The organism is Paraburkholderia sp. GAS41, assembly GCF_050436545.1.
Taxonomy (GTDB): Bacteria; Pseudomonadota; Gammaproteobacteria; order Burkholderiales; family Burkholderiaceae; genus Paraburkholderia.
Genome location: NZ_JBNDMK010000007.1, coordinates 171,908 through 227,929 on the forward strand (window position 1 = coordinate 171,908; position 56,022 = coordinate 227,929).

Sequence of the window (56,022 nt, forward strand, 5' to 3'; positions counted from 1 at the left end):
CTCTGCTTTCGCCCACAGATCCCAGGCCGCATTCACGACGGCTGCGGTGGCCAGATGAATGGCGCCCTTGTCCGGACCGATCCAGCGCAACTGGCTATCCGAAGTCAGCGTGCGCCAGAAAGCGCCCATGTCCGCCGCGATCTCCTCCAGCGACTTGCCCACGACGAGCGGCGCCAGTGCCTGCACCGCCGCCACGCAGATCTCGTTGCCGCGTCCAGTGGTGAAGGTCAGGCCATGGCCGGTCAGCGACTGCGGCGAATCGGTTTCGAGCGTTACGTAGGTAGCCGAATAATCCGGCGCGGCGTTCATCGCATCGGAACCGTCGAGCGAGCGCGAGGTCGGGAAGCGAATGTCCCGGACGGACAGGCTGGTGATCGTGGGCATCTGAATCCCCTCCTCTCGAACAGCAATCGACTGCCAACCCAACGCGCTGGCATGAAACAACGAGGGCCGTGGCACCCCAAGGCGCCCCGACCCTTCCTCTCTCACCACACTGCGGCAATACCGCTCAATCGTAGAGCACGGCGGCGATCTTCGGGTCCGTCATATTGCTCTTGTCGTACCAGTAGAAGCCCGTGTCCACCTTCTTGGGCAGCGTCTCGCCCTTGAGCGCCTTCACGGCGGAGTCGACCACGCACTTGCCGATGCCGATCGGGTTCTGCGTAATCGCGCCGTACATCACGCCCGAATTGATGTCGTCCTTTTGCTCCTTGCCCGAGTCGTAGCCGATCAGGACGAGCTTCTTGCCCGATTCCTTGACGCCGATCGCGGCGCCTTCCGCCGAGCCTTCATTCGAGCCGAAAATGCCCTTCAGATTAGGATTGGCCTGAATCATCGTCTTGGCGATTTCCGCGGACTTCAGATGGTCGCCGCCGCCATACTGGACCGAGACGATCTTCACGTTCGGATGCTTCGCCTTCATCTCGTTCAGAAAGCCGTCGCGGCGATCGACGCCGGTGCGGCTGGTCTGATCGTGCACGATCAGACCCACGTCGCCGGAATCGCCGATGGCCTCAGCCATCTTGTCGGCGGCAAGCGCGGCCGCCGCGAGGTTATCCGTCGCGCAGGTGGTGAGCGGAATCGTGCTGTCCACGCCCGAGTCGAACGCGATGATAGGAATCTTTTGCGCCTGGGCCCGCTTCAGGAGCGGAATGGCGGCCTTGCTGTCGAGCGCGGCAATGCCGAGCGCCTGGGGCTTCTTGGCGAGCGCGGCCGAGAGCATGTCGATCTGCTTGTCGACCATCGCCTCGGTTTCCGGCCCCTCGAAGGTGATTCTGACGTTCTGCTCCTTGGCGGCCTGCTCCGCACCGGCTTTCACTGCCTGCCAGAACTGATGCTGGAAGCCCTTCGAAATAAGCGGGATATACGGTTCGTCCGCAAGCGCGAAACTGGTCCCGCCAACGAGCGCGCCGACGCCAACCGCGACGCCAATCAGTCTTCTTTTCAACATGGGTCTCTCCTCCTAAGGTGGCCATCAACCTGCAGCCGTTGAGGGAGCCTGTGGCGCTCCCTTTTCATAATCCTGATTGGCCCGCCGCTTCAGCCCGCAGCGTCAGCCTTTCCTGCGGCGCAAGATATCCGCATAGACCGCGAGAATGATGATGAGACCGGTCACCACGATCTGCCACTCCTGCGCGACCGACAGGATGCGCAGCCCATTGGTCAGTACGCTCATGATGAAAGCGCCGATGATCGTGCCGAGAATCGTGCCCGAACCGCCGCTGAGCGACGTCCCGCCAATCACCACCGCGGCGATCGCTTCGAGTTCGTAACCCTGGCCTAACGCCGGCTGGGCTGAATTCAGGCGCGAGGCGATCAGCAACCCGGCGACCCCGCAAATGGCCCCGCCGAGGCTGTAAATGGCAATCTTCCAGCGGTCGACATTCACACCGGACAAACGCACCGCCTCCTCGTTGCTGCCGAGCGCGAACGTATAGCGGCCAAGCGCCGTGCGATTGAGCGTGATCGAACTCGCGACCGCGAGGAAAAACAGGATCAGGACCGCGTTGGGAATCGGCACGCTCGGCAGGACATAGGCGATCAGCGAATCCTGCGAGATCATCGAAAAGTTGTCGGTGTCGGTGAAATAGATTGGCTTGTCGGCGGAGACGACGAGCGAAAGCCCTTTCAGCAACATCATCATGCCCAGCGTGGCGATGAACGGCGGAATCTTCATTTTCGCCGTGAGCGTGCCGGAAATGCTGCCGCAGATCGCGCCCGTGCCGATTGCCGCCACGACGCCGGTCCACATCGACAGATGCCAGTTGGTCAGAAACACGCCGCAAATGACCGCGGTGAAGGTCATCAAGGTACCGACCGACAGGTCGATGCCGCCGGTGATGATGACGAACGTACAGGCAATCGCCAGCACGCCGTTGACCGCCGTCGCCTGCAAAATCCCCAGCATGTTGTCCATCTGCATGAACGAGGGCGAGGCGAAGCTGAAAAAGACCAGCAGCAGGATCAGGCTGCCGAACGCGAGCAGCTTTTGCAGCGCGGCGGGGGCGAAGATCCTGGCTCGCAGGCCCGAAACCGTGTCCTTGCTGCCGAACGCCGTTGTATCCGATGGCTGTGTCATGAAGTTGGCCTCTCCAGGCTCACGCTGCTTGTAGGGTTTCGCGCTGCGTCGCGAGATGCATGATGCGCTCCTGGGTCGCCTCGCTGGCGGACAGTTCGCCGGTAATGCGGCCCTCGCACATCACGACGACTCGGTCGCTCATGCGCAGGATCTCCGGCAATTCCGAGGAAATCATGACGATTGCCTTACCTTCGGCGGCAAGCGCGCGCAGCAGCTTGTAGATTTCGCTTTTGGCGCCGACGTCGATGCCGCGCGTCGGTTCGTCGAAGAACAGCACGTCGCAGTCGCGTTCGAGCCATTTCGCGATGACGATTTTCTGCTGGTTGCCGCCCGACAGCAGCCGCACCGGCTGGGCCGCCGAGGGCGTGCGAATCGCGAGCAGCTTGATGAAATGCGTGGCGGTGCGGCGCATCTGCTTGCGGCGCAGGAAAAAGTTGAGCGAAAGGAATTTGCGCAGATTGGACATGACGATGTTCGATTCGACGTCCATCCCGGTCGCGAGGCCGAAGCGCTTGCGGTCTTCCGAGAGATAGCCAATGCCGCGCGCCACCGCATCGCTCGGCGTCCTGATGGTCGCCTTGACGCCATTCACGATGATTTCGCCCGATTCGACCGGATCGGCACCGAATACCGCTCGCGCGACCTCCGTACGGCCCGCGCCCATCAAGCCGGCAAAACCCAGTATCTCGCCTTGGCGCAATGTGAAGCTCACGTCCCGGACGAGCGGCCCGGCGTGCAGGTGTCTGACTTCGAGTGCGACCTCGCCGTCACCCGTCACGCTGTGGGAAGGTTCGAGGTCGGCGAGCGTGCGGCCCACCATCATGCCGATGATCGCTTCGACGCTGGTGTCTTTGGCGGCGACGGTGGCCACGTATTCGCCGTCGCGCATCACCGTGACGCGGTCGGCGATCTGCTTGAGCTCATCCATCTTGTGGGAGATGTAGATGATCCCCACGCCCCGGCTCTTCAGTTCGCGGATGATGCGGAACAGTTCGGCGATCTCGGCGTCGTTCAGGGCCGAAGTGGGCTCGTCCATGATCAGGACGCGCGAATCGAACGAGAGGGCCTTGGCGATCTCGACCATCTGCTGGCTGGCGACGGTCAGGCTGCCAACCAGCGCGCGCGGGTTCAGATTCACATGCATGCGGGCGAGGATCTCGCGCGCCTGTGCGTTGAGCTTGTCTTCGTCGAGGAACAGGCCGAGACGCCCGCGCGGCTCGCGGCCGATGAACATGTTCTGGGCCACGCTCAGATGATTCATCAGTTGCAGTTCCTGATGAATGATGCAGACGCCCAGGTCCTGCGCCTCGCGCGGGCTGGAGAATTCGACGGGCTGGCCGTCGCAGAGGAATTCGCCGGTATCGCGCGTGTACACGCCGGCGAGGATTTTCATCAGGGTCGACTTGCCGGCGCCGTTTTCGCCCATCAGGGCGTGGACTTCGCCCGCCATGAGTTCGAACTGGATTTCGTGAAGCGCCCTCACGCCAGGAAAGCTCTTGCAGAGCCTTTTGACGGAAATGAGCGGAGTTTGAAAATCGCCACGAGAAGCCAGACTCATGCCTGGGACCCTCAAATCGATGTGCAGCGATTCTACGACGCTCGACACCAGTGATTCAATTAGGCATTCCCTAATATCGCCAGCGATGGCGTCAATTCTGTGAATTGGCGTAATTGCTTCGATTGGCCCTGTTGAGCCAACATGTGCTGCGCGCCCGTTGCGCCGGCCCTCTGGTCGCGCAACCCGACGTCGCTTCTCCGCAAGGCCGTGTCGTATTGCTGCCGGGCGGCAGCGACGCGTGGCCATTACAGTCGAGAAACCGCACCATGCACGGCACCCCACTCACACGATGAAACCGGCCAACGAATCCTGGCTCCGCGACTCGGCCGGCCTACCGGTCGAGCTGGCAGATACCACGCAACAAGCGCCGTTGGAAACGCCGTCCACGCCCACCCTCAACGAATCCGTCAGCCGGCCGGTGGCGCCGCTGCCCGGCGGCACGCTGCAACCGCCCGCGCAGCCCGCGAATTCCGCGGGCACCGCTGCGCCTCCGAGCAGCCTGCAGGCGACCGCCATCCTGCTGTTCGGATATGCCATTCTGATTACCGGCAACGGCCTGCTCGGCACGCTGATCTCGTTGCGGCTGATTCAGGAGCAGGCGCCGTCGCTGGTGGTGGGGGTCGTGCAATCGGCTTACTACGTGGGCTTCATGGTCGGCGCGCTGTGGGGCGGCGGGCTGATCGGCCGAGTCGGCCATCATCGGGCTTTCGTCACCTTTGCGGCCGTTTCGGCTTGCTGTGCACTCGGCTATGCGGCGTGGAGTTCGGCCGCCGTGTGGGCAGCGCTGCGCTTCGTGATGGGGTTTTGCCTCGTCGGCATTTTCACGGTGGTCGAAAGCTGGCTGCATCAGGTGGCGAGCAACGCCCAACGCGGGCGGGTGTTCTCCGCCTATCTGATCATGAACTACCTGGGAGTGGGCACTGGACAGTTCCTGATCGGCCTCGCCGATCCCGCCGGGTTCGAGCTTTTTAGCGTCGTCAGCGCGCTGTTTTCGGCCTCGTTGATACCGGTTGCGCTCGCGGGCACGGCGCCCATGCCGACGGCGCCAGTGGAAACGCCGGGTACCGGTGGCGCTTCGCGCCTTGCACGCGGGCTGTCGGGTTTGAGCACGGTTTACAAATGGGCCCCGCTTGGCGTCTACGGCTGTCTCGCCGCCGGGATGCTCAATAGCGGCTTCTACTCCATGCAACCGGTGTTTATGCGCAAGCTGGGCTATTCGGTGACGGACGTATCCCATTTCATGGGTTTTGCGCTGCTTGCCGCGTTGCTGCCGCAATGGCCGGTGGCGCGACTGGCCGACCTGTTCGATCGGCGCATCATCATCGTGGCCATCACCGTGCTGGCTGCAACGTGCAGCGCCCTGCTGTTCCTGTTGCACGGCGGCTTGCTGGTCGAAGTGCTCGGCTATGTCTATGTCAGCGTGGTGTTCTCGCTGTATGGCGTGGTGACGTCGTACGTCAACGACTGTATTCCCGCCGGTCAGCGTATTGCCGTCAGTGCCGGACTGCTGCTGATCTTCTCGCTCGGCGCGAGCGGCGGACCAACGCTGGCATCGCTGCTCATGGCGATGGCGGGTCCGGGCGGGCTGTATCTGTTTACAGCGATCGTGACGTGCACGCTGGCGGCATTGACGCTCAAGAGTTTGCGGACGACGCCACGGACGGGTCACTGAAAGGTTACGCAGCACCCGCCGCACACGTCAGGCGCGTGCGGCTTCCCTTCACGTCACCCCGCCGCGAGCCACACCACGGTCAACGACCGCACACCCTGCGCGCCGCGAATCAGCACGCCTTCGATATCCGCCGTAGCGGACGGTCCGGTCACGAGCGCCGCATAGCGCGCGTCGCGGAAGTCCGGCCGCCGGTAGACGTCCTGCAAGCCGTCGAGCATCTGCGCCGGGTCAAGCAGCACGACGAGATGCTGCACGATATAGCCAAGCGCATTCACCACATATTCCCGCTCGCTGAACCACACCGAGCCCGTCTCGGCGACACCAAAGCGGGCCCGCACCACGCCCACGTCGACATCCTGCAGCGAAGCCGGAACCGTATCCGCGTTGAGCGCACGGGTGCCGGCCACTTCAGGCGTCGCCGAAGACACCGAAGCGTCGGCCCCAAACCGCTCATGGATCAGCGCGAGCACATCAGCCCCCGACCCAGCCTCGACGCACGTCCCGCCCATTCCCGCCAGCGCCGCCGCGAACCGCGCCCGCAAATCGCCGCCCACCGAAGCGAACAACGGCACCTCGGGACGCGGCCGCGCGTCCGGCTGCGCCGCGCGCACCTTCGCGAGAAAAGCCTCACGCGTTGCCATCGCCACCTCCACGGTTTTTCCGGTACCACGCGTGAAACGTCAGCTTTGGCGCTTCCGGCAGTTCACGCTGCCGGCCCCAGATATTGAGCGGGTTATACAGCACAAAATTCGGCAGACGCCGCAGCGCGCCGCCCATCGACGACACCGTCGCGCGATACAGCGTCGGACTGGCCAGCAGCCGCCCCGCCATCTTCAGCACTTCCTGCTTCACGAACGGCACTTCATGGCGCTCGGTAATCACTTCACGCCACTTGTAGATCTGCTCGTGGATATTGATCTTCACCGGACACACATTGGTGCAACTGCCGTTGAGCGTGGAAGCGAACGGCAACGCGCTATAGCGCTTGAGGTCGAAGGTCGGGTTGATGATCGCGCCGATCGGCCCCGAATATGTGCCGCCATACGATAGGCCGCCGCTGCGCCGGTACACCGGACAGGTATTCATGCAGGCGCCGCAGCGAATGCATTTGAGCGAGTACCAGAAGTCCTGCAACGCGAGCCGCTCGGAGCGGCCGTGATCCACGAGGATGAAATGCATCTCGGTGCCCCGGCGCGGCGCGCGGAAGTGCGACGTGTATTGCGTGATCGGCGACCCTAGCGCACTGCGCGACAGCATGCGGACGAACACGCCGAGGTCCGCGACCTTGGGAATCAGCTTCTCGATGCCGATCGACGCGATATGCAGGGGTGGCACGTTCGCCGACAGGTCTGCATTGCCCTCATTGGTGCACACCACCACCGTACCCGTTTCCGCCACCGCGAAATTGCAGCCGGTCATGCCGGCGGTTTTTTCGCGCACGAAATACGGCCTCGTATGCATGCGCTGGCTTTCCGCGAGATAGTGGATGTCGCTATTCTCGGGGTCCGTGCCGATGGTGCGGCCGAACAGTTGCGCGACGTCGCCGCGCAGCTTGTGCACGGCCGGCACCACCATATGGCTCGGGTCCTGGTTATCGAGCTGCTGGATGCGCTCGCCCAGGTCCGTCTCCATCACCGTGATACCGCGCGGCTCCAGATACTCGCGCATGGCGCATTCGTCGGTGAGCATGGACTTGCTCTTGACGAGCGACGTCATGCCGCGTTCCGACATGATCTTGTAGACCAGTTCGTTGTGCTCTTGAGCGGTGGCCGCCCAGTGCACCGTCACGCCGTTTGCTTCAGCCGCGGACGCAAACTGCTCGAGATACTCGGACAGATGCGACAACGTATGTTCCTTGATGCCCGACGCCAGCTCGCGCAGCGTTTCCCATTCGGCGATGCCATGGGCCTGCGCATCGCGCTTTTCGCGCAGGTCCCACAGGCGTTTGTCGTGAAACGTCACGTGCTCCGTCTTTGCGATGAAAGCGCCCGCCGCCTTCGCGTGATCGATCCGGCTCATTCGCGTGCTCCGTTCAGAACCTGCGCGATATGGATGAAACGCGCGTCCGCTTTCATCCGTTCGGCGCAACCCTGCTGGTGCATCAGGCACGACATGTCGCCCGATACGATGTATTGCGCGCCGGCATTCAGATGATCGCGCACCTTGTCCTGCCCCATCCGCACCGACACGGGCTCTTCCGTGACCGAGAACGTGCCGCCGAAGCCGCAGCATTCGTCGGGACGGGTTGGCTTGACGAACTCGATACCCTTGACGCCTTTCAGCAAGGTCAGCGGTTTCGAAAACGGCGTGGCGGAGATTTCGGAAACCGACGCTTCTTTCAGATGCCGCAGCGCGCTGCAACTGTTATGAAGTCCTACCCGATGCGGAAACTCGGCCCACGGAAATTCGCGCGCGCCCACCACGTCGTGCAAAAACTCGACCAGTTCATAGGCGCCGGCCCGCACTTTCTTCACTTCGGCGGTTTGCTCGATCGCGGTCAGATGTTCGCGCACGTGATGAATGCAGCTTGCCGACGGCCCGACGATGTAGTCGTAGCCCGCGAAATTGCGCGCAAACACCTTCTCCGCGCCGGCCGCTTCGGTCTGCGCGCCGCTGTTACCCATTGGCTGCCCGCAGCAGGTCTGCTCCTGCGGATAGTCGACCTCGATGCCGAAGCGCTCCAGTAATTCGAGGCTCGCGATGCCCACTTCCGGATAGAACGCGTCGATGAAGCAGGGGATAAAGAGTGCGACTTTCATGAATTCAAGGCCAGTCTATTGAGGGGACGAGGCTTTTCGCGCCTCGCGACGCACGCACCTGCCTACTCTACTGCGGAATCTCGTCCGTCGAGCAAATGGCGTACACGTCCGTGACCAGTAAGACTGGTCTTGTTGGTCTGACCAAGAATATAAGGAAGTTGGAAAGGCGTGTCAATCGAAGCGGATCAGGACGGTTTCGCCGCCTCTTCGTCGTACAGTTCACGCACGAACGTCAGATGCCGCTCGCTCGCCTTTCGCGCCTTTTGGGCGTCGCGCGCCATCACTGCGTCGAAGATCGCCTGATGCTGGGTCAACAGTTGGCGCTCTTTGGCATCGTCGTAATCGATCAGGCGGTGGTATTGCCGCATCCCCTCGCGGATCAGTGTGTGAATGCCGTGCATCACGTGAGCGAGAGCGATGTTGTGGGTGGAATCGGCGATTGCCAGGTGAAAGGCCGCGTCCAGTTCCGCCAGATTGGCGCGGTCGCCGGCAAGGGAAGCGGTCTTGAGCGCCTCGAATGCGCTGCGGATTTTCTCCAGATCGGCGGCGGAGGCGCGTTCGGCGGCATAGGCCGTCGAGATCGATTCGAGCCCTTGGCGCAATTCGAGAATATCGGCGCTCGTGCGTGGATTTTGCAGCAGCAGTTGCGCCAACGGTCTGGAGATGATCGGCGCGGTGAGGTCCACCACCGTGAAGCCGCCCCGCCCCGAGGTTTCAATGTAGCCATCCGCTTCCAGCCGGATCAACGCCTCCCGCAGCGACGGCCGCGAGACGCCCAGTTGGGTCGCCAGATCGCGCTCGGCGGGCAAACGGTCGCCTGGCATCAACGCGCCGTCCGAGATCAGGCGTTTGATCTGGTCGGACACGACATCGGACAGACGTTTGCGCGTGAAGGACTGAATCGGGTCGAATTGCATGGGCTCGGTTGGCGCTTGGTGAGCGTTGCTGTAGAGGGCTTGACGTGCAACGGTGATGGTCGATAAACCGCCCATGTGCGTGACGTTTTCCGCTGGATGAAGCGTTGCGCAACGACGGATTGGCGGAATTATAGCGTCCGCCTTCCGCGGCGCATCCCTCACGGATTGGGCTCACCCAGACTGGCCGCGCGCAGCCGGTCAAAATCCAGAATCGCGATTTCCCCGGATTTCAAGCTGACGATCTGCTGACTCTCAAGCGTCCTGAGCAACTGATTGGTGGTCTGCCGCGACAGCGACACCATGGAAGCCAGGCTGTCCTGCGAGAGCCTGATCCTGCTCTGCGCGGCATTGAGACCGCCATAACCGCCGGCGATCATCAGCAAACGGTTCGCCACGCGCTGCGCCGCGGGCAGCAGCGAAATGGCCTCGCTGTTCTCGAACAGCACACGCAGTCTTTGCGCCATCAGCAAGGCAAAATCGCGCCAGTAGGCGGGCGTGGTATCGAGCAGACTTTGCAGTGCCACCTCGGGCACGTGCAGCAAAAGCGTCCTGCTGACAGCCGTAGCGTCGTTCGGACGCGGCAGCCCGTCGAACAGCGAGATTTCGCCCACCCATGCAGTCGGCCCCAGCACCGCGAGCAACGCCTCCTTTCCATCCATCCCGACGCTGCCGAGGGCGAGTGCGCCGCCCAGCACGGCGTACAGCCCATAGGACCGCTCGCCGCGCCGATACAGCAGTTGGCCTCTGTCCAGCGTGACGAGGCTGGCATGGGTGATCAGATAGTCCTGCAACTCGACACACAGCCCGCGGAACCACGGGGTCGTTTCGAGTTGCGAACGGTAGCGGTGCAGGCTGGATTCCATTGACGGTTTGGGCTGTCGGGTACCCGACAGATTTTAGGCGGGTTCGCGACCATGATGGGGACTCGCATCTGACGACGCGCGACCCCTAACTCCGGCTGCACCCGCTGCGCCGCGAGGACCGGATACGCGAGGTCGCCGGACGTGATGTCTGGGTTATTCCATTGCTTGCATCATCGAATAAGGAGTGTCGACGTGGCCTCATCTGCTGTCAGTCTGAAGAACGACGTATCGCCTGCCGAGTGGGAAGCGCGAGTCAACCTCGCCGCGGCATACCGCCTCACTGCGCTGTTCGGCTGGGACGACCTGGTGTTTACCCATATCTCGGCGCGCGTGCCCGGTCCGGAACATCATTTCCTGATCAACCCGTACGGCATGATGTTCGACGAAATCACCGCGTCTTCGCTGGTCAAGATCGATCTCGACGGCCGTAAGGTTTCCGACTCGCCGTATGACGTCAATCCGGCGGGCTTCAACATCCATAGCGCCATCCATTCGGCACGCGAAGACGCACTGTGCGTGATGCACACGCACTCGGTCAACGGCGTGGCGGTGTCGGCCCAGGAAGGCGGGTTGCTGCCGCTGTCCCAGCAGTCACTCGGCGTGCTGGCGTCGCTTGGCTACCACGACTACGAAGGCATCGCGCTCAACGAAGCCGAGAAACCACGCCTCGTTCAGGACCTCGGAACGAATACCTACCTCATGTTGCGCAATCACGGTCTGCTGACGGTGGGCAAGTCGCCGGCGGACGCTTTCGCCGCCATGTACTTCTTCGAAGCCAGTTGCATGATTCAGGTGCGCGCCCAGGCGGGTGGCGGCAAGCTGACGCCCATCGCCCAGCCGATTCTGGAAGGCATCAAGGATCAGATCCGCGTCGCCACGCGCGGCACCAGTACCGGCGCCCTGGTGTGGCCCGGCCTGCTGCGCCGGCTCGATCGCCGCAACCCTGGATTTGCGGACTAAGGCAAGCCGTTCGCACGACGCATCTTGCCCGACGGCAGGTGCCAACGCGAACGGAATCAGCTTCGGTGTGCAAGCGTCACGGACCGCATTTGCGGATGCAACGCAACGCAGCGCGGAAGTAGTTGGGTAGCTCACAAGAGAACCAGTATGGCAAAGATCTTTATCTACGGCGCCGGCTCGATCGGCTGTTATGTCGGCGGACGGCTGCTGGCCGGCGGCAGCGACGTCACTTTCATTGGACGCGCCCGCGTGGCCGGACAGTTGCGCGATCGCGGCATCACCTTGTCGCGTCATGACGATAGCCGCTGGCATGCGCCGCCGGAACGGATCGACGTCTCGACGGATGCGGCCAGCGCCGCTTCCGCCGATCTCGTGCTGGTCACCGTCAAGTCTGCCGCGACGCCCACGGCCGCGGCGGAACTCGCCAACGTGCTGCGCCCCGGCACGGTGGTCGTGAGCTTCCAGAACGGCGTCGGCAATGCGGACGTACTGCGTGCCGCGCTGCCGCAGCACACCGTGCTGGAAGGGATGGTGCCGTTCAACGTCGTCGAACGTGGCCCTGGCGCCTATCACCAGGGTTCGGGCGGCGAACTGGAAATCAGGCATTCGCCGGCCATGCAGCCGTTCGTCGAAGCGTTCAGGAAAGCCGGCTTGCCGCTGATCCAGCACGCCGATATGTTGCCGGTGCAGTGGGCCAAGCTGCTGCTCAATCTCAACAATGCCATCAACGCGCTATCGAACCGGCCTTTGAAGGAAGAGCTTTCGCAACGCGCCTACCGGCTCAGTCTCGCCATGGCGCAAAAGGAAGCGCTTGGGTTGCTGAAGCGCGCCGGCATTCGACCCGTCAAGGTGACGCCGCTTCCGACTTCCTGGATACCGCACGTACTGAGCGTCCCCGACGCGGTGTTCGAGCGGCTGGGACGCGCGATGCTGACGATCGATCCGCTCGCGCGTTCGTCGATGTCCGACGATCTGGCCGCGGGCCGCACCACGGAGATCGACTGGATCAATGGTGAAGTGGTACGCCTCGCCCAACGCCTTGGGCAAACGGCGCCAGTCAACGAACAGTTGTGCCGCCTCGTGCGGGAAGCCGAACGGGCCGATGTACGTCCTGCGTGGTCAGGAGACGCACTGCTGGCCGAGTTGCGAGCCGCGGCGAATCACTGCGTTGCCTGCGCATAGCCGCGCGGTTTTTTCGTCCGGGAAAAAGCGCGCGAATTGCTGCATATGGAACGCTACGCGCTGCGCATAGCCCTTGCCGCCGCCGTTGTAGCGTGACAATGCCGAGTTGAGGTCGCCGCCCGCGGCGTCGAGATAACCGCGCAAAATGGATGAGCCGATGGTCACGTTGACGGCCGGATCGGACAGATCCTTGCCTCCCGAGACCAGTTGCGGGTGCGCCGAAGGCAGCACCTGCATCAACCCTAGCGCGCCTGCGGAGCTGACAGCGCGCCGGTTGAAGCCGGATTCGGTGGCAATCACGCCAAGCAGCAATACCGGCGACATCGCGAAACGATTGGCGGCGTCGAGCACTGCATGCGCGATGGTGGTGGATTCTCCCCGCGCCACGCGGAATTGCCCGGACAAGATGGTTGCAATCTCAACCAGTGCGGACGCCCCGCCGTTGCTGCCCGGCTCGCTGGCCATGGTGGGTGCAGCCGCGGCCGGAATGTCGATGACGTGCGTATCGACGCCCGGTGCAACCGTGATCGACGGCGCTTCGGCCGCCTCTATCGCACTCCCAAATGACAATGCCAACACGCCCAGCGCGAGGCCCACTAAACGCGTGGCCCGCGTGACGCGGCTTCTGGTTTCTCTCTGTGTACGGCTACTCTGCATATCGCCCGCTGGTTATTAGCGTGCGATGAACAGTAACGGGAACGGTATAACGGGCGAACAAAAACCTGTCCGCCCGCTGTAAACACCGCATCAAGACGACGGCGTCAAAACCGCCGCTTTAGCCTGGATTCAACGCCGGCGCGCGCACCTGCAGGCTGGCGACAAACGCGGCAATCCGATCACACGCTATAGCAAGCGTTGCTTCGTCGACCACGAAGCCGAGCCGCACGAACCCCTTAGCGGTCTCGCCGAACGCACTCGCATCGAGCAGCGAGACGCCTTGCGCCCGGAACAGTTGCCACGTGAAATCGACGGTATCGAGACCGCAGCCGCTGACATCCACCATCATGAACATGCCCGCTTCGGGCAACAGACAGCGTAGTCCCCGCACCTGGCTCAGGCGCTCGTACACGACGTCGCGGCGCCGGCGGTAGACTTCGCGCATGTCCGCCACGATCTGCGCCTTGTGCTCGAACGCGGTGAGCGCAGCCTCCTGGATAAAGCCTGGCAGACCGTACAGCATGCACAGCGCAAGCCGGCCGAGATGGCCGATCAGTTCCGCCGGGCCGATGGCCCAGCCCACCCGCCAGCCCGCCATCGCATGCGATTTCGACAGGCTCGCGACCGTCACGGTCCGCTCGGCCATGCCGTCGAGCGAGGCAATGCTGACATGCTCGCGTTCGAATGTCAGGTCGGCATAGACCTCATCGGAGAGCACCCACAGGTCGTGCCGGCGAGCCACTTGCGCGATGCGCTCCAGGTCCGCGCGCGGCATCACGACACCGGTCGGGTTACACGGCGTGGCGAAGAAAATGGCTTGGGTGCGCGGCGTAATGGCGGCTTCGAGCGCGTCGCAATCGAGATGAAAGCCACGCGACGGATCGACCGGCACGGGCACCAGCGTCGCGCCCGAGGCTCGCACGCAGGCTTCATAGGTCAGATAGAGCGGCTCGGGCACGATGACTTCGTCGCCCGGTTCGAGCAGGCAAAGCGAAGTGGCGAAGATGCCGTTCTGCGCGCCGGCGCACAGCATCACGTTTTCGACGCCCACCGTGCGGCCCGTGGTGCGCGTGTGCTCGCGCGCAATCGCGGCACGCAAGGGCTCGCGCCCCACCACCGTGGTGTAGTGAGTATCGCCTTGACGCAACGCCTCGACCGCCCGCTCAACGATAGCCGGCGGCGTTGCAAAGTCGGGATCGCCCACGCTCAGCACGATCACATCCTCGCCTCTGGCCCGCGCCTGCTGCGCGGCATGATGAATTTCCCACGCGGACGTGCGCTTGCCTTGCAGGCGCTCGACCAGACCTGAATACTTCATCCCCCCCCTCCTCGCGGTGCAGGCAGTGTCGCGTCAGCACACCTGTCCTGCCCGTCGTTGCAATGTGCCGGGCCTACCGGCACACGATGTTCGAGATCTTCCCCGTAGACCTTGTCGCGCGCGCAAAAGCGCACCGCGTCTGGCGCGCGCAGGTGCGCGCTCCGAGCGCGCGTCGGCGACGCAACGTCCGGCCAACAATGTAATGGGGCGCGGGCGAAACGTCCATCGTTACGAGGGGGGCTGCCGGATAAATCTGCGGGAGGAACGCTGACGGTCTTTGCAGGCGGCGAGCGCCGCCCGCATGGGTTTTGCAACGACGCTTACACCTGACGGCGCAGTTCGGCCGGCGGCACCTTCATCAGATGCCGGTACTTCGCCACGGTGCGTCGCGCCACCAGCACGCCCTGCTCGGCCAGCATGCGCGCGAGCGAGACATCCGAGAGCGGATCGCTGGTGTTTTCGGCCGCAATCATTTCCTTGAGCAGCGCGCGTACGGCCGCAGCCGAACAGGTGCCGCCGCTTTCCGTGCCCAGTTCGCGCGGGAAGAAATGCTTGAATTCGAATATGCCACGCGGTGTCGCCATGTACTTGTTGCCCGTGGCGCGCGAGATCGTCGATTCGTGCAGTCCGAGTTCTTCTGCCACGTCGCGCAGTACCATCGGCTTGAGGGCAATTTCGCCGTACTGAAAGAACGCCTTCTGATGCGCGACGATGCATTCGGCCACCCGCTGGATCGTATCGAAGCGCTGCTGCGCGTTACGGATCAACCAGCGGGCTTCCTGCAATTGCTGCGCGAGCGGCGAGCGGCTCGCGCCGGCCGACTGCGCAAACAACTCGGCATACATGCGATGGATCCGCGCACGCGGCTGCACCGCCGGGTTGATATTGACGATCCACTTGTTGCGCACCTGACGCACGATCACGTCCGGCACCACGTAGTTGTCTTCCGTGCGGCCATAGAAATTCCCGGGCTTCGGATCGAGCTTACGCACCAGCGCGCAGGCCACGCGCAAGTCTTCTGCGGTACAGCCAATCTGCTTTTGCAGTTCGGCCTGCTCACGGCGCGCCAGTCGTTCGAGGTGATGCTGAACGATCTGCAGTGCGACGTTGCGCCCCGGCACGTCCTCGGGCATGGCATGCAGTTGCAGCGCGAGACATTCGGAAAGCGTGCGCGCGCCGACCCCTGGGCGGTCCAGCGCCTGCACGAGGCGCAACGCCACCAGCAATTCGTCTTCCGTCAAAGCGGGCTCGAGATCGACGATCGCCGCCAGATCGCCGAGGTCCTGGCGCAGATAGCCGTCGTCGTCGAGCGCTTCGATCACGAAACGTGCGACCTCACGGTCGCGCTGATCGAGCCGATAAAGCCGCAAGGCATCGTGCAGTTGTTCACGCAGCGTGGGTTGAGCGCGCGCCCAGTCGGCCGGGTCGCTGCCTTCGGCGTCGCCATTCTGGCGCGATGAATTGCGGCTAAACGACTCGCCGGAGTATTCGCTGCCCGAGTAATCGCTCGAGTCGCTCGCGAAGTCGCCGGACGACTCGTCCTGCGCCGCGCTCTCGCGCGTATCGGCGGCGCCGGCGTCCAGCATCGCGCCGGGTTCGCCTGCGATGGCAGTCTCACCGGTCACGGCCTCGCCGCCTTCGGCACCTGTCGAAGAAGTTGCGAGCGCAACGTCTTCGGTGTCGGTGGCGTCATATTCGAGGAACGGATTGGTGTCGAGGGCAGTACGCAACTCCTGCTGGAACTCGAGGGACGACAACTGCAATAGCCGCACCGACTGTTGCAACCGGGGTGTCAGTGCAAGCGACTGCCTTGTGCGTAGTTCAATTGAAGGCGGCATTGTAGTGAGGTCCTGTGAACAGTTCGAAAAAGTCGTGTGGCACAAATAGAGCAACTGCCGTACCAGGTCTCGCAAACTGCTGTTTTCGCTCAGCTTTCGTTCTTTTGACGGGTTCGCGCACGCGGCTTGCGGGCCGTTCGCGCGCCCCTTTTTACAACCGGCCGGAAAAATGCGGACCACGCGCCAGGCCCGTCCCGCGGGGCGATGTTCGCGCTTCAGGAAGCGAGTCACGCCGCTTGCGTCCGGTCCACGTAACGGCTAGCGCCCCCAACGCACCGCATTCCGTTGCATCGGGAACACTCCTTGCGCCTGCAGTGACGTGGACGGGTAAACGTCGGACAGATGGGTCAGGCGCAAGCGCAAGCCATCGGACTGCCGCTTATCCGGTGTCGATAACGGGCCAGACGGAACCGTAGCGGCAACGATCCCACGCGAGTCATCGGCGACGGAATCCAGTCGTGATCGACCGCCCTGGTAACAAGACCGCATTTCTTATCAACAACACGAAGGAGCAGCTCATGAAGACCCTCCATTTCATCAAGGCCGCGGGCAGCATTGCCTGCGTCGCTTTCGCCCTGAACGCCACCGCTCAGACGAACAACTCCGCGCCGCCTCCCGCGTCGGAAACGATGGGCCAGCACATCGATGACGGCACCATCACCACCAAGGTGAAAGCCGATCTGCTCAAGGCGAGCAATGTGAAGTCCACCCATATTCACGTGAAGACCCGCGACGGCGTGGTATGGCTGACGGGTACGGTGCCGAGTTCGGATGACAAGGCCGCCGCTGCAGAAGTGACGAAGGGTGTCGACGGCGTGCAATCGGTCAAGAACCACCTGAAGGTGATTGCCGACTAAATCCGGGCGAGATTTGGGGCATCGGCCTTCTCGATGTCCTCATGAAAAAGGGGCTGTCCGCGATTGCGGACGGCCCCTTCTCATTGCCATATGCTCGGTCAGTAAGGTTTAATGCTTGGCGGCTGCAAACTGGTCTCGCAGGTCACGAATGCGGTCGTGGTTCTGCAGGACACCCTGGAACTGCTTTTCCACCACGATGCGAACATCCGCCGGAAGATCTTTTTCGAGCGCGTCGTGATAGTTCTTCTTCGCGACGTCCTCGCCCTTTTCGCAGTCTTCAAGAATCGAATGATCCGTGCGGCCCGCCACGGCCGACTTGACGTCGGTCCAGCCACGATGCAGCGCACCGCCTACCGTGCCGCCGGTTTCCGGCTTGCCGCCCAGTCTCTGGACCACATCCTGCAATTCACGCGCGCCGCGTGAGCAGTCTTCTGCACGCGAGACGAAGAGCGCTTTGAGCTGCGCATCGTGTGCGTCTTCGGCCGCCTTGCGAAAGCCACGCTCGCCGTCCTTCGATATTTCAACCAGGTCGTTCAGTACGCTCGTCACGTTGGTAGACATTTGGATTCCTCCGGGTTTCGTGGTTCATCGATACCGCCGCAATTCGCAGCGACTCTCCAGATACTCCGCATGTCGCATGCCTGGGGTGACCGGATTGGTACCGCAAATGCGCAGCACGCGAAGCCCATGAGCGGCGTGCAACAGCAACGACTCTGCTGACTCCGCGTGGCAAACGAGGCATGGCGAAGTTACCTGGCAGGAGAAATCTTTGCGCGATCTTATTAGCGAGCAGGCCGTGCCTCAATCCCCTGATCCCACTGCCCGCCTACCTTGACGCGCGCCGCACCGGGCCTTCCAGCAAAGTTCGAGCACCGTTCAGGCACAGTTCGAGCAAATGGCATGGATGTTGCTCAAGAAGTGTTGCCCCATTGATGCGAAAGGCTGCTTCACTCGCCGGCGCAATGAAATCGAAAAGCAACGGGCACGCGACATCGACAAGAGATCACATCATGAAGAAAATCAGGAGAGCAGAATTTCTGCTGGCGGTGGCGATTGTCAGCTCCGCTGCGGTTATGCAGGTCCGCGAGTATGTTTTGCGAGACGCACCACACGGCGCCGTTCAAACGCTATCCTGCGACACGCCGCATCAAGGACTCGCGCCGACTGCGTGCGCAGCCGTGCGCAACGCGCGCCCAACCGACGGCGCCGCTCGTCCACAGCAGCCTGCTCCGCGTGTCTGGGTATAACGCAAATAGCTTGCAAATAGGAAGTTTGGCGCGCGGCGACCGCATCCATGGGCCGCCGCGTTTTTTGACTCGGCCTGCAGGAAGACCAACCTGTCGTGCCGAACAAAAGAGTCATCTCTCAGGCGTGCTTTTCGTTCAACTCCGGAATGGTGTCGGGCGGACGCGTCGGGTCGAAATCGGCCCAGCGGCCTTGCTGCCAACGCCCCGTGGCTCGTTCGATCGACTTGCCGCCTGCATCGCGCAGGATACGCCCGGCATCGTACTGGCCGCCCGGCGAAACATGCACGGCCAGCAGCACACCGGAGTCGCGTGTTTCAACTTCCGCCGACGCAGTCCGTCCAGACGACCCGCCCTTACGCGTGTGCGACATGGCACCGACCAGCGAACCAATATAGGCTCCCCCCCCCGCTGCAATCGCAGACACCAGCATGGGCGCGGAAAACAGCGTGAAAAGGCCCACGCCGACCGCAGCACCGACCACCGCGCCGATCGTCACGCCTTTCCCTGCGCCTTTGGGCGCGCGAGCGGCGCCAGCATCCGTGCCGGTGTCGCCGCCGATCGGATACCGTGCGTGCTGTCCAGTTGGGTTAACGAAAAACAACGTGACATCCTCTTCGACGAAGCCGCTGCTGAACAGTCGTTGAGCAGCGTCTTCAGCCGCCGGAAAAGTCGTAAATCGTGCAGCGACGATCAGTGACATAAACCCTCCTTTCATCGCAAACAATAGTTGTGAACACATCCATACCTAGCGGTGACCAGGCTCCATGCCTTCCACCCGAAACAGTCCGCTGTGCAAGATCACGCCGCCGCCATCGTTGCGATCGAGTTCCTCCGCACACACTGAACGGATGCGGCCGAGGCCCTGTTCGAATGCGCTGAGCAACACGTCTTCCAGCGCCGATCGCGCGCCGAAGTGATCTTCCAGCGCCTCGGCGGTGATCGCACAGACCACCGGTTCGCCGTCGACCTGAGCCATGAACTGCACACGCAGGCTGGAGCCGTTGAAAGCCGGTTCGTCGTCGGGGAAAGTAATGCGCATGGTGGCGTCCTCGTAGGCCGGGCGCGGCAGAATCGCATTCATGATGCAGTCGGCCCAAATGTCGTCAGGTGCAGATCAGCCGGTGTGCGCATGGCAAGCTCGCTGCGAGTGGCGTCGAGGACCATCGCTCCAACCGTCCCTTGTATGAAATACCGGAATCTCATGCACTTTCTCCCAGGTCATGCAGCCTTGCGCTTCGATAGTTGCGCGATCAACGTCCTGTTGAACGCCGGCAGATCGTCTGGCTTACGGCTCGTGATGAAGTTGTCGTCTTCGACGACTTCCTGATCGACCCATGTGCCGCCAGCATTGCGGATGTCGTCCTGCAAACTAGGCCAGCTCGTCACCGTGCGGCCTTTGATGATCCCGGCCGACACAGGCAGCCACGCGCCGTGGCAGATCACCGCAATCGGCTTATGCGCCTGATTGGCGGTCTTCACGAAGGCCTGCGCCTGCGGCAACAGACGGATCGCGTCGCCGTTCACCACGCCGCCGGGCAACACGACTGCGTCATAGTCGGTTGCAACGGCCTTGTCGAAGGTGGTGTCGACCTCGACTGCGTCGCCCTTGTCGACGTGCCGGAAACCCTGAATCTTTCCAGGCTTTGCCGAAATGATGTGAACCGTCGCGCCTTCCGCCGCTAGCGCGCGTTGCGGTTCAACCAGTTCTGCCTGCTCGAAACCGTCGAGAGCGAGGACCGCAACCTTGCAGCCTTGTAGTGAATTCGCCATGCTTGATTCTCCTTGGGGGATGAAAGCGGGTTCGATGCGCGTTACCGGAGGCATCGCTATGACCACGCTTTCCACTCCGTTTGAACAGCTAGTGAGCAAAAGCTATGCCCGTGTTAAGGCGGTACGACATCAGGCAGCGTCGGGGTCCGGGTCGTCGGGCGCGACGGGATCGACAATGCGGTCCGGTTCGATGTCCGCGTTGCTCGCGAGATTGGCGTCGCCATCGGCGGATGCCCTTTCGCCCGTGCCGTGGCGGTCTGTATCGCTGCCGAGTTCGGAGTCGCCGGTTTCCAGCGCGTGATTGTCGAGTTCCGAGTCAACGTCGAAGGCATGACGCCGGGCGCCCGCGGTATCGCTGCCGCTATCTGACGAATCGCTCGGGCCGAGCGCGCCGGTCGTGCCTGCCGTTTCGCGGACCACGTGTTGCGGTTCGTCGTCGGGATTCAAGGTGCTCATGTCAACCTCCATGGGTTTGCAACGTGTCCCTTGCTGATGCGCAAGGAGTGTTCCGGGCAATGCGGAACACGCGCGGGAAAAGCGGTTGAAACGCCGCTTAAACGCGGCTGCTAGCGGCGCTCGCTGGACGCCGTTTTTCCTCGGCGGGCGTTGCCAGATATCGCCAGGGTCTTGCCAGGTATCGCCCTTGCTAAGTCTTGCCAAGCGCTTCTCGCAGTGCCCAAAGCGCCGTTGTCAGCAACATCGGCTAGATACGCTTCCCTGAACTGCACCCTCACTTGCATCGCATACCGGCAACCATGACCGCCCCGCTCCGATCCGCACCGCGCCAATCCACCGCCGACGCCACCGCCGTCACGACGCACGCCGTCATGCCGAACGGTTTGCGCCACGCCGACGACACGCGGCCCGGCTACACGCGCAAGGCGCTCAAGGAGGGCTTTGCGTACTTCGACACGGAAGGTGCCCGCATCGACGATGCCGATGAAATTGCCCGCATCAACGCCCTCGCGATCCCGCCCGCCTACGTCGACGTCTGGATCTGTCCGGACCCGCGTGGCCATGTGCAGGCCACCGGGCGGGATGCGCGGGGGCGCAAGCAATACCGCTATCATGGGCTGTGGCGCGATACCCGTGACGCCGACAAATTCGAGCGCCTCGCCGCGTTCGGCCGGGCCTTGCCGAAGATCCGCGCTCGCGTGACGCGCGACCTGAAACTCCCCGGCATGCCCTGCGATAAGGTCATCGCCGCAATCGTCCAATTGCTCGACTCGACGCTCATCCGGGTGGGCAGCGTCGAATACGCGCGTGACAACCAGTCGTACGGGCTCACCACGCTGCGCAAAAAGCATCTGAAGATCGAGGCGGGTCGGGTACGCTTCCGCTTTCGCGGCAAGAGCGGCATCGAGCACGACGTCGCCATCGATCATGCGCGCGTAAAGCGCATCGTGCTGCGTTGCGCCGAGTTGCCGGGTCACGACCTGTTCCAGTACCTCGCTGACGACGGCACGCGCCACACCGTCGGATCGGCGGATATCAACGACTACCTGAAACGCGTCAGCAACGCCGATTTCACCGCCAAGGACTACCGCACGTGGGCCGGCAGCGTGTACGCGTTCGCCGCGTTGCGCAAGCTGCTATGCGAAAGCGCGACCGAGGCCCGGCGACATATCGTCGCCACGGTGAAGGACGTGGCTGCGCTGCTGCGCAATACGCCCGCCGTATGCCGGCGTTGTTATATCCACCCGGCGGTGATCGCCGCCTTCGAGGCCGACGAGTTGCAGGGCCTCGCCGATTGCAGACCGCGCCGCGGCCTGCGGGTCGACGAAGCGGCCTTCGCCAGTCTGCTCGCCAGCACCGCGAAACAGGCGGCAAGGCAGGCGGCCAACGACGCACGCAGACGGCGCCAGGCCGCTCGGCCCGCTCGCGCCAGTTCGAGCAGCAACGCGGCACGTGCTCGCGGTGCCACTGCTGCCGCAGAAGTCGCAAATGTGGTTGATGCCGTGACCGACGAGAAACTGACCGCACTCCTGAGTAAGTCCCGGTCCATCAGAAAGTCATCCGGCACGCCCGGTGCAGCACGCGCGACTCGGGTACGTGCCTCCGCCCGCACGGCACCGAGGTAAGGCAGGCAAACTGGAACCCAACGCGGCTAGTCCGGAGCAGGCGGCTTGTCCGCAGCAGCCGCTTGCCATTGCAGATCCACAAACCCCACCCTTCACAACGTGGCTCCCACGTCAACGCCTGCACCGAAACACGCTCCAGCCCGCGTCATCGTCCAAAGCGCATACACGCCCGCAAAGGTCACACTTGGTGCACCATAGCCAAAGACCGCTTTCCCGCTTTTATTTTTTATTACCACTGACCCTTTCGGAGAACACCATGCGCATTGAAACTGCTTTCCTGTTCGATCTCGACGGCACGCTAGTCGACAGCGTGTATCAGCACGTCCTTGCGTGGAAACAGGCGCTCGATCACGAAGGAATCGAATTGTCGGTGTGGCGCATTCATCGCAAGATCGGCATGAGTGGCGGATTGTTCACCGATCAGTTGCTACGCGAAACCCGCAGTGAAATGAGCGCTGAACGGATCGAGCGCCTGCGGCGCGCGCACGCCGAAGCCTATCGGGCGCTGGGAAACCAGGTGCGGCCGCTGCCCGGCGCGCGCGAACTGCTCGCCGCGCTGAGCGAGAGCGGGACCCGCTGGGCGATCGCCACCAGTGGCCGGATGGAGACCGCCGCGGTCAATCTCGCCGCACTCGGGGTCGATCCTGAGAAGGCCGTCGTGGTAACCCGCGATGACGTGAAATATGCGAAGCCCGACCCCGATCTGTTCCTGGCCGCCGCCCATCGCCTCGGCGCGCCGATCGAACACAGCATCGTGGTCGGCGACAGCATCTGGGACATGCTCGCCGCGCAGCGCTGCCGCGCGCTGGGCGTCGGCCTGCTAGCGGGCGGCTACGGGCAGGACGAACTCGAACGCGCCGGCGCCTTGCGCGTCTACGAAGATCCGGCGGATTTACTTCTGCACCTCGACGAGGTCGCCTCGCGTCCTTGATGCGCGTACTGGCGATAGCGCATGCGGCGCCGCCGCGGCGGCGCCATGCGTCTACCACGGGCTGCACGGCACGCAAGAATTGCAATCGGATTGACGCGTTTTACGCGCCGTCCTGTGCGCCGCGCCGCGGGGTGAGGCCTGTACACGATGCTCCGGCCGTCCGCTGCTGCGCATTCACATTCGAAGGCCCCTCTTCAGGCCCCGCGTCATTGAAGGAACAGCCATTGCTGTCTCTCCGGGACATCCATCGATTCAAGGGAGACCCTCATGAGCATCCTCAATCAGACACAGACCCGCACCGGCGCCGGCGCGAACATCGTCGGCGACGGCGGCCGGTCCGCAGCGGGACCCGGACCGGACGTGATGGCGGCAGCCACGCTCGACGGCAACAAGGTGCTGAGCAGCGACGGTGACGACGTCGGCAAGGTGAAGGACATCATGCTCGACGTGCGCTCCGGACGAATCGCCTACGCGGTGCTCTCGAGCGGCGGCTTCCTCGGCATCGGCGACAAGCTGCTGGCGATTCCCTGGCACGCGCTGACGCTCGACACCGAACGCAAGTGCTTCCAGCTCGCCATGTCGACGGAGCGCGTCAAGAATGCACCAGGCTTCGACAAGGACCACTGGCCTTCCATGGCCGATCAAACCTGGGCCACGTCCGTCCACCAGTACTACGGCAGCGAGCCGTACTGGGGACGCGACGATCTCGGTGTCGGCGCGATTGCTCCGGGTAGTTCGGATGCGCCGGAAGCGGGCGGCGTCAAGCTGTGACCCGACGCCATCCTTGGCGGCGCGTCAACGATGGCGCGCCCCGCGTCACTTCAGCCCGGGACAAGCCATCTTGAGCAAGTCGCCAAAGCGCCCGCCCCCGCGCCGCAGAGCGGGCCGCACCTGCCGGCCAGCCCGGCCCGTTCATGCACGACACTGAAACCCTCTGGTTCCTCATCGTCGGCAGCGTGCTCGTCTTCATGGGCATTGCGGCCACCACCTTCCGGCGGCTGCCGGTCAGCGCCGCCATGTTCTATCTTGCGATCGCCTACGCCCTGGGTCCTGGCGGGGTGAACCTGTTGCATCTGGATGTCGTCAGCGACGCGCATCTGTTGCGTAGCGTGACGGAGATTGCCTTGCTGGTCTCGCTGTTCGCGATCGGTCTGCGTCTGCGGGTTCCCGTGTTCGACGCGCTATGGTGGTTACCGTTGCGGCTCGGCGTGCCCGCCATGCTGCTGACGATTGCCTTGCTCATGATGTTCGGCGTCTACGGATTGCAACTCGGCTGGGGGCCGGCGCTGCTGCTCGCGGCGATTCTCGCACCCACCGATCCGGTTCTCGCCCACGACGTTCAGGTGCACGACCCTGGCGATCGCGACGTGTTGCGTTTCGCGCTCTCCGGCGAAGGCGGACTGAACGACGGCATTGCGCTGCCGTTTGCCTTGCTCGGGCTCGCACTGTGCGCCGTGCCGCACGCCAGCGCGGCTACGGTGCTGACGTGGCGATTCGCCGGCGGCGCGCTCTGGGGAATCGCCGGCGCCATCGCGATTGGCACCGCCCTGGGCTGGGCCACGACGCATGCCGTCACGTGGCTGCGCACACACCACGCGCAGGCGCTCGGCCTCGAAGGCTTCTTCGCGCTTGGATTGATCGTGCTGTCGTTCGGCTGCGCGCAACTCGCCCAGACCTACGGCTTTCTGGCGGTGTTCGCAGCCGGGGTCGGCATGCGCCGCGTCGAACACAAGGCCAGCGGCGAGCGCTCGCCGCGCAGTACCATCGGCACGGTCGATTCGGAAGACGTCACCGCGACCGCCGCGGATCCGGACAAGGCTCATGCGTTCATGACCGAGTCGGTGCTGGGCTTCACCATCGAACTGGAGCGCATCGCCGAAGTCGTCATCATGACCATGATCGGCAACGTGCTCGCCAATCTGCGCGTGCCTTTGTTTGCAGGCGCGAGCCTCGCGCTGATCGTGGTGCTGTTCCTGCTGATCCGGCCCGCGTCCGTCGAACTGGCGCTGCTCGGCTCGCAGGCCTCGAGCCCGCAACGCCGCCTGATGAGCTGGTTCGGCATTCGCGGCATTGGTTCGTTCTACTACCTCGCCTATGCGCTCGAACAAGGGCCGGGCGCGGCGATTCTGCCGCTGGTGCCGCTCGCGCTCGCGGTCGTGACGGCTTCGGTCGTCGTGCACGGGATCTCGGCCACGCCGTTGATGAACTGGTATCACCGCGGACGTCATCCGCAACCTTGAGCGCGGCGTGTTTGCGTGGCGCCTGCCCACGAGTCGATAGAATAGGCCGCAATCTCACTGCCTCATCACGCCTGCTTTCACGACACCATGACGGAATCTCCCCAAGCCCGCCGCGCGGCGCAGATGAGCGCCGCGAATTCGCTGTTCGCGTTCCTGAAATCGCTGCCGCTGCCGGACCGCCTGATCGAAGGTTCCGTCATGGCGCTGCAGGCGGTGGTGGGCGCCAGTATCGCGTTTGCCATTGCGAGCGCGCTCCACGCCGAGCAGCCCTTCTGGGCCGCCATCACCGCCATCGCGGTGAGTCAGCACAGTTATGTCGACACACGCAAACTGTCCTATGACCAGTTCTTCGGCGCGATGGTCGGCGGCCTGTGCGGACTGATCGCCGCCGTGCTGGGCCGCGGTCATTTCCTCGCCTATATGGTGACCGTCGCGATCGTGATCGTTAGCTGCTGGAGCGCCAATATCGGCAGCGCGGCGCGCCTCGGCGGCATCACCGCCACCATCGTATTGCTGGTGCCGCACATGGGGCCGGCGTGGGAAATCGCGCTGGAGCGGCTCGGTCAGGTAACCCTCGGGACGCTCTGCGCGTTGCTGGTATGCGCGTTGATTCGCGTGATCGAGCGGCGCTGGTTCGGCAGGAAGTAGCGCGCCAGCGTCTGCCCACTCAGGTCACGCCAATAGCCTCATTTCACGGAGCGATGGCGGCTCTGCTCCAACTGGTTGCGGCGCGGTTCGCACTGCCGCTCCAGCATCCAGCCCGGATATTCGGAAGGCAACGCGCTGACCGCGTCGAGCTTCGCCAGATCGTCCGCGCTCAGTTCCACCGCCGTCGCGGCAATGTTGTCGTCGAGCTGTTCAACCGTCTTCGCGCCGACGATCACCGTCATCACCGCCTGCTGATGCAGCAGCCACGCCAGCGCGATTTGCGCGACGGATACGCCTTTGGCCTCGGCGATGCCGCGCATCACATCGATACAGTCGTAGGCGCGCTCGCGATTCACCGGCGGGAAGTCGAAGGTGGTGCGGCGGCTGCCGGTCTCGCCCTGCTGCTCGCGACCGTACTTGCCGCTCAGCAGGCCGCCTGCCAGCGGGCTCCAGACCATCAGTCCGAGCCCTTCGCTGCGCAGCATCGGCGCCAGTTCGCGTTCGAGATCGCGGCCTGCGAGCGTGTAATACGCCTGCAGTGTTTCAAAGCGAGCGAGCCCGTGCCGCTCGGCCACGCCGAGCGCCTTGACGATCTGCCATGCGGCCCAGTTCGACACCCCGACATAGCGCACGTGGCCGTGCTGAACCAGCGTATCGAGCGCGCGCACGGTTTCTTCGATCGGCGTGGCGGGATCGAAACCGTGCACCTGATACAGGTCGATGTGATCGAGCTGCAGGCGTTTGAGGCTCGCCTTGATCGCGTCCATGATGTGATAGCGCGACGTGCCGCGCGTGTTGGCGGATTCCGCCGTCGCGCCGAACACCTTGGTGGCGACCACCACCTGGTCGCGCGGCACCTTGAGGTTTTTCAGCGCGAGACCGGTGATCTGTTCGGACAGGCCCTGCGAGTAGACGTCGGCGGTATCGATGAAATTGATGCCGGCGTCGAGCGCGCGGCCCACGAGGCGTTCGGAGTCGGCCTGCTGCAGATTGCCGATCTGCCGCCAGATGCCTTCGCCGCCGCCGAAAGTCATCGTGCCAAGACACAGTTCAGAAACAAACAGGCCGGTGCGGCCTAGCTGGTTATAGCGCATCGTTGAGGCTCTCCGACAGGATGAAGGATCCGCTCAGGATACTGCACGGGCAAGAATCCGGTAATGTCGCCGCCAGGACATGGCGGATGCCATGGGCCGTTTCCAGCGGGCCGATCCACATGGCGCGGCGCCTGAAAACCTGCGAGACTGAGCCCTGCTTCCTCACCCGGCGCCTCACGCGCCCGCTCCTCTGGATATGGCCCGCCGCGCCCCCATCTACGACAGCATGACTCCCGCCTCTTCCGCGCGCGGCGCGCTGGACGATTTTCATCCGGCGGTTGCCAGCTGGTTCCGCAAGACGTTTGCGGCGCCCACCGACGCCCAGCTCGCCGCCTGGCCGTCCATCCGCAGCGGCCGCCCGACGCTGGTCGCCGCGCCGACCGGCTCCGGTAAAACCCTGACGGCCTTTCTGTCCGCGCTCGACGGCCTCGTCCAGCAGGGCCTCGCCAACGGTGGCAAGTTGCCGGACGAAACGCTGGTGGTCTACGTGTCGCCGCTCAAGGCGCTTTCCAACGACATCCGTCTGAACCTGCAGGCGCCGCTGGAAGGCATCGCCGCCGAACTCGCGCAACGCGGCTTGCCGCCGCTCGACATCCGCACCGCCGTGCGCACCGGCGACACCCCCCAGCAGGAGCGCACCGCGCTGCGCAAGCGTGCACCGCACATTCTCGTGACGACGCCGGAGTCGCTCTATGTCCTGCTCGGCTCGGATTCGGGCCGCCGCATGCTGGCTACCACGCGCACGGTGATCGTCGACGAAATTCACGCGCTGGCGGGCGGCAAGCGCGGCAGTCACCTTGCGCTCAGTCTTGAACGGCTCGACGCGCTGTGCGGCCGGCGCCTGGCGCGCATCGGCCTGTCCGCCACGCAAAAGCCGATCGAAGCCGTGGCCCGCTTTCTGGTGGGCGGCGCGAGCATTGCCAGCGACGCGCCCGCCGATTGCGCGATCGTCGACATCGGCCATATCCGCGCCCGCGATCTCGCCCTGGAGATTCCGCCGGTGCCGCTCGAAGCGGTGATGGCGAACGAAGTCTGGGAGCGGGTCTATGACCGGCTCGCCGAACTGATCGCCCAGCATCGCACCACGCTGGTCTTCGTCAACACGCGGCGCATGGCTGAGCGCGTCGCGCGCCATCTCACCGAGCGCCTCGGCAAGCAGGCGGTGGCGGCGCACCATGGCAGCCTCGCCAAAGAACATCGCTTCGACGCCGAGCAGCGGCTCAAGCGCGGCGAACTGAGCGTGCTGATCGCGACGGCGTCGCTGGAACTGGGCATCGATATCGGCGATGTCGATCTGGTCTGCCAGATGGGTTCGCCACGCGCGATTGCGCCGTTCCTGCAGCGCGTCGGACGCTCCGGGCACCACGTGGGCGGCATGCCGAAGGGGCGTCTGTTCCCGACCTCGCGGGACGACCTGATCGAATGCGCGGCCCTGCTCGATTGCGTGCGGCGCGGCGAGCTCGACGCACTGCAGATCCCGCGCGCGCCGCTCGACGTGCTGGCTCAGCAGATCGTCGCGGAAGTGTCGGGCGCCGAGTGGAGCGAGGATGCCCTGTTCGGCCTGATCCGACGCGCCGCCCCCTACGCCGAGCTGACGCGCGATCAGTACGACGCCGTGCTGCGCATGCTCGCCGAGGGCTATACCAGCCGCCACGGTCCGCGCGGCGCCTGGCTGCATCGCGACGCGGTCAGCGGCACCCTGCGCGGCCGGCGCGGCGGCAAGCTGGTGGCGGTGACCTCGGGCGGCACGATTCCCGAAAACGCCGACTATGCCGTGGTTCTCGAACCGCAGGCGGTGAATATCGGCACGGTCAACGAGGACTTCGCGGTCGAGAGTCTGGCGGGCGATGTGTTCCAGCTCGGCAATGCGTCGTACCGCATCCTGCGGGTGGAAGCGGGCCGCGTGCGGGTGGAAGATGCGCACGGGCAGCCGCCCAATATCCCGTTCTGGCTGGGCGAGGCGCCGGGCCGCAGCAATGAACTGTCGCTGGGCGTCGCCCGCCTGCGGGCCCAGATCGATCAGTTGCTCGGTGAGTCGCCCCCGGCTCTCGTTTCGGAGCCCAAAGCACTGCGCACCGTCACGCATGCAGACCCTGCGCCCCACGATTCGGCCACGAACGCGTCGCGAATCGAGGCCGCCATCCACTGGATGATCACGACGCTCGGTCTTCACGAAGCCGCCGCGCGGCAGATTGCCGAATATCTCGCGCGCGCCCGCGCCGCCTTGAGCACGCTGCCGACGCAAGACACGCTGGTGATGGAGCGCTTCTTCGACGAATCCGGCGGCACCCAGCTCGTGATTCACGCGCCGTTCGGCAGCCGCGTCAATCGCGCGTGGGGCCTCGCGCTGCGCAAACGCTTTTGCCGCAACTTCAACTACGAAATCCAGGCCGCCGCGACCGAGGACGCCATCATCCTCTCGCTGACCGGCAGCCATAGCTTCGCGCTGGATGAGGTGTGGCGCTACCTGCATTCCAACACCGCCGAACATCTGCTGATCCAGGCCTTGCTGGACGCACCCCTGTTCGGCGTGCGCTGGCGCTGGAACGCCACCACCGCGCTCGCGCTGCCGCGCTACACCGGCGGCCGCAAGAGCGCGCCGCAACTGCAACGCATGCGCGGCGAGGATCTGCTCGCGGCCGTGTTTCCGGATCAGGCGGCGTGCCTCGAGAACATCGTCGGCGAGCGTGACGTGCCGCATCATCCGCTGGTCGATCAGACCGTCGATGACTGCCTGCACGAAGCGATGGACACCGAAGCCTGGCTGAGCCTGCTGCGTCGAATCGAACAAGGCCGGATCAAACTCGTCACGCGCGAGTTGCCCGCGCCCTCGCCGCTCGCGGCGGAAATCCTCACTGCCAAGCCGTATGCGTATCTCGACGATGCGCCCATCGAAGAGCGTCGTACCCAGGCCGTGCTCAACCGGCGCTGGTCCGATCCCGCCTCCGCGGACGATCTCGGCGCGCTCGACGCGGACGCGATTGCCGGCGTGCGCGAAGAAGCCTGGCCGCAACCGCGCAGTGTCGATGAGATGCATGAAGCGCTGACCGGTCTCGCGTGCATCAGCGAAGCCGAAGCGCACCAGAACCCGGATTGGCCCGTGTGGCTCGCCGCGCTCGCCCAGGCCGGCCGCGCCACCCGGCTGCAAGACCCGGGCGGTGCCGTGCTCTGGCTGCCGGCCGAACGCCTGACCTGCCTGCGCGCAATCTATCCGGATGCGGTGTTCGCACCGGCTATCGCCGCCCCCAAAGGCTTCACCGAGCCATGGGGCGGCGCCGACGCACGGGTCGATGTCATCCGCGCCCGCCTCACAGGATTGGGTCCGCTGCCGGTAGCGGCCATCGCCGCTGCGCTGAGCTTCCCGGACGCCGCGGTGGAACACGCGTTGATCGCGCTCGAAGCACAAGGCTACGTGATGCGCGGCCGCTTCACGCCGCGCGCCACCGTCGAGGAATGGTGCGAACGCCACCTGCTGGCGCGCATCCACCGCTATACCGTCAGACGCTTGCGGCGCGAAATCGAACCGGTCGAGCGGCACGATTTCATGCGCTTCCTGTTCGAATGGCAGCATCTGAGCCCCGCGACGCGCGGCGAAGGGCGCGACGCACTCGCCGCCGTGCTCGATCAGTTGGCGGGCTTCGAGGCGCCGGCCGCAGCCTGGGAAGAAGACATCCTGCCGGCCCGTCTCAAGGACTACACATTGACCGCGCTGGACGAACTGTGCCGCTCCGGCAAACTGGTGTGGACCCGCCTGACCGAGCGCGCCCACGCAGCCGCCGCGCCCGTGCGCAGCACACCGATCGTGTTGTTGCCACGCCGTGACATCGACCTGTGGAGCGCGCTGATCGATCAACGCGAAGCACCGGAGCTGTCGCCACGCGCCCAGAGCGTATATGACGCGCTCACGCAACACGGCGCCATGTTCTTCGACGAACTGCTAGGCGATACCCGCCTACTCGGTATAGAGCTGGAAAATGCATTAGGAGAACTGGTTGCTGCGGGGCTCGTGAATTCGGACAGTTTCGCCGGCTTGCGCGCGTTGCTGAAACCCGCGGCGAAACGCCAGGCACATCACGCTCGCAGGCGGCCGCGCGGCGCGCTGATTGGCGGCATGGACGACGCCGGGCGGTGGGCGCGGGTCCGCCGGCACAGTGCGTCAGCGATCACGGAAGACGCGCCCGCGGTCCTCCAGTCAGCGCATGCTCCGCGGCTCGCGCCCGAAGTCCTCGAACAGCTGGCGATGACCTTGTTGCGCCGCTATGGCGTGGTGTGCTGGCGTCTGCTCGCGCGCGAAGCCGAATGGCTGCCGCCGTGGCGCGATCTGCTGCGCGTCCTGCAGCGCCTCGAAGCGCGCGGCCAGGTGCGCGGCGGGCGTTTCATCAACGGTCTGGCGGGCGAGCAGTTTGCGCTGCCGGAAGCGATTCCGCTGCTGCGCGAAGTGCGCCGCCATGCCAACGTCGGCGCTTTTGTCTGCGTCGCGGGCACCGATCCGCTGAACCTCGTCGGCACGCTGCTGCCCGGCGACAAGGTGCCGGCGGTGGCCGGCAACCGCGTCCTGTACCGGGACGGCGTGGCAGTCGCGGCGCTGGTGGCGGGCGAGTTCATTTACCTGACGGATGGCGACAGCGCAGCACGCGAGCCCATGCGCACCCGCCTCGCGCGCCCTTTCTGAGCGGGCCCTCTAAAGAATGGGGAACGATTGCCGATATACGGTTATGACCGCGAGTGCACGTCGCCTGGATACAATGAAGTTCGACTTTCATCTGATGTAGACTGATTGCCACCCGCCAGCCGGTTTTTTACGCTGACGGCCCGCAAGCGCGTCTTGCCCCGGAACCCTTATGACCGACGACCAACACGACCAGGTGCTGTTTGCCCAGTTCGGCACAAGCAGCCCTTGCTGGCGTCTCTCGAAAGACAGCAACGCGCTCGAACTGACGCCGGTGACGGGCGACATGCCCGCCAATGCCGCCATTTCCCTGAGCCCGCAGCAGGCCGCGCAGATCCGTCGCCTTACGGGCATCACCGCCCATTTGCTGCTCGACGTGCGCCTGTTCGGCCAGCCGCTGCGCCTGCATCTGGTCGGCAAGAAGCTGAGCAGCAATCTTTGGGCAGGCACGGCCTCGGCCTACGAAGATACGGAATCCGTGGCACGCGACCTGGTCCACGGCTTGTCGTTCGCCGAGCAGGTGGTGTCGGAAGTCAACTCGGTGGTCGTGATCGTCGACCGCAACGGTCGCATCCAGCGCTTTAACCGCCTTGCCGAAGAACTCACCGGCATGAAAGAGGAAGATATCGTCGGCCGCAGTGTCTGGGCGCTGTTCATGTCATCCGAAGCGGGTGCGGCGTCGAGCCAGAACATTGCCGGCTTCTTCAACCGCGGCGTCTCCTACGAAGTCGAACGGCTCGTGAGAACCGTCCACGGCGAGCGGCTATTCCTGTTTCGCAACAAGTTCGTGCAAAGCGGCAGCGGGGTCGACGAGCAGTTTCTGATCTGCTCAGGTACGGACATCACCGAAGAACGCCGCGCGCAGGAACGTCTCACGGAACTTGCCAACACCGACTCCCTGACCGGTCTTGCCAATCGCAATGCGATCCAGGACAAGATCCGCGCGGCCATTTCGAGCGCGGCGGTCGGCGAATCGGTCGGCATCCTGTTCCTCGATCTCGACAACTTCAAGAAGGTCAACGACCACTACGGCCATGTGTTCGGCGACCGGCTGATCCGCGATGTCTCGGCGGCTATCAGCCAGTGCCTGAACGAAGGCGACACGCTCGCGCGGCTGGGCGGCGACGAGTTTATCGTGCTGGCCACCACCGCCACGCGCGATTCGCTGGAGCACACCGCGCAGTGCATTCTGGAGCGCCTGCGCACGCCGTTCAGCCTCGGGCTCGTGGAGGTCTACACCGGTTGTTCGATCGGCATCGCGCTGTGTCCGGAGCACGGCGACAGCCTCGAATCGCTGATCCGCTCGGCGGACACCGCCATGTACGTCGCCAAGGACGAAGGCAAGCGGACCTACCGGGTGTTCTCGCCGGAAATGGATCGCAAGGTCGCCGAGTACATGTGGCTCGACACCAATCTGCGGCGCGGCCTGGAAGAAGGCCAGTTCACGCTCTTCTATCAGCCGAAGCTGTCGCTTTCGACCGGCGTGGTGCACGGCGTCGAAGCGCTGATCCGCTGGAATTCGCCGGAACGCGGACAGATCATGCCCACCGAATTCATTCGCTATGCCGAAGAATCCGGGCTGATTGGCCACCTCGGCCGCTGGGTCATGCAGACGGCTGCCATCCAGGCTGCCCGCTGGAAGGCCGACGGCTTCAATCTGCGCGTGGCGATCAATGTCTCGGCGCGGCAACTGGTGGATACGGCCGTGGTCCGGCATTTCGCGGAAGCGCTCCAGCAAGCCGGGCTCGATACCTGCCTCGTCGACCTCGAACTCACCGAAAGCTGCCTGATCGAAGACGAAGCCGCGGCGATCCGGCTCATCACGCAATTCCGCCAGCTCGGCGCTCAGGTGCATCTGGACGACTTCGGCACCGGCTATTCGTCGCTGTCACAGCTTGGACGAATTCCGCTCGATGTCATCAAGCTCGACCGCAGCTTCGTGCGCTCCATCAACGAGAACTCCAAGGCGCAGGCGCTGGTGCGCTCGATGGTCGCGGTGGCCCAGGAACTGAATTTCAAGGTGGTCGCCGAAGGGATCGAAACGGAAGCGGAAGAAGTTTTTATGAAGGGGCTCGGGGTGGAATACGTACAGGGCTTTCTGTACGGCCAGCCCATGCCGGCCGTGGAATTCGAACAGTGGTTGCGCGAGCGGCAGAAGCTCAGGTTGATCGCCTGAGCTTCTGCGAGCATCAGGCGATGCTTGCGCTAGCCTGACGCATGGTCGAAGTCCGGCGGTTCTGCAACATGACGAGCCGCTCCATGAACGCCAGATCCTTTTCTTCGATCGTGAAGGCGGCTTCCACCCAGTCCTCGGTAATCTCCATCAACTCGGCGCGCGAGAGCTGCAGAACCCGCTGACGCGCCCGCAACATCGCGCGGATGCCGTTCATCTTCGGGCGCAACGTGTCGATAAAAGTGCGCGTCGCCACGTACGCCTCACCCGGCTCGAACAACTGGTCGACCAGCCCCTTGCCCGCATACCATTCCGCCGTGTGCGATTCGCCGACGCCGATCAGCTCTTCCGCGAGGCGCATGCCGGCCTTGCGTGCCACCAGCGAATAGCCGCCCATTCCCGGGAACAGATTGAACGCGATCTCCGGAAAACCCATGCGGGCGTCGTTCTGTGCCAGCAGAAAATGATGTGCCAAGGCGGCTTCGAAACCGCCCCCCAGTGCGGTTCCTTCCACCATGGCAATCGAGATCGCGCCCGTATCGAAACCGCGCGCTGCTGCATGCACGCAATCGACACAGGCCCGGGCATACGACATCAGTGCCTGACGCCTGCCGTTGCGGATCGTCTCGGCGAAGAAGTCGAGATCGCCGCCGACGTTGTACATCGTCGGGATCAGCGAGCCTGTCACCCAGAAATCGATCGGCAGGCCCGAATCGCGTGCGGCCTGGGCAAGTCCAAGAATGTCGTGTACCAATTCGAGGTTGAAACAGGGACGCGGCTGCGCGCGCAACATCATCCACATGATGTTGCGCCCCTCTTCGTAGTAAGCCGAAATCTGCGACAAATTACCGGCTTCGAGGAACGGACGGCAGGCGTGGTGATTATGAAGATTCATTTTGATCGGTCCTTTAAGGTTAAACGGCGGTAATGCAAGTCGAGCCTAAAGCAGACATCAATCAGTTGGGAGCGGGATGCCTAACGGACGAACACAAGTTGTCCTTGCAAGTCCGTTGCACGGGGGTCCACGGGGAAGTTTGAAACGGCAAGCACTCCGAATTACGCAAACGATTGCTCGCGAAAAAGTGCGCCGGAAATGATGTGCCAAAGCCAATCGGCAATTGATATGCGGCTGAATACGGAATTTATTGCCGATGGCGAAGCGCACGGTAATTATTTACCATTAGGCAATTCAGTCGAAAATACTGCTTGAGGTTGTTTTTGAGTCGTGGTCAGAGACTGGGGATGAGGCGGCAGAGGGTGGCAGCAGCCGCGCGTTGATGGGTGGAGGACTGACACGAGGGCGCGCCCGCGACGAACGGACTATCGCACTTCTAGCACCGCACTTGGGTAATTGTTATTGCAGATGCTGCGACCAGCGCTCGATCTGCTCCGCCGGCATGCCGACCGCCCGCGCGGCATCGTGAATCTGCTGCCAGGTAGCAGGATCGACCGGCACGCCGTGGGCCTCGCGCTCGGCCCGGATGGCGCGTTCCGGTTCGCCCGGCGCCAGGATGTGTTCGGTACCGCTGGCAAGCGGCGAGGCCTTCACCCATTCGACGAACGCATCGGCTTCCGCCTCGGCGTTCGGTGCATCGAAGGCGGCAGGATTGATGATCACCGACAGCATGCAGTTGACGATGGCGTGATGGGTCCCCAGCGTATCCGCATGCGTCGTGTAGCCGCCGGATAGCGCGCCGGCGAATATCTCGCACATCGCGGCCAGCCCAAACCCCTTGTGACCGCCAAACGGCAGCAGCGAGCCGATGGGTGCCTCGATCATCGATTTCGGCTCGAGCGTGGCATGTCCCGCGTGATCGATCAGCGCGCCGGGCGGAACCTGTTTGCCCTGGTTATACGCGACCCGGACCTTGCCGAATGCGACGGCGCTGGTGGCGAAATCGAGCACCAGCGGCGGTTTGCCGTTGCGCGGAAACGCAGCGCAGAACGGATTGGTGCCGATGCGGCGGTCGGTGCCGCCGAACGGCGCGACCAGCGGATCGCCCGCCACATTGACGAAGTGAAACGAAACGACCCCAGCGCGCGCGCACTGCTCGGCCCAGTGACCGATGCGGCCGATATGATGCGCCCTGCGCAGGCCCACCGCACAGATGCCGAGACGCTTTGCGCGTTCGATACCGTGCTCCATTGCCTCATAGGCGATGACCTGACCGAAGCCCTTGCCGCCCTCGACGGTCAGCACCGCGCCGGCGTCGCGCACCACCTGCGCGTGCAGATTGAGCTGGAGTTCGTTATCCCGCAGCGACGCCACATAACGCGGAATCATCCCGACGCCATGCGAATCGTGACCGGTGAGATTCGCCGCCAGCAGATGGTCGGCGACCAGTTCGGCCTCACGCGGCGCACTGCCGGCCTGCTCCCAGATCGCCTTGACGTAGGCGTGCAACGTTTGGAACGGAATACTGGGCGCAGACGGACAGGCCGGGCGGGGATCGGTCATTCGCGGTGTGAGTGAGCGGGGTTGAGATTAAGCATCAAGGCGCGGCGGCAATCACACCGGCCACCGCCGCCGTCAGCTTCTTGCCGTAGGGCACATGCAGGAACTCGTTCGGGCCGTGCGCGTTCGACTTCGGTCCGAGTACGCCGCACACCATGAACTGGGCATGCGGAAAACCTTCCTTCAGCACGTTCATCAGCGGGATCGTGCCGCCCTGCCCCATGTACGCGCAATCCGCGCCGTAGTGCTGACGTGATGCGTCGTTGAGGGCCGTGGCGAGCCACGGCGCGAGATCCGGAGCGCTCCAGCCGGTGGCCGCGCCGGCGTCCGGTTTGAAGGTGACCTTGGCGTTGTACGGCGGATCGAACTCGAGCAAGGCTTTCAGTTCCGCGACCGCCTTGACCGCGTCGAGCAGCGGCGGCAAACGCAACGACAGCTTGAACGCGGTGCGCGGGCGCAGCACATTGCCGGCGTCGGCGAGGGCCGGCAAGCCCGCTGCCCCCGTGACCGAGAGCGACGGACGCCAGGTGGAATTGAGCAGCGCCTCTTTCGGATCGGTCGTGGTGGGCAACACCTGGCGGCCGTCCTGGCCGCAGGCCCACGGAATCTTCTTCCAGACGTCATTACCCAGAATATGGGCCGTGGCCTCCGCTTCGCGCAGACGATCGGCCGGAATCGGACAATGGAAACCCTTCGGCAGCAGGTTACCGTTAGATGCATCCTCAAGACGGTCGAACAGTTGCCGCATGATGCGGAAGCTCGATGGCGTGATGCCGCCGTAGCCGCCCGAGTGGATCCCTTCGTCGAGCACATGGACTTCGAGATCGCCCGCCACCATGCCGCGCAGCGAGGTGGTCAGCCACAGTTGGTCGTAATTGCCTGCACCCGAGTCGAGGCACACCACCAGCCCCACTTTGCCGAGCCGCTCGCGCAACACGTCGACGTACGGCAGCAGATCGTAGCTGCCCGACTCTTCGCAGGTTTCAATCAGCCCCACGCAACGCGGACGCTCCACGCCTTGCGCGTCGAGTGCGGCGAGCGCGGTGAGGCTCGCATAGATGGCATAGCCGTCATCCGCGCCACCGCGGCCGTACAGTTTGCCGTCTTCCAGTTTCGGGGTCCACGGACCGAGGTCGTTGCGCCACCCGTCGAATTCAGGCTGCTTGTCGAGGTGACCGTACAGCACGATGGTCTCGGTACTGCCCGGGCGCGTGGCCGGGCTCTCGAAGAAGATGACCGGTGTGCGGCCCGGCAGGCGGATCACTTCCAGCTTCAGGCCTTTGACCGGTTGTTGCTCTGCCCACTGCGCCGCATCTCTCACGACACGATCGATAAAGCCGTGCTTGACCCAGTCAGCGTCGAAGCCCGGGCTCTTGGCGGGCACGGCGATATAGTCGGTCAGCGCCGGCACGATCTCGTCGTTCCACTTGCGGTCCACAAATTCGCGGAGCGAGTCGTGATTGATCTGTCTGGCTTGCTGAGTCGTGTCGTCGGAAATCATGTTGGCTGTCCGGTCGGTCGGTCAAAACGCACATGATAGCCCTCTACGGTGCCGGCCTGAAGTCCCCCAGTCGGCCAGGCCCTCGCGCGGCGCGGCAGCATCGCGGCTTGGACGGATCACGACTGGCCCGGCCCTGGCCACGCTCGCTTCACGTTATCGCAAACCGCTGCTGCGCAAATTCGCCAATCGCGCGACAATTGAAAGGTTACGACCACGCCTGGAGAACCACGATGGGCACCAGCACGGTCATTCAAGCCGTCGCCGCATTCATTGCCTTGGGGCTGTACTTCCTGCCGGCCATCCTCGCCGACCGGCGCAAACGCCACGACCTGCTGACGCTCGCGTTGTTCAACGCGTGCCTCGGCTGGACCGGCTTCGGCTGGCTCGCGGCACTTTATTGGGCGCTGCAGCCGAATCCGCCGAAAGACGTCGCCAACCAGGTGGAGCAAACGCGCCGTATCGTCAAGATGCGCAACTTTTCGGTGATGCTGGTCCAGCGCGTGCAAAATCGCGCGACACGGAATAAGGGCGGACGGTGAGTGACATCGAGCGTGCCGGGTGTCCGGCGCCGCACTGGTTGCCTTAACTGCTTTGCCTGATTCAACCGCGTTGCCTTGCCCCGGCTGCTCCAACAACGTCAACCTCCTCACTCTCCAAGGACCCGCACCATGCCGGAACTCGCCAAGCTGCTCACCTTCGGTCTCGTCTCGCTTGGCATGGCGCTCACGCCCGGCCCGAACATGCTCTACCTCGTGTCGCGCTCGATCTGCCAGGGCCGCACCGCCGGCCTGATTTCGCTGGGCGGCGTCGCGTTGGGCTTCGTGTTCTATATGTTCAGCGCCGCGCTCGGTATCACTGCCCTGCTGCTCGCCGTGCCGTTCGCGTACGACGCGCTGCGCTTCGGCGGTGCGCTATATATGCTCTGGCTCGCCTGGCAAGCCGTCAAACCGGGTGGCCGTTCGCCATTTCAGGTGCGGGATTTACCCGCCGACAGCCCCCGCAAACTGTTTGCCATGGGCTTTGTCACTAACCTGCTGAACCCGAAAATTGCAGTGCTGTATCTGTCGCTGCTGCCACAGTTCATCGAACCGCAACGCGGCCATGTGCTGGAACAGTCGCTGGTGCTCGGCTCGGTGCAGATTGCGTTCAGCCTGACGATCAATGCGCTGGTCGCGCTCATGGCGGGTTCGATTGCGGTGTTTCTCGCGAGGCGCCCGGCGTGGATTCTCGCTCAGCGCTGGCTAATGGGTACCGTGCTCGCAGGTTTGGCAGTGCGCATGGCGACGGAAGCGCGGCGGTGAGCATGCTGCATACGCGAGCGCTGGTTGCCGACGACCTCGAGCTGATTTGCCGCCACCGTTACGAGATGTTCCGTGAGGCCGGACGCGAGCCGGCGGTGCTCGAACGGATGACCGCCGCCTTTCGGATCTGGTTGCAGCCGCGCCTGGCCGACGCGTCGTATTTCGGCTTTATCACGCTCGACGACGAGGCGCCGGTGGCCGGCATCGGCTTGATGGAAATCGATTGGCCGCCGCATCCGCTGCATCCGGAACAGGACCGGCGCGGCTACGTGCTGAATGTGTATGTGGAACCAAGCTATCGGCAGCGCGGTATTGCCCGGGCGCTGATGGCGCGGGCAGAGGCAGAATTTAGCGAGCGGGGCTTGCCGTATGCGATTTTGCACGCCACCGAGATAGGGCGTCCGCTTTACGCGGCACTCGGCTGGGCCCCGACCACCGAAATGGCCAAAGCCATCGGCGCGGCCCCAGCGGCGTAAGACTGCAAGTGAATGAACCCGCGCGTGTCAGCCCGGATGGGCGACGCGGGTGAAACGGCCTTGGTGCACTGAACCCGGCGAGATGGAGCGCGGTTCGAGCCGAACCTGCTCCTGTTCGAACATCTCCTGACGCAGTTCGCCCTGTTCGTCGAACCATTGACACACCACCCAGTCACCCACGGTCAGCGCAACGGGACCGACATAGGTGACCGTCATGCGTAGGCTGCCCGACTTGAGTGTGACCACATCGCCGACATTCAGCGGCGCGCTTGACGGTGTGTCGAATGCATCGAGGGTGGCGGTCAGCATATCAATCCCCGGGATGAAAGCGTTGCTGTGTTTAACGAAGTTTTAACCCATTGTCTCAGACGAATGACTGGCAAAAGATTTAAAAAGTTTGCCAAGATTAACAATCGAATTTACGGTCCGCAAGTGATTTTTATTGATACCGTTTTCTTGCAGGCGGGAATCAACGTCTGGTCATCGGCTCGCTCGGCGAAACAATGCTCATACGGCCAAACCCCTATCCTTCAAGGCTTCCAACTCCGTCGCCGGGCGCCTCGTCGAAGCACAATTTACGTGAAAATAATATGTCACCGTAAAAAATTCCATAGGTTAATCGTCAGGCGTTGAAATCAATTTGAATAGTTTCGTTTTATCACATCAATTATTGCCAAAACCATCCATAAACGTCTCGCTCATCCATGAATTTTCCGGATTGAAGAGTCAACGGCATTAATGCGGTGCAGCGTAACGCCGGGAATTGTCCAGAAAAGCGCCCGGCTATTTCAGCCTATCCCGCGCGCCGCAGTGCAACCTGCTGATGCCGCACCAGCAGCACGCTCAGTCCGATGCACGTCAGCATCAATAACGCATTAATACCGAGGCTGTACTGAAACGCGTGGGCGTAGGCATGAGGCGTGGCACGCCCACCCAGAACGCCGAAGAACGCGCCGCTGATCGCGGCGGTGCCGAACGCCGAGCCAATCTGCAAGGTTGACGAGGCGACGCCGGATGCCAGCCCCGCTTTCTCGGGCGCGACCTCGGTAAGGATGATGCGCAGGATCGACGGCAGCAGCAGCCCCTGGCCTACGCCCGCGCAGACGAGGCCGCCGTAGAACAACAGATCCGGCGCGGCCGCCTGCGTGGCCGACCAGCCGGTCAGCGCGAAACCTGCCGTCAGCATCGAGAAGCCGAGCGTCAATACATGTCCGCCAATATGCCGCACCACCGCGGGGGAAGTCAGCGGTCCGACCACGAAGCCGATCGCAAACGGCATGATGGCGATGCCCGAGGCGAGCGGCGTCCAGTGCAAACCGGTCTGCAGGAAGATGCCGTAGGTCAGGAAGAAGGCGCTGTTGCAATAGAACAGGAACGCCAGCACGAGGCCCAGCGCAAATGCCGGATTACGAAAGAGTTGCAGGTCGACGAGCGGGTGGCCGCCGCGGCGTTCGACGCGCCGCTCGGTGGCGATGAAGAGCGCAAACACCGGCACGCTCAACGCAAACATGGCGTAGGTCCACGCTGGCCAGCCGGCTTCGCGACCGTGCGTCATCGGATAGATGATGAGCAGCAGCAACAGCGAGAGCAGGCCGACGCCCTTCAGATCGATCCCCGTCCGCACGGCGGGTTGGCTTTCGGGCACGAACTTCCAGGCGCCGACGAACGCCAGAATACCCACCGGAATGTTGATCAGAAAAATGACGCGCCAGTCGAGGCCGAACGGATGGTAAGTAATCAACGCCCCGCCGCCGAGTTGACCGACGATCGACGAGAGCCCGAATACGAATCCGTAGAAACTCATCACGCGGGTTTGCTGGGACAGCGGCACGACCGCGCGCACCGTCGCCAGCACCTGCGGCGCCATCACGGCCGCAGCCATGCCTTGCACGATCCGGGCGATGACCAGCACATGCCCGTTGGGGGCGAGCCCGCAGAGCGCCGATGAAATCACGAAACCGGCCATTCCGGCCATGAACATGCGGCGACGCCCGTACAGGTCGCCGAGACGCCCGCCCGTGATCAACAGCACAGCGTACGCCGAGGCATAGGCGGACACGATCAGTTGCAATTGCGCATCCGTGGCGCCGAGGCCCGTGTGAATGGCCGGCAGCGCAAGATTGACAATGAAGTAATCGAGCGGCGCCAGAAACGCCCCGACGAACAGCACGGCAAGCGCGAGTCCTTGACGCTCGGCACGCGGCGGCGCGTCGGCTGCACTCACGTTGTCCGTGGCACCGACTGGCGCTGTTCCCGCCATGCCAAAACCCGCTGGCGTGGATTTGACGCATTCGCTATTCATGACCATTCGTTCAATAATTAGGCAAAAAAATTAGACGAGCGCGCGCATCGCGATATCCACGATGGCGGACAACTCGTGCTCCTCGTGCGCGCCCCGGCTGAGCACGCGCAGCCCCTGGATGAGGCACAGCAGAAAATTACCGACGGCTTTTTCGTCGAGCGTCGAACTGAACGCGCCGCTCGCCTGACCGCGAATCACGGCGGCGGCAAGCAGCGTCGCCATGCGGCGCTGGATCAGGGAGATCCGTTCGCGCAGCGGCTCGTCATCCAGCTGCATCTCCAGCGTGGTGTTGGTAATCAGGCAACTGCGCCGCGTGCCCAGCGCGGTCGCCGCCCGGGTGTAATGCAGGATGGCGTGGCGCAGCGCCTCCGCGGGAGGCAGTGACGCGTTCAGACGCTCGGCGAGCCGGGCAAGCGAGCCGTCCGCGTAATGATCGATGGCGGCTAGCAGGATGCCGTGCTTGTCGCCGAATACGCCGTACAGACTGCCGCGCAACAGGCCGGTGGCCTTGCACAGGTCGTCAATCGAACTGGCGTGATAGCCGTGGCGCCAGAACACCTCGCTCGCCTGTTCGAGCACGGTAGCCGTGTCGAACTCGCGCGGGCGCCCGCGGGCGCTCGTGGGGCGGGTTTTCTTCAATGTTGCATGCTGATCCATGAGGACGGATATTATGACTAACCGTTCAACAAATCAAGCTTGCTGAGGAAGAAGTGCGTGCGTTGCCTATCCCGGGAAAAATTCAGCGACCGGCGACGACCTGCCTCGGTGCATCAGCGGCTGCGGCATAAACCGGCTCGATCGACGTTGCCGGGTCAGGCTCGTCCCGACGGGACACGAGCCGCGCTTGAGCCGCGTCACGCGTGATATCCACGTCGAGCGCCGAGAGCGTTTGACTGTCGATATCGATCCAGCACGCCACCACCATTCTGCCGTCGATGCATTGCGCCGGTCCGGCCCGGTGTGCATGCACGCCGATGCGCCTGAACAGCCGCTCCATGCTGAGGTAGGTCACGCCGATGATCTGGCGCGCGCCCATCCGCGCGGCACAACTCACGACTGACGCCAGCATGGGACGAAAGAACCACGTGAAGTTGCCGGCTTCGTTTGGGTCGCCGGCAACGGGGCTTGCGGCAAATCGCGACAGTTCCCACACCTCCGTCGACTCCGGCGCCGCCATTCCCTCGGCGAGCAGAAACGGAAACAGCTCTTTTAATAAATACGGTTGCGTGGTGGGTAAAAGTCTTGCGCAACCACAAATTGAATCGGCTTCGTCACGCCCTACTACATAAACCGTATCGTCACGATCATATTGGTCACGTTCAAATCCATTATCTGCCATGGGTAAACGCCAACCCAACTGCTTGACGAATATCTCATGCCGATACTGCGCAAGCGCGTCACCCACAGCTTCAGGCAGCCGTCCGTCATCGTGAATGAAAGTCCGCATGATGCTCTCCCTGGTCGCTTTTGAACGAGCGCATTACAGCGCGCACAGGGTTATGCGGTAACTGATAGATTTGACAGGGCGTTATGAAGCAATATCTTCATTCGCCGATATATTCATCCGTGCCATCAATTTGTCATTGCAAATTGCGAACACGTTTCTCTTTTAAATAAGCCTTAAATGTTTCGAATCGTTGCCGCCGGCGCCGCGAGATTTACTGACGTTGAAAAGAGGCCAGCATGGGATGCCTTCCTTTCAAGGCGAGCGCAACGCCGGCCGCGACGGGACTCGACCAGTTCAGATCCATGAGCCGGTGGGCAAGCGCCCTTGCCGTGCGAACCATTCCAAGGTCCGCACCCGAACGATCGACACCCATGAGATTGCTTCGCACATCGCCCCATGCGATCAAAAACGCGCCCGACCCGCCGTCGATATACCAGTCCCACCCCACCGATACCTGCGACGTCAACGGGTGGATTGCGCCTTGCCACTCCGTGTAGCCCGCATCGAGGGCATCGATCGCATCCGCGCGCAGATCCGCGAGCAGCCCCTCGTCGATACCGGACGAAATATGAACCAACGTCAACCGGCCCAACATGAATTCAGGAACGCGCACATAACCATCAGACGATGCAGATTGTGAGAGCAATGGGGAGAGTGTCATCGGGCCTATGCCTTTCATTTTCGTTGAGTGGATTTTCTATTCGGAACTGAGCGCATAGAGTGCGTTCGGACTCCTGATTTCCTGTCGACAACGTGTTATCGACTTCTTGCATTGGCATCGGCTATGCATTGCAAAGTAGAACTTGATGCATAAGACATACTCAATTGTCCTGGTGACGGTCCTCACCAACGCGCGCAGTATATTTATAGTATCTATCGGATGGCGCATACCTGTGAGGTCTGACAGGTTATCAATGTAGGAATGCGATCCCGAGCGGATGCAAATGAACACAAAATAAAATGACGACGGCAATTTCGAAGTATTATTGCCAAACATGCTGTTCGTTGTGCAGACTTCGACAGCACGTGTAGCAGACCGGATCAATCGTCTGTTGCACGACACCCTCTCTCAGGTTCTGGCGGCCCTCGGAAAAGCCAGAACTTTTCACGCCAGCGCAAGCTGGCGTTTTTTTCGTCCTCAGCGATCACGCACGGCTCGAATATGCGTCTGGCATAGCGCGGCTAATCCGCCGTATCCGCGGCGGCCGGTACCGTCGCGCGGACCTTGCTGCCCGGCGCCGGTGACCACGCCGGACGCGTCTTGCGCGCCGAGTCGATCACGACGATGAAACGCCCTGCCCATGGCGTCACCTGCCGATCGCTATGCAGCACCCACAGCGAACGTCCCAACTCGACAAGCGCTTCATATTCGGCGTCGAGAATGCCGTAATGATCGAGGAACACATTGAGCGACGCGGGGATGCGCACGCAGCCCTTCGAATGACGAATGCCGAGCAGCGGTTCGAGCTTGTCGGGATCCGTGGCGTGCATCTGAAAACGCATCTGCGACATGCCGCCCTTGCCCCAGCCGCGTTCGCCTTGCGCCCAGCCCAGATCGAAAATCCGCATATCGCGCGTGCCGTATCCGCGAATACCGTTCTGGTTCATCGTGCCCTCTGCGCGATAGTCCATATTGTTGGGCGTATGTTCGAACACGCCGAGCGGCGTAATGAAGTGATCGAACTCACCCGGCTTTCCGGTTGCTACCGGCGACGCGCCGATCATCACCCACTTGTCCGAGGGCGCCGGACGGAAATAAATGAAGAGCGCCTGGACGTTTGCGCTGCGATCGACCAGCACGACATATTCGCCCGACAGATTGCCGAGTTGATAGAGTTGCAGCGCCGCCTCGAGCCGCTCGCCGTACTCCCGTTGGACCGCTGCCGGCACATTCAGCCGGCGCGTGACGTCGCGTGCAAATACGGCGCGCAACAAGAGCGCCCGCTGCGGATCGACCACGCCTGCCGCGTCTGGCGCCGCGACGGCGGAGGCCGTGATATCGACAGGCGGAGCGGGCAGGGTTTTCTGTGCCTCCGCCGCCCTGCACACGCTAAAAGACAACCAGAATAATGCAGCCCCCAACACAAGCGTTTTATGTCCAACGCATGGCGCCTGATTCGTGACACCCCGATTAATTCCGGGGCAACGGATCATTATGCGTTTCACTAGCTGGCCAAGCCGTCTCTCGTGGTTCATCGCGTGTTTTAGTCACCCTGCCTGTCATTCACCGTCTAGCGGCTTATTCAGCATGTACATAAACATCATAGTACTCAGCGTACCTGTTTCTGTCGATCACCGAAGCGTCCGGTCATAGCGAGTCATGCTTTGAATAACCGTCAATTACGTCAGGTCGCGCCCACGCATTTAAATCGACAATCCGACCGAATTCCGGCCGAAAATCTGCCGCTGCACAATGACGGCACAACCGGCAAAATACCCACTGGCGACGCCGGGATAAATGCTCGCCTCACCGCTTCGCATCCACACACTTGCAAAGGACCCACATGACACAACACGATCCGGCCGAACGCCAACGGCGCATTGCCGCAGAACTGGATGTCACGGAGAGTTTCGTCGCAGAGGACGAGATTGAGCGGCGCATCGCCTTCCTCGCCCGGTACCTGCGCGCGAGTGGCTTGAAGACGTACGTGCTCGGCATTAGCGGCGGAGTGGATTCGACCACGGCGGGGCGTCTCGCGCAACTCGCCGTCGAACGCTTGCGTGCGGAGCACTACGAAGCGCGCTTCCTGGCCATGCGCCTGCCTTATGGCGTCCAGCGGGACGAAGCGGATGCGCAGCAGGCCCTCGCCTTCATTCGCGCCGACGAAAACCTTAGTATCGACATCCAGCCCGCGGCCGACGCGATGCTCGCGTCACTCACCGCGGCCGGCGTGCCGTTCGCCGACGCCGCGCAGCAGGACTTCGTCCACGGCAATATCAAGGCGCGGCAACGCATGATTGCGCAATACGCCGTTGCCGGCGCGCGTCGCGGGGTGGTCATCGGTACCGATCATGCCGCCGAATCGGTCATGGGCTTCTTCACCAAATTCGGTGACGGCGGCGCGGACATCCTGCCGCTCGCGGGACTCAACAAACGACGGGTGCGTGCGGTTTCGCAAGCGTTGGGCGCACCGGCAGCACTCGCGCACAAGGTGCCGACAGCCGATCTGGAAATGCTACGCCCGCTACGTCCTGACGAAGATGCCTACGGCATCCCGTACGACGACATCGATGATTTTCTGGAGGGTAAATCGATTACCGCTGCGGCCCGTGAGACGGTGTTGCGGTTCTATGAGAGCACGCGTCACAAGCGTGCGCTGCCGTATACGCCATTCGACTGGCCGCCGCAGTCGTAGATGCGCGGTGCATATCGCTAGCGGTGCGAAGGCGTCATAGCAGCCAATACGACGACGCAGCAGATACCCGCTTGGCCGCCGCCTAAAAACAGGTCCGCAGGCCATTCAGGCTCAGCGAGGCGGCGGATCTTCCTCGTCGAACAACTCGCTGCTGGCCTCGAGGGGAATGCCGCGCAGATGCTTGCCCTGCAACTGGCGCGCGATCACTTCGCCGACGTAGGGCCCATCCGTTTTCAATTCGACTGTGGCATACGCGTTGGGCGTACCGATCTCGTGGATCGTCACGCTTTTCGCGTAGTGACCCAGTTCATGCTCGAGAAACTCGCGCACCTCCTGCTCGGAGCACGATTCGGCAATGTTCCTGACGAACAGGTTCATGTTGGCAATGCCTCAGCGCCCACGGCGATCGGTGCTGCGGATGCGCACGGGCTGGAGGCTCGCACGTTTTCTGGCTTCCGCGATGGCGGCCGCGCCGGTGATCAGCGCTGCGCCGAATGCAGCCAGTGACAGATAGAAGGCAATCATTTTCAAGCTCCCTTCGAATTTCGTCCTGTTGTCAGGATAGGCAGAATCGACTGCGAATGCGATGCGACACAGCGACCGGAGCAATTTCGAGTCCCGCGGTCACGTTCCCCGCGAAGCTGACCGGACCATTCCAGGAAGCGGACGGGTATCGCCCGCTAGAGACAGCGTCGAAACATGCGATTAATGCACTGTACCTGAATAACCGCGCAGACCCACACCTAAACGCCGCTATCTGCCTGGATTCATTCTTCAGCGCGCCAGGCCTTGACGCGGAATGGTTATTTTCGCTGGACGATTAAAACACATTCATCCTCGACGACGAAAATTCATCCGGTATGGGCGCGGCCTTCAAACGGGTCACGCGGCATGCGAACGACATCTCATCCGCCACGTTGTGTGGGTTCATTGCTGGGTGAAGAAGGAGGCAGCGGATTGCTGCCCCCTCGCCTGCGCGCTCGTCCAACTGTGTCGACATACTCACCACTCGACCCCAGCCAGCCGGTCATCCGGCGCTTACGCCATCAACAGCCGCTAACTTGGCCTGCGGGCCTGCAAATCGCGGATACGCAACAGCGCGCCGGTGTTGGTGACGGTCGAGTCGTACATTTTGGCAAGATCCGCTTTCAACGCCGTGCGCGAATTACCGTCGAGATAAACCATGTGCCCCGACGGATAGAAACGCGCCGAAAGGTTCTGGCGCACCTGTGGGCTAACGAGCGGCATCTGTTGCAGGTCGAGCACGGTCTGATAAAACGGCGTGACAAAATCAAAAAAACCGTTCGCCGACAACACCTTCAGATCCACGTTCAGCGCCATGACCGCAGCGAGGTCGCCGGCGGTATAGAGAATCACGTTGCCCTTTGAATCCAGGCCTTTCTGGGCGCCGGTCGGATCGATATGGCTGAAGTCCCAATACTGGAACGCCTGATCGTTCAGATCGGTAAACGACGAATTCGACGTGTACAGCAACTGCTCGTTCAGATAGACGTTCCACATGGTCGTGTAGACGCCCGTCACCGCCGTCATGGTGGGATCGTTACCGCCCGAGTTCGGATTGATCTTGCCGGCGATGCCCGTCTCGATGCCGGTCACGCGTCCGTCATATTCTCCGAGCGCAAGTCCCTTCGATTTCAGCAGCGTGGTCAGGAACAGCGAGTTGCCGCGGCTGTCATACCCGGCGATGTCGAGACTCCACGCGAGCAGCGTTGGCTTGTCGATACCGGTGTATTCGCTCAGCTTCTCGACCGTCGCGGAATCCGTCGCGGGCACTTTGCGCAACGCGGCCAGGTAGTCGGTGCGCGAAAACTGGGCGACCTCTTCGGCAAATGCGCCGAGATCGGTCGGGGTGGGCGCGATGCCGAGCTTCTTGTGATACCAGGCGTCGGCGGCCGCTGTAGGCAATGCGCCGACCGGGTTGCCCGACTGCGTGTAGTCCAGAATCGACGACTGCAGCGTGATGCCGTTCAGATCGACGCCGTCTTCATGCAGCAGATAAGCCAGCACGCAGCTGCGCGCGGTGCCGTACGACTCGCCATAGAGATACTTCGGCGAGTTCCAGCGGTCGTTGTTGGTCAAAAAGCGCTTGATGAACTGCTTGATCGAGTTCGCGTCCTGATCCACGCCCCAGAAATTACGGTTGACACTCGGTGCGATGGCCGCCGAATAACCGGTGCCGACCGGATTGATAAAAACCAGATCGCTCTTGTCGAGCAGGCTGTCGGGATTGTCTTCCAGCGCATACGGCGCGGGCGGCGTAAAGCTCGGCATTGCCGTCTTGATACGGCGCGGCGCAAACGAGCCGAGCAACACGAACACCGAAGACGAACCCGGACCCCCGTTGTAGAAAAACGTAACGGGGCGCGTCTCTTCCTTCTGGTTATCCTCCGTGAATGCCACGTAGAACATCTTGGCGTTCGGTACGGAACTGCTCGAGTCCACCGTGACCAGATGGCCGGCCGTCGCGGTGTAGGCAATCTTGCGGCCGCCGATCACCACGGAGTGTTTCGTGATGGCGGCGTTCTCCGTTGCATCGGTCACGGAGTCGTTGGGTCCGTTACCGTATGCGACGGGATCGAAGAATGGCTGATTTCCCGAAGAGTGCGCCGCCTTCGCGGCCGCCCCGGCGGGAGCAGCATGAGAGTTGTGAGACGACTGCGGACTGCCGGAACCTGACTCGGTGTTCGTCATGATCGCTCCATCGGATTCGTTTATGTCATTTACGTCATCTAGGCGCCATAAAGGGCGTTGTCTCTTGTCACGAACCACCCTGCCTTGCTACAAAGACCCGCACGCGGCGAGCAGACGGCGAGCTTCGCCGCACGCCCGCAGCCAACCTGTTCGCGCGATTAGAAACTATAGTGCGGCTGCGACCTTCTGACCATTGGGACTGCCAAGCCCGGTACAGGCGTCCCAGCCCGCGGACGCTTCATAACCGCCGTTGTTGCCTTGCGTGATATCGCGTAGCGCGCTGGGCGTGGCATACAGCTTCGGATTGATGAAGCCCACCGGTGTACCGTTAGCCGCATTGATGCGGGCGATCAGCGCCGCCCAGAGCGGCGCCACCGCGCTCGTGCCGCCCACTACCGTCTGCGAGCCGTCGATCAGCACGTCGTAGCCGCTGTCCGGCGAGGCGTCGCCCGCCACGTCCGGCACACCGCGCCCCGTGAGCGCCACTTTCACGCCCTTCGCATTGGTCGAAGACAGACCTTTCTGCCACACCGGAACCGCAAACGCGGTGCTTACCCCGCCGCCGCTCGCGCCGCCCTCGGTGCCGTCGTTCCACGCCACTTCCTTGCTGATGGTTTGCCCCGAAGCCGTCAGGCGCGTGCCGCCGCAGGCCAGCACGTACGGGCTGGAGGCGGGGAAATCGACCACGTTGCCGCCACCCGAGCCGTCGCTCGAACCGCTGTCGCCCGAGGCCACGCAGACTGTCACGCCCATGGTAGCAGCGGCTTGCAGCACGCCGTTGAACGCTTGCAGCGATTGCGCCGTCCACGACAATTCGGGACCGCCCCAACTGATCGAAATGACCGATGGCTTGTTGGTGGCGTCGTGTACCGCGCTGCTGACCGCGTCGATGAAGCCCGTGTCGGTGTTCGTCGTGAAGTAGACCGCGATTTTCGCCGCCGGCGCGATCGACCCGACGACTTCGATATCGAGCGTGACCTCGCCGTCAGGTCCGTTCGCGTCGCCAGTGGGTTTGTTGCCGCTCTGGTCGACACCCACCGCAACGACCGTGGGCGCGCTCACGCCGAGGTTCGAAAAATAGGTCTTGAGATCGGATGCCTCATAGCCGCCGCCGAGTTCGATTATGCCGATGCACTCGCCGCTGCCATCGCCCTGCGGGAACTGATAGAGCGCCGCGATTTGCAGGGGGGTAAACGAGGCGGCCTGCTGCGCCTTCAGTGCCTGGATCGGCGGGCGGATACGGAAATGCGGACGCGCCTGCGGCCGGTTGTCGAGCCCCAGCACGGCCGTCACGATGCCCGAGAGATCGTCGGGCACGCTGATTGAACCGGTGCGGCCGCGATACTGGCCGATCGAATGATGCCGGTAATGCTGCAGTTGGACCTCGAACGCCGCCTGGAACTGTGCGATCGTGCCGCCCAGCACGACGATGCGCCGCGCCGGATCTTCGCGCACCACGCTCAGGCCGGCCTGCGCCGCGAATGCTTTGACCTTGGCGATGTCCTCTGCCGCCGCGCCGAACTCTTTCGCGAAGGCCTCGCGCGACAAGGGTTTGACGTTCGGATCGCCCGCTTCGATTTTGCCGAGCAACGCCTCGAACTGCGCCTGCGCATGACGCCGCAAGACGACGTGCACTTCAAGGTGTTCTGCGGGATTGCAATTACCGACCAGTGTAGAACCCTCCGCTACCGATCGCTCACTTCCTTGCAGGGGATGCTTAGCCATTGTTTCGATACTCCTCGGTACACAGCCGTGAGGCTGCGTGTTAGTCCGGCGGGCACGCGCCTAACCGCACCACTCGTATCGCCGCATTGCGGCACGGTCCACACGAAGGTCCGGTTGCCAGCACATCGTCAAGCCGTCCGACAAATCCATTCGAACACAGTTCCGGGATGGGCAACAGTTGTCCGGATGGCTAACGTCGTCAATGACCCTGTGTGCGTCACGCAGGTCGCGCTATGATGCTGCAGCGGCGAACCCGCCGTTGCATTGCCGCGTGTGCCGAACCCGCAAGCGCGTCAAAGAATCCGAGTGAATCAGAGGAACGTTCCATGTCCATTTCGATGTTTCAAGCGTCCGTGCCCGTGATGGTGCGTGGCCTGACCAACCTCCAAGCCATCCTCGCCAAGGCCGAGGCGCACGCCGCCGAAAAGCAGATCGACCCGTCCGTGTTCACCGGCGCCCGCCTCTTTCCGGACATGCTGCCGCTCGTGCGCCAGGTCTATATCACGACCGACACGGCCAAAGGCTGTGCCGCGCGTCTCGCCGGCGTCGAGCCGCCCAAGTACGACGACGTCGAGGTGACGTTCGAAGAACTGCACGCGCGGATTCAAAAAACGATTGATTACCTGAAGGAATTCAGCGCGGCGCAGATCGACGGCTCGGAAGAGCGCACGATCACGCTGAAGATGCGCAGCGGCCCGGTCGAATTCACCGGCCTCAGCTATCTGCTGTCGTTCGTGCTGCCGAACTTCTATTTCCACGTGACGACCAGCTACGACATCCTGCGCCACAACGGTGTCGAGCTTGGCAAGCTGGACTTTCTGGGCGGCCGTTAAAGGCAGCAGCCTCGGTTAGTCGCCGGGGCACTCGCGCTTACACGCGCGGCTGGAAGGCGATGATCCCCATCCCAGCCAGCGTGAACGCCACGCCGGCCAGGTCCCAGAGGGTTGGGCGCACCTGGTCGACGCACCACAGCCAGACGATCGCCACGGCTACATAAACGCCACCGTAGGCGGCATACACGCGGCCGGCGGCGGTGCCGTGCAGCGTCAGCAACCAGGCAAACGTGGCGAGGCTCAGTGCGCCGGGTACGAGAAGCCATGCCGAGCCGCCCTCCTTCAGCCAACGCCAGGGCAGATAGCAGCCGAGAATTTCGGCAACGGCGGTGACGGCATACAGCAGAAAGGTCTTCATCGGAGGACAGGGCGTGTGAGCGGTTGATATCGGCAGCCAGCGGCGCAGTCTACTCCGTCCCGTGTATCGGCTTTATCAACACTGTCACTTCGCGCGCAGCGCGGCGTCGAGCACTACAGCACTACAGCGCTGCGCGCCTAGTCGAGCGAGAGGCGCAACGCAAATCCGATCAGGGCCGCTGAGAAGGTCCAGCGCTGCACCGTCTGCGCGAGCGGATGCGAGCGCATCCAGTTCGAAATGCGAGCGGCGCCGATCGCATAGGTTGCGTCGAAACAGGCGCCGATCGCGACCAGCACGACGCCGAGTTCGGCCATCTGCCATGCAACGGGGCCGGCCTCTGGCCGAACGAACTGGGGCAGCAGCACCGAACAGAACAGCAGCGCCTTCGGATTGAGCAGGTTGGTCAGCAGTCCCTTGACGAACGCGGCACGCAACGGGATGGGCTCGACGCTCGCAGCGGCGCTCGTCGGCAAGGCGAATACCGGCGAACGGAAAATCTGCACCGCGACCCAGCCGAGATAAACCGCACCGCCGTAGCGCACGACTTCGTAAAGCCACGGTGCGCTGCGCAGCAAAGCCGCCATCCCGCACGCCGACAAGGTCACATGCGTCGCCCGCGCCACGCCTAGGCCGCCAGCCGTGGCGAAACCGGTGCGCGCGCCGCGCGCAATGCTCGTTTGCAGCAGCAAAGCCATGTCCGGCCCGGGCACCGCATAGACGACGAACAATGCAGCGGCGTAGACAATCAGAAGGTGCGCGGAAATCATGTGAGCCTCGTCTTTATAAGGGCTCTATCTTGCTATCGAAGTGCGAGGGTTTTCTGGCGAGTTACAGGAGAAAGCGACCATTGATTAGGGGAATACGCTAAGCTTTTTAAATTTACGAGCCCTTTTCCCTTACGATGAACGATCTCGACAAAGTGGACCGCGCCATTCTCGCGGCGCTTCAGAACGATGGACGCATGTCCAATGCCCGCCTGGCGGAAATCGTCGGTCTGAGCGAAACGCCCTGCGCTCGCCGTCTGAAGCGTCTCGAGAACGATGGCTACATCGATCAATACCGCGCCATGCTGTCTCGCTCAGCCTTGGGATACGGCGTGGTGGCGTTCGTCCATGTGCGCTTCGCGGTGCACGATCGCGCCGTAGCCACGCGCTTCGAGCGCGAAGTGCTGGCCATACCGCGCATCCTGTCGTGCCACAACGTGTCGGGCAGCGCCGACTACATCCTGCAGATCGTCGCGCGCGATCTCGACGACTTCGGCAGCTTCTTGCGCGACCAGTTGCGCAGCCTGCCAGGCGTCACCTCGCTAGAATCGGCGCTGTCGCTACGTGAAGTCAAAGCCAATGGCGGTTTGCCGCTGAGCTGATCCTTCTGGCGCGTCGAACCTGCGCCATTCATGGCATAGTGCGCCGTACGGCAAGGCATGATGTCGGCGCCGGATGAACTACGGAGTTTTTCGATGAACCACGAACAGGCGCGAGCCGAAGAGGCGCGCGCGATGGAGCGGGTGCTGGCTGCCACGCAGCGGGTACAGTCCGCTTTCACCTCACTGCAATCGCAATTTCCGCCCCAAGGTGAAGGACGGCCCTCGCAGTTCGCGCTGCAAACCTTCGATGCCGCGCTGCAGGAACTCGAAGACGCGCAAGCCGCATTCGACGAATTGCTCGGCGAACTGCTTGACGGTAACCGCTGAGTGGAATAGCTGCAGCATCACTGGGAAGCTGCTGCGCGTCGCGCGGCAGCCGGTGTTTCTTGTTCCCACAGACCTGCCACGCGAATTCGGCGAGCGCTGATGGGCTTGACTGTTAGTTGCGTTAGAGGGGCGTGATTTGATGCCAGCTCGTGGCGCGCGTCAAGCTTTCCGGCGCAATCCCAATCGCTTCCCGCCATCAACGCCTCAAACACCCCCACTCTCCGTAATGGTTTTCCCTTCCATATCGTACTTTTACGATATATGATTCGTATTGTTGCGATGCGAAAGCCAGAGAGTGACCTCCTGGCCCAGTCCGCGCTTCATGAACTCGAAACTCCCCCGATGACCATTGACATCGACGCGATCCACAAAGCGCTTGCCAACCCGATCCGCCGCGAAATTCTGGCGAAACTGCGGGACCCGCAAGCGCACTTCGGCGATCAGGAACTGACGCTCGGCCACGGCGTATGCGCGGGCAAGATCGACGCATGCTGCGGCCTGTCGCAATCCACCGTGTCGGCGCACCTCGCGGCCTTGCAGCGCGCGGGCCTCGTTACGTCGAAGCGGGTTGGCCAGTGGGTGTTTTTCAAACGCAACGAGCCCGTCATCCAGGCGTTTCTCGAGCACATGAACACGGACCTTTGACGCTTGCGTCCGCTTCGCCGCGCTTCTTTCATCACGCTGTTCTTATTGACGCGGGCACTGTGCCCGCGAGGAAAGGTGACCTTTTATGCCGACTCTTTTTGACCCGCTCCAGATTGGCGATCTCACGCTGCAGAACCGCGTCATCATGGCGCCGCTGACGCGTCAGCGCGCCGGTGACATCCGCGTTCCCAACGCGCTGATGGCGAAGTACTACGCCGAGCGCGCCTCGGCTGGCCTGATCATCAGCGAAGCCACTTCGGTGACGCCGCAAGGCGTCGGCTATTCCTCCACGCCGGGCATCTGGTCGCAGGAACAGGTCGAAGGCTGGAAGCTCGTCACCCGCGCCGTGCATGCCGCCGGCGGCAAGATCTTCCTGCAGTTGTGGCACGTGGGACGCATCTCGGATCCGATGTTCCTGAACGGCGAGTTGCCGGTCGCGCCGAGCGCGATCGCGCCCAAAGGCAACGTGAGCCTCGTGCGTCCGGAGCGGCCCTTCGTGACGCCGCGCGCCCTCGAACTGGCTGAGATTCCCGCCATTGTCGACGCGTATCGCAAGGGTGCGGAAAACGCCAAGGCAGCCGGCTTCGACGGCGTCCAGGTCCACGGTGCGAACGGCTATCTGCTCGACCAGTTCCTGCAGGACAGCACCAACCATCGTACGGATGCGTACGGCGGCTCGATCGAGAACCGTGCCCGTCTGCTGCTGGAAGTGACCGACGCATGTATCGCCGTGTGGGGCGCCAATCGCGTCGGCATGCACCTCGCGCCGCGCGGCGACGCGCATACGATGGGCGATTCCGATGCCGCTGCGACCTTCGGCTATGTTGCCCGCGAACTGGGCAAGCGCAAGATTGCGTTTATCGCCGCGCGTGAAGCGCTGGGCGACAACCGCCTCGGCCCGCAGTTGAAGGCGGCGTTCGGCGGTCCGTACATCGCCAACGAAAAATTCACCAAGGAATCCGCGCAAAACGTGCTCGACGCAGGCGAGGCCGATGCGGTGGCCTGGGGCCAGCTCTTCATCGCCAATCCGGATCTGCCGCGCCGCTTCGAACTGGATGCGCCGCTGAACAAGCCGAATCCGTCGACGTACTACGCGCCGGGTGAAGCTGGCTATACCGACTATCCGGCGCTGGAAACGGTGGAATAAGCGGTGGAATAAGCGCGAGCCTGGTATGAGCCCGCTAGACCCGCGGCGGACATGATCGG

At 63.1% G+C, this 56,022-nt stretch carries 52 protein-coding genes and 1 pseudogene (1 of these 53 running past the window's edge); 20 read left to right on the forward strand and 33 right to left on the reverse strand.

All coding sequences use genetic code 11. From position 1 onward, the window contains the following. The 4 genes from P3T43_RS12915 to P3T43_RS12930 all read right to left on the reverse strand — a co-directional run. A protein-coding gene (locus P3T43_RS12915; RefSeq protein ID WP_429281431.1) for an L-fuconate dehydratase crosses the window boundary here: on the reverse strand, positions 1-384 show its 5' portion. Its footprint begins 915 nt before the window's first position; the window shows 384 of its 1,299 coding nt (coding positions 1-384); its start codon is at positions 382-384; its stop codon lies beyond the left edge, outside the window. A gap of 124 nt (positions 385-508) precedes the next feature. Then, positions 509-1,450 carry an ABC transporter substrate-binding protein gene (locus P3T43_RS12920; RefSeq protein WP_429281432.1) on the reverse strand — a complete coding sequence of 314 codons (942 nt, stop codon included), beginning with the start codon at positions 1,448-1,450 and terminating at the stop codon, positions 509-511. A 102-nt stretch (positions 1,451-1,552) separates the two neighbouring features. Next, entirely contained in the window at positions 1,553-2,578 is a 1,026-nt protein-coding gene (locus tag P3T43_RS12925; RefSeq protein ID WP_429281433.1) for an ABC transporter permease, read from the reverse strand. 19 nt (positions 2,579-2,597) lie between these two features. After that, a complete protein-coding gene (locus P3T43_RS12930; RefSeq protein ID WP_429281434.1) occupies positions 2,598-4,136 on the reverse strand; it encodes a sugar ABC transporter ATP-binding protein in 1,539 nt (512 codons plus the stop codon). A gap of 238 nt (positions 4,137-4,374) precedes the next feature. Here P3T43_RS12930 and P3T43_RS12935 point away from each other — a divergent pair, with 238 nt between their 5' ends. Next, positions 4,375-5,808, forward strand: coding sequence for an MFS transporter (locus P3T43_RS12935; RefSeq protein WP_429281435.1), 1,434 nt, complete (start codon positions 4,375-4,377; stop codon positions 5,806-5,808). A gap of 53 nt (positions 5,809-5,861) precedes the next feature. Here the strand turns inward: P3T43_RS12935 and P3T43_RS12940 are convergent, their stop codons facing one another. The 5 genes from P3T43_RS12940 to P3T43_RS12960 form a co-directional block, all read right to left on the reverse strand. Continuing rightward, the gene (locus P3T43_RS12940; RefSeq protein ID WP_429281436.1) at positions 5,862-6,449 is read right to left on the reverse strand and encodes a LutC/YkgG family protein; all 588 of its coding nucleotides are present in this window, start codon (positions 6,447-6,449) and stop codon (positions 5,862-5,864) included. Further along, complete coding sequence (locus P3T43_RS12945; protein WP_429281437.1) at positions 6,436-7,827, reverse strand: lactate utilization protein B; 1,392 nt, start codon at positions 7,825-7,827, stop codon at positions 6,436-6,438. The genes P3T43_RS12940 and P3T43_RS12945 overlap by 14 nt, the downstream gene beginning before the upstream one ends. Beyond that, positions 7,824-8,567, reverse strand: coding sequence for a (Fe-S)-binding protein (locus P3T43_RS12950; protein ID WP_429281438.1), 744 nt, complete (start codon positions 8,565-8,567; stop codon positions 7,824-7,826). Before P3T43_RS12950 ends, P3T43_RS12945 begins: the two co-directional genes overlap by 4 nt. 185 nt (positions 8,568-8,752) lie before the next feature. Next, entirely contained in the window at positions 8,753-9,484 is a 732-nt protein-coding gene (locus P3T43_RS12955) for a FadR/GntR family transcriptional regulator (protein WP_429281439.1), read from the reverse strand. A gap of 158 nt (positions 9,485-9,642) precedes the next feature. After that, positions 9,643-10,347, reverse strand: coding sequence for a Crp/Fnr family transcriptional regulator (locus P3T43_RS12960; protein ID WP_429281440.1), 705 nt, complete (start codon positions 10,345-10,347; stop codon positions 9,643-9,645). 192 nt (positions 10,348-10,539) lie between these two features. On the opposite strand from P3T43_RS12960, the gene P3T43_RS12965 reads away from it, so the two are divergent. After that, positions 10,540-11,307: a class II aldolase/adducin family protein gene (locus P3T43_RS12965; RefSeq protein ID WP_429281441.1), complete on the forward strand. Its 768-nt coding sequence runs from the start codon at positions 10,540-10,542 to the stop codon at positions 11,305-11,307. Positions 11,308-11,454: 147 nt separating this feature from the next. After that, entirely contained in the window at positions 11,455-12,489 is a 1,035-nt protein-coding gene (locus tag P3T43_RS12970) for a 2-dehydropantoate 2-reductase (protein ID WP_429281442.1), read from the forward strand. Here P3T43_RS12970 and P3T43_RS12975 read toward each other — a convergent pair. From P3T43_RS12975 to P3T43_RS12985, 3 genes are all read right to left on the reverse strand, one after another. Further along, the gene (locus tag P3T43_RS12975; RefSeq protein WP_429281443.1) at positions 12,427-13,146 is read right to left on the reverse strand and encodes a lytic transglycosylase domain-containing protein; all 720 of its coding nucleotides are present in this window, start codon (positions 13,144-13,146) and stop codon (positions 12,427-12,429) included. The two genes, P3T43_RS12970 and P3T43_RS12975, sit on opposite strands and share 63 nt — an antisense overlap. A gap of 118 nt (positions 13,147-13,264) precedes the next feature. Continuing rightward, positions 13,265-14,464, reverse strand: coding sequence for a pyridoxal phosphate-dependent aminotransferase (locus P3T43_RS12980; protein WP_429281444.1), 1,200 nt, complete (start codon positions 14,462-14,464; stop codon positions 13,265-13,267). A 320-nt stretch (positions 14,465-14,784) separates the two neighbouring features. Then, positions 14,785-16,302, reverse strand: coding sequence for an RNA polymerase factor sigma-54 (locus P3T43_RS12985; RefSeq protein ID WP_429281445.1), 1,518 nt, complete (start codon positions 16,300-16,302; stop codon positions 14,785-14,787). A 518-nt stretch (positions 16,303-16,820) separates the two neighbouring features. Between P3T43_RS12985 and P3T43_RS12990 the strand changes: the two genes are divergently transcribed. Continuing rightward, positions 16,821-17,159: a BON domain-containing protein gene (locus P3T43_RS12990; protein WP_429281446.1), complete on the forward strand. Its 339-nt coding sequence runs from the start codon at positions 16,821-16,823 to the stop codon at positions 17,157-17,159. A 108-nt stretch (positions 17,160-17,267) separates the two neighbouring features. Here the strand turns inward: P3T43_RS12990 and P3T43_RS12995 are convergent, their stop codons facing one another. From P3T43_RS12995 to P3T43_RS13015, 5 genes are all read right to left on the reverse strand, one after another. Then, positions 17,268-17,720, reverse strand: coding sequence for a PA2169 family four-helix-bundle protein (locus P3T43_RS12995; protein WP_429281447.1), 453 nt, complete (start codon positions 17,718-17,720; stop codon positions 17,268-17,270). A gap of 804 nt (positions 17,721-18,524) precedes the next feature. Next, the gene (locus P3T43_RS13000) at positions 18,525-19,106 is read right to left on the reverse strand and encodes a hypothetical protein (RefSeq protein ID WP_429281448.1); all 582 of its coding nucleotides are present in this window, start codon (positions 19,104-19,106) and stop codon (positions 18,525-18,527) included. Positions 19,107-19,151: 45 nt separating this feature from the next. Next, positions 19,152-19,487 carry a DUF1488 domain-containing protein gene (locus P3T43_RS13005; protein WP_429281449.1) on the reverse strand — a complete coding sequence of 112 codons (336 nt, stop codon included), beginning with the start codon at positions 19,485-19,487 and terminating at the stop codon, positions 19,152-19,154. Between the two features lie 137 nt (positions 19,488-19,624). Beyond that, a complete protein-coding gene (locus P3T43_RS13010) occupies positions 19,625-20,176 on the reverse strand; it encodes a type 1 glutamine amidotransferase domain-containing protein (RefSeq protein ID WP_429281450.1) in 552 nt (183 codons plus the stop codon). A gap of 129 nt (positions 20,177-20,305) precedes the next feature. After that, positions 20,306-20,632 (reverse strand): chemotaxis protein, encoded by a 327-nt coding sequence (locus P3T43_RS13015; protein WP_429281451.1) that lies wholly within the window; start codon positions 20,630-20,632, stop codon positions 20,306-20,308. Positions 20,633-20,931: 299 nt separating this feature from the next. Between P3T43_RS13015 and P3T43_RS13020 the strand changes: the two genes are divergently transcribed. The 5 genes from P3T43_RS13020 to P3T43_RS13040 all read left to right on the forward strand — a co-directional run bounded on the left by P3T43_RS13020 (position 20,932) and on the right by P3T43_RS13040 (position 26,076). After that, positions 20,932-22,257: a DNA topoisomerase IB gene (locus P3T43_RS13020; RefSeq protein ID WP_429281452.1), complete on the forward strand. Its 1,326-nt coding sequence runs from the start codon at positions 20,932-20,934 to the stop codon at positions 22,255-22,257. A gap of 256 nt (positions 22,258-22,513) precedes the next feature. After that, a complete protein-coding gene (locus P3T43_RS13025) occupies positions 22,514-23,188 on the forward strand; it encodes an HAD family hydrolase (protein WP_429281453.1) in 675 nt (224 codons plus the stop codon). 273 nt (positions 23,189-23,461) lie between these two features. Beyond that, positions 23,462-23,959: a PRC-barrel domain-containing protein gene (locus tag P3T43_RS13030; protein ID WP_429281513.1), complete on the forward strand. Its 498-nt coding sequence runs from the start codon at positions 23,462-23,464 to the stop codon at positions 23,957-23,959. A gap of 143 nt (positions 23,960-24,102) precedes the next feature. After that, positions 24,103-25,428, forward strand: a complete 1,326-nt coding sequence (locus tag P3T43_RS13035; RefSeq protein WP_429281454.1) for a cation:proton antiporter — start codon at positions 24,103-24,105, stop codon at positions 25,426-25,428. Between the two features lie 87 nt (positions 25,429-25,515). Continuing rightward, complete coding sequence (locus P3T43_RS13040; protein ID WP_429281455.1) at positions 25,516-26,076, forward strand: FUSC family protein; 561 nt, start codon at positions 25,516-25,518, stop codon at positions 26,074-26,076. Positions 26,077-26,114: 38 nt separating this feature from the next. Here P3T43_RS13040 and P3T43_RS13045 read toward each other — a convergent pair whose 3' ends face one another. Beyond that, a complete protein-coding gene (locus P3T43_RS13045) occupies positions 26,115-27,170 on the reverse strand; it encodes an aldo/keto reductase (protein WP_429281456.1) in 1,056 nt (351 codons plus the stop codon). A gap of 196 nt (positions 27,171-27,366) precedes the next feature. Between P3T43_RS13045 and P3T43_RS13050 the strand changes: the two genes are divergently transcribed. Then, on the forward strand, positions 27,367-31,842 hold the full coding sequence (locus P3T43_RS13050) for a DEAD/DEAH box helicase (protein ID WP_429281457.1): 4,476 nt from the start codon (positions 27,367-27,369) through the stop codon (positions 31,840-31,842). Between the two features lie 169 nt (positions 31,843-32,011). Beyond that, positions 32,012-34,015, forward strand: coding sequence for a cyclic di-GMP phosphodiesterase (pdeR, locus tag P3T43_RS13055; RefSeq protein WP_429281458.1), 2,004 nt, complete (start codon positions 32,012-32,014; stop codon positions 34,013-34,015). 13 nt (positions 34,016-34,028) lie between these two features. On the opposite strand, the gene P3T43_RS13060 is transcribed toward pdeR, so the two are convergent. The 3 genes from P3T43_RS13060 to P3T43_RS13070 all read right to left on the reverse strand — a co-directional run bounded on the left by P3T43_RS13060 (position 34,029) and on the right by P3T43_RS13070 (position 37,968). Next, entirely contained in the window at positions 34,029-34,907 is an 879-nt protein-coding gene (locus P3T43_RS13060; RefSeq protein WP_429281459.1) for a crotonase/enoyl-CoA hydratase family protein, read from the reverse strand. A 459-nt stretch (positions 34,908-35,366) separates the two neighbouring features. Then, positions 35,367-36,470 carry a malate/lactate/ureidoglycolate dehydrogenase gene (locus tag P3T43_RS13065; protein ID WP_429281460.1) on the reverse strand — a complete coding sequence of 368 codons (1,104 nt, stop codon included), beginning with the start codon at positions 36,468-36,470 and terminating at the stop codon, positions 35,367-35,369. Between the two features lie 34 nt (positions 36,471-36,504). Next, on the reverse strand, positions 36,505-37,968 hold the full coding sequence (locus P3T43_RS13070; RefSeq protein WP_429281461.1) for a M20 family metallopeptidase: 1,464 nt from the start codon (positions 37,966-37,968) through the stop codon (positions 36,505-36,507). Positions 37,969-38,198: 230 nt separating this feature from the next. Here P3T43_RS13070 and P3T43_RS13075 point away from each other — a divergent pair, with 230 nt between their 5' ends. The 3 genes from P3T43_RS13075 to P3T43_RS13085 all read left to right on the forward strand — a co-directional run bounded on the left by P3T43_RS13075 (position 38,199) and on the right by P3T43_RS13085 (position 39,745). Further along, positions 38,199-38,507, forward strand: a complete 309-nt coding sequence (locus P3T43_RS13075) for a superinfection immunity protein (protein WP_429281462.1) — start codon at positions 38,199-38,201, stop codon at positions 38,505-38,507. A gap of 129 nt (positions 38,508-38,636) precedes the next feature. Further along, the gene (locus tag P3T43_RS13080) at positions 38,637-39,269 is read left to right on the forward strand and encodes a LysE family translocator (RefSeq protein ID WP_429281463.1); all 633 of its coding nucleotides are present in this window, start codon (positions 38,637-38,639) and stop codon (positions 39,267-39,269) included. A 2-nt stretch (positions 39,270-39,271) separates the two neighbouring features. Continuing rightward, entirely contained in the window at positions 39,272-39,745 is a 474-nt protein-coding gene (locus P3T43_RS13085; protein WP_429281464.1) for a GNAT family N-acetyltransferase, read from the forward strand. Positions 39,746-39,772: 27 nt separating this feature from the next. On the opposite strand, the gene P3T43_RS13090 is transcribed toward P3T43_RS13085, so the two are convergent. The 6 genes and pseudogenes from P3T43_RS13090 to P3T43_RS13115 form a co-directional block, all read right to left on the reverse strand. Beyond that, positions 39,773-40,054, reverse strand: coding sequence for a YodC family protein (locus P3T43_RS13090; protein WP_429281465.1), 282 nt, complete (start codon positions 40,052-40,054; stop codon positions 39,773-39,775). A gap of 484 nt (positions 40,055-40,538) precedes the next feature. Beyond that, entirely contained in the window at positions 40,539-42,047 is a 1,509-nt protein-coding gene (locus tag P3T43_RS13095; protein WP_429281466.1) for an MFS transporter, read from the reverse strand. A 30-nt stretch (positions 42,048-42,077) separates the two neighbouring features. After that, complete coding sequence (locus P3T43_RS13100) at positions 42,078-42,704, reverse strand: TetR/AcrR family transcriptional regulator (protein ID WP_429281467.1); 627 nt, start codon at positions 42,702-42,704, stop codon at positions 42,078-42,080. A 208-nt stretch (positions 42,705-42,912) separates the two neighbouring features. After that, a pseudogene (locus tag P3T43_RS13105) lies at positions 42,913-43,494 on the reverse strand (acyl-homoserine-lactone synthase); the annotation flags it as partial. 211 nt (positions 43,495-43,705) lie between these two features. After that, the gene (locus P3T43_RS13110) at positions 43,706-44,155 is read right to left on the reverse strand and encodes a DUF4902 domain-containing protein (protein ID WP_429281468.1); all 450 of its coding nucleotides are present in this window, start codon (positions 44,153-44,155) and stop codon (positions 43,706-43,708) included. A gap of 521 nt (positions 44,156-44,676) precedes the next feature. Then, entirely contained in the window at positions 44,677-45,648 is a 972-nt protein-coding gene (locus tag P3T43_RS13115; protein ID WP_429281469.1) for a L,D-transpeptidase, read from the reverse strand. 350 nt (positions 45,649-45,998) lie between these two features. On the opposite strand from P3T43_RS13115, the gene nadE reads away from it, so the two are divergent. Then, a complete protein-coding gene (nadE, locus tag P3T43_RS13120; RefSeq protein ID WP_429281470.1) occupies positions 45,999-46,850 on the forward strand; it encodes an ammonia-dependent NAD(+) synthetase in 852 nt (283 codons plus the stop codon). Positions 46,851-46,961: 111 nt separating this feature from the next. Here nadE and P3T43_RS13125 read toward each other — a convergent pair whose 3' ends face one another. From P3T43_RS13125 to P3T43_RS13140, 4 genes are all read right to left on the reverse strand, one after another. After that, a complete protein-coding gene (locus tag P3T43_RS13125) occupies positions 46,962-47,228 on the reverse strand; it encodes an RNA recognition motif domain-containing protein (protein WP_429281471.1) in 267 nt (88 codons plus the stop codon). Positions 47,229-47,240: 12 nt separating this feature from the next. Beyond that, positions 47,241-47,375: a hypothetical protein gene (locus P3T43_RS13130; RefSeq protein WP_429281472.1), complete on the reverse strand. Its 135-nt coding sequence runs from the start codon at positions 47,373-47,375 to the stop codon at positions 47,241-47,243. Between the two features lie 531 nt (positions 47,376-47,906). Further along, positions 47,907-49,562 (reverse strand): S10 family peptidase, encoded by a 1,656-nt coding sequence (locus P3T43_RS13135; protein ID WP_429281473.1) that lies wholly within the window; start codon positions 49,560-49,562, stop codon positions 47,907-47,909. 165 nt (positions 49,563-49,727) lie between these two features. Continuing rightward, positions 49,728-51,287 (reverse strand): S53 family peptidase, encoded by a 1,560-nt coding sequence (locus tag P3T43_RS13140; RefSeq protein ID WP_429281474.1) that lies wholly within the window; start codon positions 51,285-51,287, stop codon positions 49,728-49,730. Positions 51,288-51,613: 326 nt separating this feature from the next. On the opposite strand from P3T43_RS13140, the gene P3T43_RS13145 reads away from it, so the two are divergent. Next, entirely contained in the window at positions 51,614-52,120 is a 507-nt protein-coding gene (locus P3T43_RS13145) for a DUF1993 domain-containing protein (protein WP_429281475.1), read from the forward strand. Positions 52,121-52,157: 37 nt separating this feature from the next. On the opposite strand, the gene P3T43_RS13150 is transcribed toward P3T43_RS13145, so the two are convergent. Both P3T43_RS13150 and P3T43_RS13155 read right to left on the reverse strand, forming a co-directional pair. Next, on the reverse strand, positions 52,158-52,478 hold the full coding sequence (locus tag P3T43_RS13150; RefSeq protein ID WP_429281476.1) for a YnfA family protein: 321 nt from the start codon (positions 52,476-52,478) through the stop codon (positions 52,158-52,160). Between the two features lie 137 nt (positions 52,479-52,615). Then, entirely contained in the window at positions 52,616-53,245 is a 630-nt protein-coding gene (locus P3T43_RS13155; RefSeq protein ID WP_429281477.1) for a LysE family translocator, read from the reverse strand. Positions 53,246-53,379: 134 nt separating this feature from the next. Here P3T43_RS13155 and P3T43_RS13160 point away from each other — a divergent pair, with 134 nt between their 5' ends. From P3T43_RS13160 to P3T43_RS13175, 4 genes are all read left to right on the forward strand, one after another. Next, the gene (locus P3T43_RS13160; protein ID WP_429281478.1) at positions 53,380-53,844 is read left to right on the forward strand and encodes an Lrp/AsnC family transcriptional regulator; all 465 of its coding nucleotides are present in this window, start codon (positions 53,380-53,382) and stop codon (positions 53,842-53,844) included. Between the two features lie 93 nt (positions 53,845-53,937). After that, complete coding sequence (locus P3T43_RS13165; RefSeq protein ID WP_429281479.1) at positions 53,938-54,171, forward strand: hypothetical protein; 234 nt, start codon at positions 53,938-53,940, stop codon at positions 54,169-54,171. Positions 54,172-54,513: 342 nt separating this feature from the next. Further along, complete coding sequence (locus P3T43_RS13170; RefSeq protein ID WP_429281480.1) at positions 54,514-54,816, forward strand: ArsR/SmtB family transcription factor; 303 nt, start codon at positions 54,514-54,516, stop codon at positions 54,814-54,816. Positions 54,817-54,901: 85 nt separating this feature from the next. Then, on the forward strand, positions 54,902-55,963 hold the full coding sequence (locus P3T43_RS13175; RefSeq protein ID WP_429281481.1) for an alkene reductase: 1,062 nt from the start codon (positions 54,902-54,904) through the stop codon (positions 55,961-55,963). The last annotated feature ends 59 nt before the right edge of the window (positions 55,964-56,022 follow it).

What these genes read in the sequence shown, in the direction of transcription:
- P3T43_RS12920 (WP_429281432.1), bottom strand. Translation starts at nt 1,450, where the DNA reads ATGTTGAAAAGAAGACTGATTGGCGTCGCGGTTGGCGTCGGCGCGCTC.
- P3T43_RS12925 (WP_429281433.1), bottom strand. Translation starts at nt 2,578, where the DNA reads ATGACACAGCCATCGGATACAACGGCGTTCGGCAGCAAGGACACGGTT.
- P3T43_RS12930 (WP_429281434.1), bottom strand. Translation starts at nt 4,136, where the DNA reads ATGAGTCTGGCTTCTCGTGGCGATTTTCAAACTCCGCTCATTTCCGTC.
- P3T43_RS12940 (WP_429281436.1), bottom strand. Translation starts at nt 6,449, where the DNA reads ATGGCAACGCGTGAGGCTTTTCTCGCGAAGGTGCGCGCGGCGCAGCCG.
- P3T43_RS12945 (WP_429281437.1), bottom strand. Translation starts at nt 7,827, where the DNA reads ATGAGCCGGATCGATCACGCGAAGGCGGCGGGCGCTTTCATCGCAAAG.
- P3T43_RS12950 (WP_429281438.1), bottom strand. Translation starts at nt 8,567, where the DNA reads ATGAAAGTCGCACTCTTTATCCCCTGCTTCATCGACGCGTTCTATCCG.
- P3T43_RS12955 (WP_429281439.1), bottom strand. Translation starts at nt 9,484, where the DNA reads ATGCAATTCGACCCGATTCAGTCCTTCACGCGCAAACGTCTGTCCGAT.
- P3T43_RS12960 (WP_429281440.1), bottom strand. Translation starts at nt 10,347, where the DNA reads ATGGAATCCAGCCTGCACCGCTACCGTTCGCAACTCGAAACGACCCCG.
- P3T43_RS12970 (WP_429281442.1), top strand. Translation starts at nt 11,455, where the DNA reads ATGGCAAAGATCTTTATCTACGGCGCCGGCTCGATCGGCTGTTATGTC.
- P3T43_RS12975 (WP_429281443.1), bottom strand. Translation starts at nt 13,146, where the DNA reads ATGCAGAGTAGCCGTACACAGAGAGAAACCAGAAGCCGCGTCACGCGG.
- P3T43_RS12980 (WP_429281444.1), bottom strand. Translation starts at nt 14,464, where the DNA reads ATGAAGTATTCAGGTCTGGTCGAGCGCCTGCAAGGCAAGCGCACGTCC.
- P3T43_RS12985 (WP_429281445.1), bottom strand. Translation starts at nt 16,302, where the DNA reads ATGCCGCCTTCAATTGAACTACGCACAAGGCAGTCGCTTGCACTGACA.
- P3T43_RS12990 (WP_429281446.1), top strand. Translation starts at nt 16,821, where the DNA reads ATGAAGACCCTCCATTTCATCAAGGCCGCGGGCAGCATTGCCTGCGTC.
- P3T43_RS12995 (WP_429281447.1), bottom strand. Translation starts at nt 17,720, where the DNA reads ATGTCTACCAACGTGACGAGCGTACTGAACGACCTGGTTGAAATATCG.
- P3T43_RS13000 (WP_429281448.1), bottom strand. Translation starts at nt 19,106, where the DNA reads ATGTCACTGATCGTCGCTGCACGATTTACGACTTTTCCGGCGGCTGAA.
- P3T43_RS13005 (WP_429281449.1), bottom strand. Translation starts at nt 19,487, where the DNA reads ATGAATGCGATTCTGCCGCGCCCGGCCTACGAGGACGCCACCATGCGC.
- P3T43_RS13010 (WP_429281450.1), bottom strand. Translation starts at nt 20,176, where the DNA reads ATGGCGAATTCACTACAAGGCTGCAAGGTTGCGGTCCTCGCTCTCGAC.
- P3T43_RS13015 (WP_429281451.1), bottom strand. Translation starts at nt 20,632, where the DNA reads ATGAGCACCTTGAATCCCGACGACGAACCGCAACACGTGGTCCGCGAA.
- P3T43_RS13020 (WP_429281452.1), top strand. Translation starts at nt 20,932, where the DNA reads ATGACCGCCCCGCTCCGATCCGCACCGCGCCAATCCACCGCCGACGCC.
- P3T43_RS13025 (WP_429281453.1), top strand. Translation starts at nt 22,514, where the DNA reads ATGCGCATTGAAACTGCTTTCCTGTTCGATCTCGACGGCACGCTAGTC.
- P3T43_RS13035 (WP_429281454.1), top strand. Translation starts at nt 24,103, where the DNA reads ATGCACGACACTGAAACCCTCTGGTTCCTCATCGTCGGCAGCGTGCTC.
- P3T43_RS13040 (WP_429281455.1), top strand. Translation starts at nt 25,516, where the DNA reads ATGACGGAATCTCCCCAAGCCCGCCGCGCGGCGCAGATGAGCGCCGCG.
- P3T43_RS13045 (WP_429281456.1), bottom strand. Translation starts at nt 27,170, where the DNA reads ATGCGCTATAACCAGCTAGGCCGCACCGGCCTGTTTGTTTCTGAACTG.
- P3T43_RS13050 (WP_429281457.1), top strand. Translation starts at nt 27,367, where the DNA reads ATGGCCCGCCGCGCCCCCATCTACGACAGCATGACTCCCGCCTCTTCC.
- pdeR (WP_429281458.1), top strand. Translation starts at nt 32,012, where the DNA reads ATGACCGACGACCAACACGACCAGGTGCTGTTTGCCCAGTTCGGCACA.
- P3T43_RS13060 (WP_429281459.1), bottom strand. Translation starts at nt 34,907, where the DNA reads ATGAATCTTCATAATCACCACGCCTGCCGTCCGTTCCTCGAAGCCGGT.
- P3T43_RS13065 (WP_429281460.1), bottom strand. Translation starts at nt 36,470, where the DNA reads ATGACCGATCCCCGCCCGGCCTGTCCGTCTGCGCCCAGTATTCCGTTC.
- P3T43_RS13070 (WP_429281461.1), bottom strand. Translation starts at nt 37,968, where the DNA reads ATGATTTCCGACGACACGACTCAGCAAGCCAGACAGATCAATCACGAC.
- P3T43_RS13075 (WP_429281462.1), top strand. Translation starts at nt 38,199, where the DNA reads ATGGGCACCAGCACGGTCATTCAAGCCGTCGCCGCATTCATTGCCTTG.
- P3T43_RS13080 (WP_429281463.1), top strand. Translation starts at nt 38,637, where the DNA reads ATGCCGGAACTCGCCAAGCTGCTCACCTTCGGTCTCGTCTCGCTTGGC.
- P3T43_RS13085 (WP_429281464.1), top strand. Translation starts at nt 39,272, where the DNA reads ATGCTGCATACGCGAGCGCTGGTTGCCGACGACCTCGAGCTGATTTGC.
- P3T43_RS13090 (WP_429281465.1), bottom strand. Translation starts at nt 40,054, where the DNA reads ATGCTGACCGCCACCCTCGATGCATTCGACACACCGTCAAGCGCGCCG.
- P3T43_RS13095 (WP_429281466.1), bottom strand. Translation starts at nt 42,047, where the DNA reads ATGAATAGCGAATGCGTCAAATCCACGCCAGCGGGTTTTGGCATGGCG.
- P3T43_RS13100 (WP_429281467.1), bottom strand. Translation starts at nt 42,704, where the DNA reads ATGGATCAGCATGCAACATTGAAGAAAACCCGCCCCACGAGCGCCCGC.
- P3T43_RS13110 (WP_429281468.1), bottom strand. Translation starts at nt 44,155, where the DNA reads ATGACACTCTCCCCATTGCTCTCACAATCTGCATCGTCTGATGGTTAT.
- P3T43_RS13115 (WP_429281469.1), bottom strand. Translation starts at nt 45,648, where the DNA reads ATGATCCGTTGCCCCGGAATTAATCGGGGTGTCACGAATCAGGCGCCA.
- nadE (WP_429281470.1), top strand. Translation starts at nt 45,999, where the DNA reads ATGACACAACACGATCCGGCCGAACGCCAACGGCGCATTGCCGCAGAA.
- P3T43_RS13125 (WP_429281471.1), bottom strand. Translation starts at nt 47,228, where the DNA reads ATGAACCTGTTCGTCAGGAACATTGCCGAATCGTGCTCCGAGCAGGAG.
- P3T43_RS13130 (WP_429281472.1), bottom strand. Translation starts at nt 47,375, where the DNA reads ATGATTGCCTTCTATCTGTCACTGGCTGCATTCGGCGCAGCGCTGATC.
- P3T43_RS13135 (WP_429281473.1), bottom strand. Translation starts at nt 49,562, where the DNA reads ATGACGAACACCGAGTCAGGTTCCGGCAGTCCGCAGTCGTCTCACAAC.
- P3T43_RS13140 (WP_429281474.1), bottom strand. Translation starts at nt 51,287, where the DNA reads ATGGCTAAGCATCCCCTGCAAGGAAGTGAGCGATCGGTAGCGGAGGGT.
- P3T43_RS13145 (WP_429281475.1), top strand. Translation starts at nt 51,614, where the DNA reads ATGTCCATTTCGATGTTTCAAGCGTCCGTGCCCGTGATGGTGCGTGGC.
- P3T43_RS13150 (WP_429281476.1), bottom strand. Translation starts at nt 52,478, where the DNA reads ATGAAGACCTTTCTGCTGTATGCCGTCACCGCCGTTGCCGAAATTCTC.
- P3T43_RS13155 (WP_429281477.1), bottom strand. Translation starts at nt 53,245, where the DNA reads ATGATTTCCGCGCACCTTCTGATTGTCTACGCCGCTGCATTGTTCGTC.
- P3T43_RS13160 (WP_429281478.1), top strand. Translation starts at nt 53,380, where the DNA reads ATGAACGATCTCGACAAAGTGGACCGCGCCATTCTCGCGGCGCTTCAG.
- P3T43_RS13165 (WP_429281479.1), top strand. Translation starts at nt 53,938, where the DNA reads ATGAACCACGAACAGGCGCGAGCCGAAGAGGCGCGCGCGATGGAGCGG.
- P3T43_RS13170 (WP_429281480.1), top strand. Translation starts at nt 54,514, where the DNA reads ATGACCATTGACATCGACGCGATCCACAAAGCGCTTGCCAACCCGATC.
- P3T43_RS13175 (WP_429281481.1), top strand. Translation starts at nt 54,902, where the DNA reads ATGCCGACTCTTTTTGACCCGCTCCAGATTGGCGATCTCACGCTGCAG.